51 protein-coding genes, 1 tRNA gene and 1 rRNA gene (1 of these 53 running past the window's edge) are annotated in these 57,671 nt (G+C 48.1%); all 53 read left to right on the top strand.

Annotation, left to right across the window (positions count from 1 at the left end; genetic code table 11):
* On the top strand, positions 1-1,398 hold the 3' portion of the coding sequence (locus NTY76_02195) for a sodium-translocating pyrophosphatase (protein MCX5677897.1). The gene continues 714 nt to the left of window position 1, outside the view; only the last 1,398 of its 2,112 coding nucleotides appear in the window; its start codon lies beyond the left edge, outside the window; its stop codon occupies positions 1,396-1,398.
* Positions 1,399-2,106, top strand: coding sequence for an isoprenyl transferase (locus NTY76_02190; GenBank protein MCX5677896.1), 708 nt, complete (start codon positions 1,399-1,401; stop codon positions 2,104-2,106).
* A complete protein-coding gene (locus NTY76_02185; GenBank protein MCX5677895.1) occupies positions 2,099-2,923 on the top strand; it encodes a phosphatidate cytidylyltransferase in 825 nt (274 codons plus the stop codon). Before NTY76_02190 ends, NTY76_02185 begins: the two co-directional genes overlap by 8 nt.
* Positions 2,920-4,068 carry a 1-deoxy-D-xylulose-5-phosphate reductoisomerase gene (dxr, locus tag NTY76_02180; GenBank protein ID MCX5677894.1) on the top strand — a complete coding sequence of 383 codons (1,149 nt, stop codon included), beginning with the start codon at positions 2,920-2,922 and terminating at the stop codon, positions 4,066-4,068. The genes NTY76_02185 and dxr overlap by 4 nt, the downstream gene beginning before the upstream one ends.
* The gene (gene rseP, locus NTY76_02175) at positions 4,056-5,141 is read left to right on the top strand and encodes an RIP metalloprotease RseP (GenBank protein ID MCX5677893.1); all 1,086 of its coding nucleotides are present in this window, start codon (positions 4,056-4,058) and stop codon (positions 5,139-5,141) included. Before dxr ends, rseP begins: the two co-directional genes overlap by 13 nt.
* A gap of 274 nt (positions 5,142-5,415) precedes the next feature.
* A complete protein-coding gene (gene ispG / locus NTY76_02170; GenBank protein MCX5677892.1) occupies positions 5,416-6,462 on the top strand; it encodes a flavodoxin-dependent (E)-4-hydroxy-3-methylbut-2-enyl-diphosphate synthase in 1,047 nt (348 codons plus the stop codon).
* Entirely contained in the window at positions 6,459-8,180 is a 1,722-nt protein-coding gene (locus NTY76_02165) for a proline--tRNA ligase (GenBank protein ID MCX5677891.1), read from the top strand. Before ispG ends, NTY76_02165 begins: the two co-directional genes overlap by 4 nt.
* A 60-nt stretch (positions 8,181-8,240) precedes the next feature.
* Positions 8,241-8,687, top strand: coding sequence for a 50S ribosomal protein L13 (gene rplM / locus NTY76_02160; GenBank protein MCX5677890.1), 447 nt, complete (start codon positions 8,241-8,243; stop codon positions 8,685-8,687).
* On the top strand, positions 8,688-9,083 hold the full coding sequence (gene rpsI / locus NTY76_02155; protein ID MCX5677889.1) for a 30S ribosomal protein S9: 396 nt from the start codon (positions 8,688-8,690) through the stop codon (positions 9,081-9,083). It abuts the gene before it with no gap.
* A gap of 148 nt (positions 9,084-9,231) precedes the next feature.
* The gene (gene argC, locus NTY76_02150; protein ID MCX5677888.1) at positions 9,232-10,245 is read left to right on the top strand and encodes an N-acetyl-gamma-glutamyl-phosphate reductase; all 1,014 of its coding nucleotides are present in this window, start codon (positions 9,232-9,234) and stop codon (positions 10,243-10,245) included.
* Between the two features lie 2 nt (positions 10,246-10,247).
* Positions 10,248-11,468 carry a bifunctional glutamate N-acetyltransferase/amino-acid acetyltransferase ArgJ gene (gene argJ / locus NTY76_02145; protein MCX5677887.1) on the top strand — a complete coding sequence of 407 codons (1,221 nt, stop codon included), beginning with the start codon at positions 10,248-10,250 and terminating at the stop codon, positions 11,466-11,468.
* 1 nt (position 11,469) lies between these two features.
* Entirely contained in the window at positions 11,470-12,324 is an 855-nt protein-coding gene (argB, locus tag NTY76_02140; protein ID MCX5677886.1) for an acetylglutamate kinase, read from the top strand.
* Between the two features lie 24 nt (positions 12,325-12,348).
* Positions 12,349-13,533, top strand: a complete 1,185-nt coding sequence (locus tag NTY76_02135) for an aspartate aminotransferase family protein (GenBank protein ID MCX5677885.1) — start codon at positions 12,349-12,351, stop codon at positions 13,531-13,533.
* Between the two features lie 23 nt (positions 13,534-13,556).
* Complete coding sequence (gene argF / locus NTY76_02130) at positions 13,557-14,471, top strand: ornithine carbamoyltransferase (GenBank protein ID MCX5677884.1); 915 nt, start codon at positions 13,557-13,559, stop codon at positions 14,469-14,471.
* Between the two features lie 15 nt (positions 14,472-14,486).
* Complete coding sequence (locus tag NTY76_02125) at positions 14,487-15,677, top strand: argininosuccinate synthase (protein ID MCX5677883.1); 1,191 nt, start codon at positions 14,487-14,489, stop codon at positions 15,675-15,677.
* 16 nt (positions 15,678-15,693) lie between these two features.
* Entirely contained in the window at positions 15,694-17,019 is a 1,326-nt protein-coding gene (argH, locus tag NTY76_02120; protein MCX5677882.1) for an argininosuccinate lyase, read from the top strand.
* An 11-nt stretch (positions 17,020-17,030) separates the two neighbouring features.
* Entirely contained in the window at positions 17,031-18,287 is a 1,257-nt protein-coding gene (lysA, locus tag NTY76_02115) for a diaminopimelate decarboxylase (protein MCX5677881.1), read from the top strand.
* Positions 18,288-19,097 carry a diaminopimelate epimerase gene (gene dapF, locus NTY76_02110; protein ID MCX5677880.1) on the top strand — a complete coding sequence of 270 codons (810 nt, stop codon included), beginning with the start codon at positions 18,288-18,290 and terminating at the stop codon, positions 19,095-19,097.
* A complete protein-coding gene (gene dapA / locus NTY76_02105; protein ID MCX5677879.1) occupies positions 19,090-19,962 on the top strand; it encodes a 4-hydroxy-tetrahydrodipicolinate synthase in 873 nt (290 codons plus the stop codon). The genes dapF and dapA overlap by 8 nt, the downstream gene beginning before the upstream one ends.
* Before the next feature lie 14 nt (positions 19,963-19,976).
* Positions 19,977-20,651: a 4-hydroxy-tetrahydrodipicolinate reductase gene (gene dapB, locus NTY76_02100; GenBank protein MCX5677878.1), complete on the top strand. Its 675-nt coding sequence runs from the start codon at positions 19,977-19,979 to the stop codon at positions 20,649-20,651.
* 143 nt (positions 20,652-20,794) lie between these two features.
* Positions 20,795-21,064, top strand: coding sequence for a hypothetical protein (locus NTY76_02095; GenBank protein ID MCX5677877.1), 270 nt, complete (start codon positions 20,795-20,797; stop codon positions 21,062-21,064).
* 201 nt (positions 21,065-21,265) lie between these two features.
* Positions 21,266-22,426, top strand: a complete 1,161-nt coding sequence (locus NTY76_02090; protein MCX5677876.1) for an LL-diaminopimelate aminotransferase — start codon at positions 21,266-21,268, stop codon at positions 22,424-22,426.
* Between the two features lie 12 nt (positions 22,427-22,438).
* The gene (gene folK, locus NTY76_02085; GenBank protein MCX5677875.1) at positions 22,439-22,843 is read left to right on the top strand and encodes a 2-amino-4-hydroxy-6-hydroxymethyldihydropteridine diphosphokinase; all 405 of its coding nucleotides are present in this window, start codon (positions 22,439-22,441) and stop codon (positions 22,841-22,843) included.
* 10 nt (positions 22,844-22,853) lie between these two features.
* Positions 22,854-23,699: a pantoate--beta-alanine ligase gene (panC, locus tag NTY76_02080; protein MCX5677874.1), complete on the top strand. Its 846-nt coding sequence runs from the start codon at positions 22,854-22,856 to the stop codon at positions 23,697-23,699.
* A gap of 34 nt (positions 23,700-23,733) precedes the next feature.
* A complete protein-coding gene (nadA, locus tag NTY76_02075) occupies positions 23,734-24,681 on the top strand; it encodes a quinolinate synthase NadA (protein MCX5677873.1) in 948 nt (315 codons plus the stop codon).
* A 14-nt stretch (positions 24,682-24,695) separates the two neighbouring features.
* Positions 24,696-25,508, top strand: coding sequence for an aspartate dehydrogenase (locus NTY76_02070; GenBank protein MCX5677872.1), 813 nt, complete (start codon positions 24,696-24,698; stop codon positions 25,506-25,508).
* The gene (locus NTY76_02065; GenBank protein MCX5677871.1) at positions 25,505-26,227 is read left to right on the top strand and encodes a tRNA 2-thiocytidine(32) synthetase TtcA; all 723 of its coding nucleotides are present in this window, start codon (positions 25,505-25,507) and stop codon (positions 26,225-26,227) included. The genes NTY76_02070 and NTY76_02065 overlap by 4 nt, the downstream gene beginning before the upstream one ends.
* Positions 26,228-26,262: 35 nt before the next feature.
* Complete coding sequence (locus NTY76_02060; protein MCX5677870.1) at positions 26,263-26,508, top strand: hypothetical protein; 246 nt, start codon at positions 26,263-26,265, stop codon at positions 26,506-26,508.
* A 114-nt stretch (positions 26,509-26,622) separates the two neighbouring features.
* Positions 26,623-29,412 (top strand): excinuclease ABC subunit UvrA, encoded by a 2,790-nt coding sequence (gene uvrA / locus NTY76_02055; protein ID MCX5677869.1) that lies wholly within the window; start codon positions 26,623-26,625, stop codon positions 29,410-29,412.
* Positions 29,409-31,757 carry a tetratricopeptide repeat protein gene (locus NTY76_02050; GenBank protein ID MCX5677868.1) on the top strand — a complete coding sequence of 783 codons (2,349 nt, stop codon included), beginning with the start codon at positions 29,409-29,411 and terminating at the stop codon, positions 31,755-31,757. Before uvrA ends, NTY76_02050 begins: the two co-directional genes overlap by 4 nt.
* Before the next feature lie 15 nt (positions 31,758-31,772).
* Complete coding sequence (locus NTY76_02045; protein MCX5677867.1) at positions 31,773-32,405, top strand: MotA/TolQ/ExbB proton channel family protein; 633 nt, start codon at positions 31,773-31,775, stop codon at positions 32,403-32,405.
* A gap of 6 nt (positions 32,406-32,411) precedes the next feature.
* Positions 32,412-32,804, top strand: coding sequence for a biopolymer transporter ExbD (locus tag NTY76_02040; GenBank protein ID MCX5677866.1), 393 nt, complete (start codon positions 32,412-32,414; stop codon positions 32,802-32,804).
* The gene (locus NTY76_02035) at positions 32,801-33,211 is read left to right on the top strand and encodes a hypothetical protein (protein MCX5677865.1); all 411 of its coding nucleotides are present in this window, start codon (positions 32,801-32,803) and stop codon (positions 33,209-33,211) included. Before NTY76_02040 ends, NTY76_02035 begins: the two co-directional genes overlap by 4 nt.
* Before the next feature lie 47 nt (positions 33,212-33,258).
* Entirely contained in the window at positions 33,259-33,486 is a 228-nt protein-coding gene (locus NTY76_02030; GenBank protein ID MCX5677864.1) for a hypothetical protein, read from the top strand.
* A gap of 15 nt (positions 33,487-33,501) precedes the next feature.
* The gene (locus NTY76_02025) at positions 33,502-33,702 is read left to right on the top strand and encodes a winged helix-turn-helix domain-containing protein (protein MCX5677863.1); all 201 of its coding nucleotides are present in this window, start codon (positions 33,502-33,504) and stop codon (positions 33,700-33,702) included.
* A 16-nt stretch (positions 33,703-33,718) separates the two neighbouring features.
* The gene (locus tag NTY76_02020; protein MCX5677862.1) at positions 33,719-33,997 is read left to right on the top strand and encodes a hypothetical protein; all 279 of its coding nucleotides are present in this window, start codon (positions 33,719-33,721) and stop codon (positions 33,995-33,997) included.
* Between the two features lie 70 nt (positions 33,998-34,067).
* On the top strand, positions 34,068-34,388 hold the full coding sequence (locus tag NTY76_02015) for a divalent-cation tolerance protein CutA (protein MCX5677861.1): 321 nt from the start codon (positions 34,068-34,070) through the stop codon (positions 34,386-34,388).
* 11 nt (positions 34,389-34,399) lie between these two features.
* Positions 34,400-34,473: transfer RNA gene (locus NTY76_02010), tRNA-Ala, on the top strand.
* A 61-nt stretch (positions 34,474-34,534) separates the two neighbouring features.
* Positions 34,535-36,007: an AmmeMemoRadiSam system protein B gene (gene amrB / locus NTY76_02005; GenBank protein ID MCX5677860.1), complete on the top strand. Its 1,473-nt coding sequence runs from the start codon at positions 34,535-34,537 to the stop codon at positions 36,005-36,007.
* Positions 36,004-36,993: a hypothetical protein gene (locus NTY76_02000; protein MCX5677859.1), complete on the top strand. Its 990-nt coding sequence runs from the start codon at positions 36,004-36,006 to the stop codon at positions 36,991-36,993. Before amrB ends, NTY76_02000 begins: the two co-directional genes overlap by 4 nt.
* A 12-nt stretch (positions 36,994-37,005) precedes the next feature.
* The gene (locus NTY76_01995) at positions 37,006-37,740 is read left to right on the top strand and encodes a 16S rRNA (uracil(1498)-N(3))-methyltransferase (protein MCX5677858.1); all 735 of its coding nucleotides are present in this window, start codon (positions 37,006-37,008) and stop codon (positions 37,738-37,740) included.
* Positions 37,721-39,049, top strand: coding sequence for a tRNA (N(6)-L-threonylcarbamoyladenosine(37)-C(2))-methylthiotransferase MtaB (gene mtaB, locus NTY76_01990; protein MCX5677857.1), 1,329 nt, complete (start codon positions 37,721-37,723; stop codon positions 39,047-39,049). The genes NTY76_01995 and mtaB overlap by 20 nt, the downstream gene beginning before the upstream one ends.
* Complete coding sequence (locus NTY76_01985; GenBank protein MCX5677856.1) at positions 39,039-39,812, top strand: glycosyltransferase; 774 nt, start codon at positions 39,039-39,041, stop codon at positions 39,810-39,812. The genes mtaB and NTY76_01985 overlap by 11 nt, the downstream gene beginning before the upstream one ends.
* A gap of 67 nt (positions 39,813-39,879) precedes the next feature.
* Entirely contained in the window at positions 39,880-40,620 is a 741-nt protein-coding gene (fabG, locus tag NTY76_01980) for a 3-oxoacyl-[acyl-carrier-protein] reductase (GenBank protein ID MCX5677855.1), read from the top strand.
* Positions 40,621-40,652: 32 nt separating this feature from the next.
* Positions 40,653-40,892, top strand: a complete 240-nt coding sequence (gene acpP, locus NTY76_01975; protein MCX5677854.1) for an acyl carrier protein — start codon at positions 40,653-40,655, stop codon at positions 40,890-40,892.
* A 13-nt stretch (positions 40,893-40,905) separates the two neighbouring features.
* Positions 40,906-42,165, top strand: a complete 1,260-nt coding sequence (gene fabF, locus NTY76_01970; GenBank protein MCX5677853.1) for a beta-ketoacyl-ACP synthase II — start codon at positions 40,906-40,908, stop codon at positions 42,163-42,165.
* Positions 42,166-42,210: 45 nt separating this feature from the next.
* On the top strand, positions 42,211-43,365 hold the full coding sequence (locus NTY76_01965) for an acyl-CoA dehydrogenase family protein (protein ID MCX5677852.1): 1,155 nt from the start codon (positions 42,211-42,213) through the stop codon (positions 43,363-43,365).
* A gap of 3 nt (positions 43,366-43,368) precedes the next feature.
* Positions 43,369-44,151, top strand: coding sequence for an electron transfer flavoprotein subunit beta/FixA family protein (locus tag NTY76_01960; protein ID MCX5677851.1), 783 nt, complete (start codon positions 43,369-43,371; stop codon positions 44,149-44,151).
* A 1-nt stretch (position 44,152) separates the two neighbouring features.
* Positions 44,153-45,358, top strand: coding sequence for an electron transfer flavoprotein subunit alpha (locus NTY76_01955; protein ID MCX5677850.1), 1,206 nt, complete (start codon positions 44,153-44,155; stop codon positions 45,356-45,358).
* A gap of 128 nt (positions 45,359-45,486) precedes the next feature.
* On the top strand, positions 45,487-54,861 hold the full coding sequence (locus NTY76_01950) for a hypothetical protein (protein ID MCX5677849.1): 9,375 nt from the start codon (positions 45,487-45,489) through the stop codon (positions 54,859-54,861).
* Positions 54,862-54,995: 134 nt separating this feature from the next.
* The gene (gene tyrS / locus NTY76_01945) at positions 54,996-56,201 is read left to right on the top strand and encodes a tyrosine--tRNA ligase (protein MCX5677848.1); all 1,206 of its coding nucleotides are present in this window, start codon (positions 54,996-54,998) and stop codon (positions 56,199-56,201) included.
* Positions 56,202-56,211: 10 nt separating this feature from the next.
* Entirely contained in the window at positions 56,212-56,844 is a 633-nt protein-coding gene (locus tag NTY76_01940; GenBank protein ID MCX5677847.1) for a tetratricopeptide repeat protein, read from the top strand.
* Positions 56,845-57,217: 373 nt separating this feature from the next.
* Positions 57,218-57,671, top strand: a 16S ribosomal RNA gene (locus NTY76_01935); the annotation flags it as partial.

Raw genomic sequence — 57,671 nt, 5'->3', positions numbered from 1 at the left:
GGAATGGGTGCGGACCTCTACGAGTCATACGTCGGGTCGATAGTCGCTACCTCTGCATTAGGCGTTGCGGCGTTCGGAAGATTGGGCTTAAGTCTGCAGTCTGTAACCATACCTATGGTGATGGCCGCCGTAGGAGTGATGGCGTCGATCGCCGGGACTTTCTTTGTGAAGACAGAGGAGAAGGCCGATCAGGGAGCTTTGTTGACGGCGCTGAGGCGCGGCGTATTCTCCAGTTCCATCATAGTAGCGATCATTTCATTTTTTGTAGTTAAATATAATCTCGGAATGCAGTATATAGGCGTCTATTGGGCGGTCCTGTCGGGCCTTGTGGCAGGAGTCCTGATAGGCCTTTCAACGGAATATTTTACGTCCAGTAAGTACAAACCCACGCGGGCGGTGGCCGCTTCATCTGTTACAGGCCCGGCGACGGTCATAATAAGCGGAATGTCGGTAGGGATGCTGTCTACCGTAGTGCCTGTGATAGTGGTAGCGATCGCGATCATGGCGAGTTACTACATGTCGGGCGGAGCAGCTAACGCGAATTTAGGCCTATACGGCGTCGCCATCTCGGCGGTAGGAATGTTATCGACCCTTGGCATCACTCTTGCTACAGATGCTTATGGACCGGTGGCCGATAACGCGGGCGGAAACGCGGAGATGACGCATCAGCCGAAAGAGATAAGGCAGAGGACGGACGCCCTCGACTCTCTCGGCAATACGACGGCTGCCACCGGTAAAGGCTTTGCGATAGGCTCGGCGGCGCTCACGGCCCTGGCGCTTATCGCGGCATATCGCGATCAGATAGAGATAATGGGCGGGAAGATCGACCTCTCGATGATGAATCCTAAGACGCTGGTGGGCCTATTAGTAGGCGGCATGCTTCCGTTTGTATTCTGCTCTCTTACGATGAGCGCGGTCGGAAGGGCGGCAGGCGCCATCGTGGTCGAGGTGAGGAGACAGTTTAAAGAGATTGTGGGTATTATGGAAGGCAAGGCAAAGCCCGATTACGCGAGATGCGTTAATATCGTTACCGCGGCCGCGCAAAAGGAGATGATCCTGCCGTCCATGTTGGCAATAGCCTCGCCCATAGCGGTTGGAATCCTTGCAGGCGTTGACAGCGTCACCGGAATGCTGGTCGGCGCTACAGTCTCGGGTTTCGTTCTTGCCATAATGATGGCGAACTCAGGCGGATCGTGGGATAACGCGAAGAAATACATAGAAGAGGGTAATTTTGGCGGTAAGGGCTCGGCGGCGCATAAAGCGGGAGTTGTCGGCGATACGGTCGGGGACCCATTCAAGGATACGTCAGGCCCCAGTCTCAATATATTGATAAAACTCATGTCGATGGTCTCCATCGTATTTGCTTCGTTTATCATGAGCTTCACCCTCATCAAATAGATGAACACCTCAAAGAATATACCTCAGCACATTGCGGTAATAATGGACGGCAACGGCCGGTGGGCGGCTCGTAGAGGACTCTCCAGGATAGAGGGGCACCGCGCGGGCATCAAAGCGGCCAGGGAGACTATGCAGGCCGCCAGCGATCTCGGCGTGAAAGTACTGACCCTTTACACTTTTTCCACCGAAAACTGGAAGAGGCCGAAGACAGAGGTCTCCGCGCTCTTTAAGCTCCTGGAACATTACCTGGCGAGCGAAGGCGATAAATTACTTAAGAATAATATCAGATTCCAGGTCATAGGCAGGCTGCGCGAGCTTCCGGATTCTTTGAGAATTAAATTAGAAGCCGAGATAGAGAAGACTAAAAATAATACCGGCCTTATCCTCAATCTCGCGCTTAATTACGGCGGAAGGCCGGAGATAATAGACGCTGTCCGCGATATTGTGAAAGACGTTCGCGAAGGGAAGATAGACCCCGGGGGTCTAGATGAGAAGCTCTTCGCGGATTATCTTTATACGAGGAGACTGCCGGATCCGGATCTGTTGATAAGGACCTCGGGAGAGTTCAGGGTGTCGAATTTTCTTTTATGGCAGATAGCCTACTCGGAGATCTGCGTGGTTGAAAAATTGTGGCCGGATTTTAAAAAAGAAGATTTTGAAAAGTGCGTGCATGACTATCAGGCGAGAGAGAGGAGGTTTGGTGGATAATCGTTCGCTTACAAAAAGAATCATCACCAGCATCCTTGTGACCACTCCTGTCGTCTTGGTGGTATTCTTCTCTCCGAACTGGATATTCACGCTTCTGGCGTCGGCGATGATAGGTGTGAGCTTAAAGGAGTTCTTCGTTCTTGCCGAAAAAAAGAATATAATAGTTTACAAATATTTCGGGATAAGCATAGGAATGCTTATCCCGATCATAATATATTTTCAGAAAGGATATGAAGGGTACTTTACGCTTGAGCCGTTCTTTATAGTCATAGCGTGCCTCTTCATCTTTGTCCTGCAATTCATAAGACGCGACAGCTCTCAGTCGCTTGCCAGTATAGCCGTCACACTATTCGGCCTGTTATACATAGCGTGGTTCTTCTCTTTCTTCGTAAAACTGAAATTCATGCCCCAGGGCGCACTCCTGGTATCTTTCGTGGTGCTTGTGACCAAGATGGGGGATGTCGGAGCGTATCTTGTCGGAAACTTCGCAGGTAAACATAACCTGATACCCAGGATAAGCCCGCATAAGACGGTGGAGGGCACTATGGGCGGCCTTCTATTCAGCGTCTTGACCGCGGTTTTCGGTAAACTCTATCTGCCGAGTTTTCCTATGGGACATCTCGTGGTTCTCGGATTGCTTTTAGGTATACTGGCGCAGGTCGGGGATCTCGCTGAATCGCTTCTGAAGAGAGATTGCGGTGTTAAGGATTCCGGCGCGATCCTATCGGGGTTCGGCGGCATACTCGATCTTATCGATAGCCTTCTCTTCACCGCGCCGATATTCTATTTCTATGTGGAAGTAATGATGAAACGATGAAGAAGATAGCGATATTAGGCTCCACGGGTTCCATCGGTGTTAATACATTAGATGTTATATCCCGCCTTAACGGCAGGTTTAAGGTAACGGCGCTTAGCGCAGATTCCAGCATAGAGCTCCTGGCCAAACAGGCGCGTGTATTCCGGCCGAAAATAGTTTCCGTGGGAAGCGAGGCGCTGGCGCGCAAAGCAAATAGGCTTTTACCTCCGTCCACCGCTATTGTCTATGGGCTCCCGGGTTTACGGGAAATAGCTGCGAGGCGCGATGTCGATATTATCGTCTTTGCCATAAGCGGCACGGCATGCCTCGTCCCGCTCCTCGACGCGATAGAGAATCAAAAAGAGATCGCTCTCGCCAATAAAGAAGCTCTGGTTAGCGCCGGGGGGCTTGTTATGTCCCTGGCCGCGAAGAAGGGCGTAAGAATAATACCGATCGATAGCGAGCATAGCGCGATATTCCAATGCATCGACGGCAAGAGCGATTACGTTTCCAGGATATACCTTACAGGTTCAGGCGGGCCATTGCTGGACGTCAAAAGGGATAAGTTCGATTCTCTTCCTCTTAATTACATTCTGAAGCACCCCAGGTGGAGGATGGGGAAGAAGATAACAGTGGACTCCGCTACGATGATGAACAAAGGGCTCGAGATAATCGAGGCCAAGCACTTGTTCAATATAAGCGAAAAATTGATTGAGGTGCTTATACATCCTGAGGCGATAGTGCATTCTATGGTGGAGTTCACCGATGCGGCTGTGATAGCGCAACTCGGGGTGCCGGATATGAGGCTTCCGATAGAATACGCCCTCACTTTCCCTGAACGTTCGAAGGCGATAGTGGATAGGATAGATTTTTTCAAATGCCGCGCGCTCACATTCCGCAGGCCCGATATAAAGAAGTTTCCCTGTCTGGCGCTTGCGAGGGCTTCTGCCGCCTCAGGCGCGCTGGCTCCGGCCGTGCTGTGCGCATCAGACGAGGAAGCCGTGAAGAATTACTTAGAGGGAAAGATAGGATTCTCGGATATTCCAAAAATAATTGAAAAGGTCCTGGCGAGGCATAGAAATGTCAGAAACGTCATTTCAGTAAAAGACGTTTTGGATGCTGACTCGTGGGCGAGAGAGGAGACCGGAAGATTATGCTATCGTTAGTATCTTTTTTAATCGTCTTAAGCATATTGGTGCTTGTGCATGAGGCGGGCCATTTCATAACGGCAAAGTGTCTCGGAGTGCGGGTGCAGAAATTTTCTTTCGGATTCGGCTCTAAGCTATTTTCCGTAAAGAGAGGCGATACCGAATATATGATATCGGCTATACCTCTCGGCGGTTATGTCAAGATGGCCGGCGACGAGCCGTGGGAGAAGCTCGCCGGCGAGAAGTGGGAGTTCCTGTCGCGAAGTATAGGAGACCGGTTTAAGATAATATTCGCGGGTCCGCTATTAAACTATTTCCTGGCGTTCTTAATATTCTCGGTGATATTCATGTTCGGGAGCCCCACGATGACTACAGAGGTCGGCGGGCTCATGAAGGATTATCCGGCCTCCAAGCAGGGCCTGGCCGTCGGAGACGTAGTTAAGGCGGTCGACGGAAAAGCAGTGAAATACTGGGAGGATATGACCGAGGCTATACATAAACATGACGAAAGCGCTATTAAGCTTACGATAGTCAGGGGAGGCAAGACGTTCGACAAGGAGATAACGCCTATCGTGCGTAAGGCCAAGGATATCTTCGGCGCTGAAGTCAGCATTGCGCTGATCGGCGTGACGCCGTCACAGACGATCGAGAGCGTAAAGTACGGCTTCACCCGGTCGCTCTATATGGGCGGGAGAAAACTGCTGCAGCTGACCGCCGTTACATATAAGGCCCTCTGGTCGATCCTGACAGGAAGGCTTTCCGTAAAAGAATCGCTCACAGGGCCTATAGGGATATTCGTCGTGACCGGACAGGCCGCGAAGATGGGGCTCATCTACATACTGCATCTGATGGGCGTATTGAGCGCGTCGCTTGCCATATTCAATATTCTGCCGCTTCCTATACTGGATGGCGGCCATATACTGTTTCTCGGGATCGAAAAACTCCGCGGCAAGCCGTTATCGCTTAAGGCGCAGGAGGCTATAGCCAATGTCGGCGTAACCCTCCTAATCATGCTGACGATATTCATATTCTATAACGATATTATGAAGTTTGGAGTCTTCGATAAGGTAGCGAAAATTTTTCACCGCTAACACACCCTTGCGTAGGGGTGCCTCGCGGGGACGCGAAATTTCCCCTGCGAGGAAATTTCGCTCGGAAAGATCGCTCGCTCTTTTTGGCATGATAGGAATACCCGGGCCAAAAATCCATGCCCGCTCGCGACTTTCGACGCCCCGCTCAACACCCCTACGCAAGGGTGTGCTGAGTAATCCAAAAATATTCTGGCGAGGGGTGAGTAGAGAGTGAGATTGGGACAGCGACCTGTAAGGCCTAGACAGGATAATAAAAATTCATGGATAATGTATCATGATAAAGCGCAGACGAACGAGACAGGTTAAGGTCGGCGGGGTGAGGATAGGCGAGGATGCGCCTATCTCGATCCAGTCGATGACGACGCCCAGGACAGCGAATGTGAAGGCAACGGTTGCCCAGATCAAGCGGTTAGAGGCCGCCGGCTGCGAAATTGTGAGAGTCGCTATCAAGGATTCTGACGATGCGTTTGCCGTGAAGGCGATAAAGGATAAGGCAAAGATACCTGTTGTCTGCGATATCCATTTCGATTACACCTTAGCGCTCGCCTGCATAAAGGCCGGCGCAGATAAGATTCGGCTCAATCCCGGCAACATCAGAAAGAGAGAAGAGATAGCGGCGGTAGTTAGAGCCGCCTCGAGAGCGCGGATCCCCATAAGGGTAGGCGTGAATTCAGGCTCTGCCGGCGCCGGATCGCCCGATGCGCTCGTCAGTGCGGCGAAGAGGTATATTAAAATCCTTGAAGAACTGGATTTTCATGATATAATCGTATCTCTTAAAGCTTCCGATGTTATCTCGACGGTGGAATCTTACAGAAAGATATCGGGGGCTTGCGACTATCCTCTGCATCTTGGTGTTACTGCGGCGGGTCCGCATGAAGCCGGAATAATTAAATCATCGATCGGGATAGGGGCACTTCTATTGGACGGTATAGGCGATACTATCAGGGTATCTTTAACGGCCGATCCCGTAGAAGAGGTTAGCGCGGCGAAGAGAATTTTAAGCGCTTTAAATTTGAGAAACTTCGGGCCTGAGATAATATCATGTCCGACATGCGGCCGATGTCAGGTCAATCTGTTGAAAATAGTGGCGGATGTCGAACGCAAGCTATCAGCTATCAGCTATCAGCTATCAGCCAGGCGTCCGATCAAGATTGCGGTAATGGGCTGTGAAGTGAACGGCCCCGGTGAAGCCGGGGAAGCGGATATAGGCATAGCGGCAGGCAAGGGTTCGGGCGTATTATTTATTAACGGCAGGATAGTCAGGCGCGTCAAAGAGAGTGATTTTGCGGCGGAACTATTGAAGGAATTGAAGAAAATATGAGATGGTCTAAAAGCTTGATCCCGACACTTAAGGAAGATCCGCAGGATGCGGAGGTGGTAAGCCATAAACTTATGGTACGCGGCGGGTTCATACGAAAACTGGTATCGGGAGTCTATTCATATCTGCCGCTCGGATTTCGCGTGCTTGAGAAAGTAAAAAAGATCATCAGGGAAGAGATGGACGCTAAAGGCAGTCAGGAAGTGCTCCTGCCGGCGATACATCCGCCTGAGATATGGAAGAGGACCGGCCGTTATGATCTTCTCGGGGATGTGCTTATAAAATTTAAGGACAGGCACGGCAAAGAATGCCTTCTCGGGCCCACCCATGAGGAGATAGTGACGGATCTCGTGGCAAACAATGTAAGGAGCTACAAGGAACTTCCTCTTATACTATACCAGATCCAGACAAAGTTCAGGGATGAACCCAGGCCCCGTTTCGGCGTGATGAGGACCTCGGAATTTATAATGAAGGATGCCTATTCTTTCGATTGCGATGTACCGGGCTTGGAAGAGAGCTATAAGAAGATGTACGAAGCGTACTGCAGGATATTCGAGAGATGCGCGCTTCCTTATATACCTGTCGAGGCCGATCCCGGGATGATGGGCGGGAGCATGTCACATGAATTTATGGTGCCGTCCGAAGCCGGAGAGGACAGGATAGTAGTTTGTTCGAAGTGCAAATATTCCGCTAGCACCGAAGTCGCCGCATGTAAATCCAAGACAAAGGGGGGAGCGGCAAAAGAAAAGACACTGCCGATCGCCCAGGTCGACACACCCGGCATAACCACGATCGAGAAAGTGTCTGAACTGCTCAGAGTGGGCGCGGAAAAACTGGTGAAGACGCTCATCTATAAAGCGGACGGCAACACTATAGCGGTACTATTGTGCGGCAGCCATGAAGCGAATGAGACGAAGATTAAGAATTATCTAAAGGCCGCTACGCTTGGGCTTGCGGATGTAAAAACCATAGAGGATGTGACGCATGCCCCGGTCGGTTTTTCCGGACCGGTGGGCTTGAGGAACGTAAGAATAATTGCCGATAATACCGTTCAGGGGATGGCGAATTTTATTACCGGCGCGAATAAAAAAGATACCCATCTCATCAATGTCAATACCGGCCGCGATTTCGAGACCAAAGAATTCGCGGATCTCAGGATGATAACAAAGGACGATGGATGCCCCGCCTGCGGTAAGCCTATAGAAATAAAACAGGCGATAGAGGTCGGCCATACGTTCAAGCTCGGTACAAAATATTCGGATGTGTTAGGCGCAAAGGTACTCGATAAAGACGGTAAAGAGTTGCCGGCGATCATGGGCTGCTATGGGATAGGAGTTACGAGAATACTGGCCAGCGTGATAGAGACGAATAATGATAAGGACGGGATCATATGGCCTTTATCGATAGCTCCGTATCAGGCAATTATTATAGCCCTTAATATGGATGATAAGAAGGTGAAAGAAGTCGCTGAAGACGTTTATGATAGGTTATCCGGCTCAGGTGTAGAGACCCTTTTTGATGACAGGAATGAAACGGCGGGCGTTAAATTCAAAGATGCGGACCTTATCGGTATACCTATAAAAATAGTGGTAGGCGCGAAGAACGCGAAGAAGGGGATCGTAGAGGTGAAGGACCGGAAATCAGGCGTTATTACAGAAGTCGCTGTTAAAGATATAGAAGCTCACCTGAAAACGCTCCTTAAGGCATCCATCCCGGTTTAAAGATAAGCGTAAAATATTTATTTGACAAATATAGGGGTATGTGATAACATTCAAAGTCTTATGAAAACATTTATAGCGAAAGATAAGGATATACAGAAGATCTGGTATATAGTGGATGCCAAGGATAAAATCCTGGGCCGCCTGGCTACCAGGGTCGCAAGTATATTAATAGGTAAGGACAAGGTCATATACTCGCCTCACCAGAACGTCGGGGACGAAGTGATCGTGATAAACGCTAGCAAGATAAAAGTCACCGGTAAAAAACTTGCCCAGAAAGAGTATAAGAGGTATTCGGAATATCCGGGAGGCCTCAATACCGAGAACCTTGAGACCGTCTTAAAGAAAGACCCGGAGCGCGTTATCAGGCATGCGGTCCATGGAATGCTGCCTAAGAACAAACTCGGTGCGAAGATGCTAAAGAAACTCAGGGTCTATGCCGATGATAAACATCCGCATGCTTCTCAGAACCCCAAAGAGCTGATCATAAAGGAAAAAGGACAGAAATAAATGGCGGAGAAAGTTCAATACATAGCTACTGGAAGACGTAAAAATTCAATCGCTCGCGTGAGAATTATGGACGGAGCCGGCAAGATAACCGTCAATAAGAGGCCGTTCGAGAATTATTTCCCCAGGGAGGTCAACCGCCTGGTGATAATGCAGCCTCTGGAGCTTGCCAATCTTGTGTCGAAGCTGGATATATACGCGAACTGCAACGGCGGCGGATTGAGCGGCCAGGCAGGCGCGGTGAAACTTGGAATAGCCAGAGCCCTCGTGAAGATGGACTTAAATCTTAAGGCAGCCATAAAGAAAGCAGGGTTCTTGACACGCGATCCGAGAGCCAGGGAGCGCAAGAAATACGGCAGGAAGAGGGCGAGGAGGAGATTCCAGTTCACCAAGAGATAATCCCGAAACCTTAACAAGGTTTCCCGAAGGCAATTTCGAGACCCACCGGGTCAACTCCGACGATGATTTTAGTTGACACAGTGGGTCTTTTGTTTTAAGATAAATGAATAAACCTCGTCGGGAATTTAAGATAAGGATGGACATAAATATGCTTAAAGTAGGAGTGGTTGGGGCTACAGGATACGCAGGCGAAGAAGTTATTAAGATACTGATACGTCACAAAGGCGTGAAGATAACGGAGCTTTCGGCTATAATCGACAAGGAAGAGCCGATAAGCTCGCTTCTTCCTGTCTTTAAAGGCAAGCTTGATGTCATCTGTAAGAAACCGGACCCGCAAGGGATGGCGAAGAACGTCGATCTCGTATTTTTAGGCCTGCCGCATAAAGTTTCGATGGAGATAGCCCCGGCCTTCCTGAAGGCAGGAAAGCTTGTCGTGGACCTGAGCGCCGATTATAGGCTGGACCCGAAGGTGTACGAGAAGTGGTACGGCATTGCCCATAAAGACACCGCAAATCTCGCCCAGGCTGTTTACGGCCTTCCCGAACTCTATTGCGATCGGATCAAGAAAGCAAAACTTCTCGCAAATCCCGGATGCTATCCGACGAGCGTAATATTGGGCATCGCGCCTATACTTACCGAGAAAGCGATCGATCGGTCGTATATGATAGCGGATTCAAAGAGCGGTGTTACGGGCGCAGGGCGAAAAGCCGACATCGGGCTCATTTTCTGTGAGGTCAATGAGAACCTGAAAGCATACAAGGTCAATGACCATCAGCATAAGCCCGAGATAAATACCATACTTTCACGCGTTGCGGGAGAAGAGATAGATATCGTATTTACGCCGCATCTCATTCCTATGAACCGCGGCATACTTTCGACGATATATTTGAAACTGACGAAGCCCCTTGATACCGAAGCAGCCGTTGATATTTATAAGGCATTTTATAAGGGAAAACCTTTCGTGAGAGTTTACGATACGGGCAAGCTTCCCCAGATCCGGGATGTAGTTGGCACCAATTTCTGCGATATAGGAGTGAAGGTGTCCGGCTCCACGTTGATAGTCGTATCCTGTATCGACAACCTTGTGAAGGGCGCCGCGGGCCAGGCCGTCCAGAATATGAACCTGATGTGCGGGTTTGCTGAAACAGAAGGGTTGCTGTAGAGATGATAACAGTTAAAGGTGGAGTGGCATCGGCCAAGGGGTTTATGGCCAGCGGCGTGAAAGCAGGGATCAAGTTTTCGGGCAGGAAGGACCTGGCGCTTCTATATTCTGAAGTGCCTGCGGTCGCGGCGGGCGCATTCACGACTAATCGGTGCAAAGCATCGCCAGTGAAGATAAGCATGACGCATCTCGGCGGCAAGACCCATCAGGCGATAATCGTTAATAGCGGTAACGCCAATTGCGCGAACGGCAAGACAGGTAAAAAGGATGCTCTGGCTATGGCATCGAGTACTGCTAAGATGCTCGACCTTGATAAGCGTATGGTCCTTGTGGCCTCTACGGGCATAATCGGCGTGAAACTGCCGGTAGGAAAGATCGTTAAGGCGCTTCCGGAGCTTGCTCTAGGACTATCGGAAAAGAATAGCTCCATCTTCGCCGAAACCATAATGACTACGGACACGAAGAAGAAAGAGTTTGTCGTTAAGGTAAAACTTGGCAATTCGGTGGTAACGATAGGCGGCGCGTGTAAAGGCGTGGGGATGCTCTATCCGGAGATGAAGACCGCCAAGCACGCGACGATGCTCGCATTTATAGCTACGGATGTTTCCATATCGAAGAAGATGCTTGAGGAGTCGCTCGAGGAAGCGATATCGAATTCGTTCAATATGGTATCCGCCGACGGCGACATGAGCACGAACGACTCCTGTTTTATAATGGCTAACGGCCTGGCAGGAAATAAGAGGATCACCAACAAGGATAAAGGCTACAAGAAATTTACCGAAGCGCTGAAATATATGGCAGGGGAACTGGCAAAGATGCTTGCCGCCGATGGCGAAGGCGCGACGAAGTTTGTCGAGATAGAGGTGAAGGGCGCAAAGACCGTCGATGACGCCAGGAAGGTGGCGCGCAAAGTATCGACCTCAAATCTTCTGAAGTGCGCGATCTTTGGTACGGACCCGAACTGGGGCAGGGTTGTGGCCTCGGCGGGCGCAAGCGGGGTTGAATTCGATATAGATAAGATGGATATCTATCTGGGGCCGGTCAAAGCCCTTTCTAACGGTGCAATCTGCAAGACTTTTGAAAAAGAGAAAGCAAGAAAATATTTTAAAGATAAGAAAGTTTATATAACGATCGATCTGAAGAGCGGTAAGGCCGGTGCAAAGGCCTGGACCTGTGATTTTTCCAAAGAGTATGTTGCGATAAATTCGGAGTACAGCACTTAATATGAAAGAAGCTATCAAGAAGAGTGAGGTCCTGATAGAGGCACTGCCTCATATCAAAAAGTTCTTCGAGAAGACGATCGTTATAAAATACGGCGGTTCAAGCGTCGACGAGAGGGGGCTGGATCCCGCTATCCTAGAGGACATAATGTTCATGAATTACGCGGGCATGAGGCCCGTGATAGTCCATGGCGGCGGCCCTTATATATCCAAGATGATGAAGAAGGCCGGCATTGAGCCCAAGTTCATCGGTGGCCGCAGATACACCGATGATAAGTCGCTGGCGATCATCGAAAGGGCGCTCGGGACGATAAACGGAAAGATCGTGAATGCCCTGAAGAGCATGGGCGCAAAAGCGTTCGGGATAAGTGGCAGGGAGAACGGCCTAATACGTGTTAAGAAGATAAAGGGCGATATAGATCTGGGTTACGTCGGAGAGGTCACTTCTGTCGACACGACGGTTATCAGGAGATTGATCAGGGACAATATCATACCTGTCATCTATCCGCTGGGTATGGGCCGCGACCATCACGTGTATAATGTGAATGCCGATGATGTGGCGAGCGAGATCGCCGTCGCGTTGAATGCGGAGAAGTTTGTACTGCTCACGAATGTAAGGGGGGTTTTAAGAGACAGGAAGGATCCGGAATCGCTATATAACACTATTACGGCAACCGATGCCGAGAGGCTCATTAAGAGGAAGGTGATAGAGGGCGGAATGATACCTAAGGCCCTCTCCTGCATAAACGCGATAAAGGGCGGCGTCAGGAAAGCGCATATTCTGGACGCGGGCATTCCGCACGCGCTCCTTTTGGAAATATTTACCGATAAAGGTATCGGTACAGAGGTAGTGCGGTAAAGTTGTTATTAATAGAGGATACAAATGGATAAGACCGATAAAGTAATAGCTATGTATGATAAGTATGTGATGAAGACTTACAAGAGAGTTCCTTTATGCCTGGAAAAAGCCAAAGGCGCTATAGCCTGGGATGCCGAAGCCAACAAGTATCTGGACTTCTTCCCCGGCTGGGCGGTATCAGGAATAGGCCACTGCCATCCAATCGTATCGAAAGCGGTTTCTGATCAAGCAAAGCGGCTGATGCACGTATCGAATAACTATTACTCTTTACTGCAGGCCATTCTTGCGAAGGTGATTATCGATAACTCATTCCCCGGCAAGGTCTTCTTCGCTAATTCAGGGGCCGAGGCCAACGAGGCAGCGGTTAAGCTTGCCAGAAAGTACGGACACGAGAGCGGAAGATATGAGATCATAACAATGACAAAGTCGTTTCACGGCAGAACGTTAGCGATGATAACGGCGACAGGCCAGGATAAAGTGAAGATAGGCTTCGAACCTCTCCTGCCGGGGTTTGTTCACGTACCGTTTAACGATATCGACGCCGTTAAGAACGCCGTTAATAAAAAGACAATAGGCATAATGCTTGAGCCGATACAGTGTGAGGGCGGCATTAATATACCGAGCGTTGACTACATGAAAGCGCTGCGACAGTTTTGCGATCAAAAGGACCTGGTCCTGATATTCGATGAGGTGCAGACGGGTATGGGGAGGAGCGGTAAGATGTTCGCCAGCCAGGTATTCGGAGTTACTCCCGATGTCATGACGCTTGCAAAATCTTTAGGCGGCGGGCTTCCGATAGGAGCCTGTGTTGCCCGGGAAAAATTCCAGGATGTGCTTACGCCCGGAACGCATGCTTCGACGTTCGGCGGCTCACCCATAGTTTGCGCCGCGGCATTGGGCGTCTTCGAAGCGATAAAGAAAGAGAAGCTGCTTGCCAATACAAATAAAATGAGCGCTTATTTAAAGAAGAAACTCGAGAGCCTGAAGGCAAAATATCATTTCATAAAAGAAGTGAGATGTGTGGGGCTCATATTCGGAATCGAATTATCGATAAAGGGTGAAGATATTTATAAAGAATGCCTGAAAGAGGGCCTATTGATAAATTGCACGCAGGATACGGTGCTTCGCATAATGCCTCCGATGACGGTCGCCAAAGCCGAAATTGACAAAGCGATCGCGATACTCGATAAGGTGCTGGCAAAGTTTTAAATAAAGAAAAGAGGGTTTTTGAGATGAAAAAAGATCTGCTATCAATACAGGACCTCGGTTCTCAGGAGATCTTTGAAATAATCAATTTAGCCGAAGATATAAAGGCCAACCCCTCCAGATATCAGGACGCGCTTAAGGGTAAGTCGATAGGCCTTATTTTCCAGAAACCGTCGAACAGGACTCGTGTCTCTTTTGAGATAGGCATGTTCCAGATGGGGGGCCATTCTATATATCTGGGCTCAAGCGAGATAGGGATGGGCGGCAGGGAATCGGTAAAGGATGTGGCATGCGTGTTATCGCGATACCTGAACGGGATAGTTGCCCGGACCTACAAGCATGAGGTCATAGAGGAGCTCGCGCGATATGCGTCGATCCCTATCATCAACGGATTGAGCGATATGGCGCATCCGTGCCAGGCGCTGGGTGATATATTCACCATAGAAGAGAAGTTCGGGACGCTGGAGCGCATCACGATAAGCTACATCGGCGATGGTAATAATGTGTTGAATTCGCTGATGTGCCTTGCCTCGAAGCTCGGCATCGACATGAAGGTCGCGACGCCCAAACATTATGCTCCCGATAAGGAAGTGATAAGCATAGCAAGAGCGTTTGCCGCGAAGTCCGGGGCGAATCTGGATATCTCCAACGATCCTAAGAGAGCGGCAAGGGACGCGGATGTTCTTTATACGGACGTCTGGGTGAGTATGGGCCAGGAGAAAGAGGCGGCTAAGAGAATAAGGGAATTTAAGCGTTTCCAGCTGAACGATAAACTTGTGAAGCTGGCGAAGAAGACGCATGCCGTTATGCATTGTCTTCCGGCTCACCGCGGACAGGAGATATCCGATTCCGTCATGGATTCCAGACACTCTATAGTCTATGACCAGGCAGAGAACAGGATGCATGTGCAGAAAGCGATACTGTTAAAACTTTTAAAGTGATCGGGAGAATTTAAGATGAGAGAGAAAGTTGTTCTTGCGTATTCCGGCGGGTTAGATACGTCTGTGATCATAAAATGGCTGACGAATAGAGGCTATGACGTAATCGCCTATATGGCGGACGTCGGGCAGGGGTCCGATTTTGCTTCTTATAAGAAGAGGGCACTGAAGACAGGCGCGGTAAAAGTCATCGTCGATGACCTCAAGGATGAGTTCGTGAAGGACTTTGTCTTTAAGGCGCTAAAGGCCGATGCCGTCTATGAATCCGGATATCTTCTTGCGACGGCGCTATCTAGACCGCTTATAGCTAAGGGGATGGTGAAGCTCGCTCATAAAGAGCATGCCGGTACTCTCGCGCACGGATGCACCGGAAAAGGCAACGACCAGGTGAGGTTTGAAGTAACTATACGTTCTCTGGATCCCGGCTTGAAGATAATGGCCCCGGTAAGAGAATGGGAGCTCAAGACGAGAACGGAAGAGATCGAATACGCGAGAGAGAATAATATACCGATCGATGCCAGCAAGAAGAAGCCTTACTCGATCGATGTAAATCTCTGGGGGATATCGATTGAGAGCGGGAAGCTGGAGGATCCTTATTATGAACCCGACGAAGATATATATCAGCTCACTAAGAGCGCGGACGCTTCACCGTCCAAGCCTGCTTACGTAGAGATAGAATTCAAGAAAGGCATACCGGTGAAACTTAACGGTAAGGCGATGAAGGGCGTGGATCTCATCCTTAAACTCTCCAAGATAGCGGGTGAGCATGGGGTGGGAAGAAGCGATATGATAGAGAACAGGCTCATCGGTATAAAGTCCAGGGAGATATATGAGGCTCCGGCGGGATGGACGCTTCTTACCGCTCACAGGGCGCTCGAGAGCCTGGTGCTCGACAGAGAGCTCGCTCACTTCAAGGCCCAGATAGCGCTGAAGTACGCGGAGCTCGCCTATTACGGGTTGTGGTATACTCCGCTTAAGGAAGCGCTCGATAAATTTGTAGACGAGACACAGGATAAAGTCAACGGTACGGTCCGGTTGAAGCTTCACAAGGGGAGATGCTCGATAGCGGGTAGAAAGAGCCCTGACTCTATGTATAAGAAATCCCTTGCGACTTATGAGGAGGGCGATCTCTTCGATCAATCTCTCGCAAAAGGATTTCTGGATCTATGGGGCCTGCCGTACAAGGGCCTCTATAAAGGCAAGATATAATTAAAAAGAGGTATATATGGCTAAGAAGTTATGGGGCGGAAGGTTCGCGAAAAAGACCGATCCTCTGGTAGAGGAATTCTCGCGGTCTATACAGTACGATCATAAACTGGCGAAATACGATATCTTCGGTTCCATCGTGCATGTTCAGATATTGAAGAAGGCGAAGTATTTAACGTCCCGGGAGGCCGGCAAGCTTACGAAAGCGCTTAAGCGCATTTACGCGGCTGTTATTAAAGGAACGTTCAAATACGACGATCAGTGCGAAGATATACATACGGATATTCAGAATAAGCTTCTGGGTGCTACGGGGGACCTTGCCCTCAAACTTCATACGGCAAGATCCAGAAACGATCAGGTAGTCTTTGCCGTCAAGGTATACTGTAAGACGGAACTGGCCAAACTGGTCGCTCAGATCGTCCGGCTTGAAGCGGCGATAAATACCTTTGCGCTCAAAAATAAAGATCTGGTACTGCCGGGCTTCACGCATATGCAGCACGCTCAACCGGTCTACGCTAAGGATTATCTGAACGCCCACGTACGGATGTTAAACAGGGACGGCGCAAGGCTTGCCTCCATTTCAAATAATATAAAACTTACGATGGGCGCCGGGGCGCTGGCGGGCACGCCCGTGGCCTCCGGCTTTTATAATGTGGCCATGCCCGGCTTTAAGATAGAAGCTGCGGCTAATTCGCTTGATGCGGTCAGCGACAGGGACTTCGTGATAGAGATATTGAGCGCGCTGGCGATCCTGGGGATGCATCTATCGCGCCTCTCCGAAGACTTCATTATATGGTCGACGAAGGAGTTCGACTTTATAGAGATCGACGAAGCTTTCTGCACCGGCAGTTCGCTCATGCCACAGAAGAAGAATGCCGACTCACTGGAGCTGATAAGGGGCCGGACAGGTCAGCTCTACGGGAACCTGATGGCGGTACTTACCGTGATGAAAGGCTTGCCGCTCGCCTATAACAGGGACATGCAGTGCGATAAGGAGCCGCTCTTTAGCTCTATAGAGACAGCGCTGACCGAGCTGGAGATATTGACGGGGATTATCACAACGCTGAAATTTAACAAGGCAAAGATCGAGGGACATCTCGAGGACGAGTCGCTATACGCGACGGATCTCGTCTATTATCTCGTGGATAAGCTTGTGCCTTTCAAGGCGGCTCATACGATCGTCGGCAAGCTGATAAAATATTCCATTGATAACAATATCGAGATAAAGAGCATGAGCCAGACGGAGCTCGGTAAATTCTCGGGAAAATTCGAAAGGGAAGAGATCTTGAAGCTGTTTAACCCGAAAGTTTCGGTAGAGGCGAAGAGATCCATAAAAAGAAAGTAGAGAGCCGGACAATGCATGAATTCAGTTTCAAGGACAATGAGTTTTATTGCGAAGATATTAAGGTGGCCGACATAGCTTCGAAGGTCGATACGCCGTTCTATCTCTATAGTTACAAGACGCTGATAGACCATTATAAGAAACTGAAGACGGCGTTTAAGCCTATAAATCCCCTCATCTCTTTCTCGATGAAGTCCAACTCCAACCTTGCGGTGGTCAGGGCGCTTGTGAAGAGCGGCGCCGGCCTCGATATCGTGTCGGGCGGAGAGCTTTACAGGGCGCGCCTGGCCGGGGTCGATCCGAAAAAGGTCGTCTATGCGGGCGTCGGCAAAAAGCCGGATGAGATCAGGGACGCGATAAAGTTCGGGATACTCTTCTTCAATGTGGAATCGGAGGATGAGCTTGATGAGATCCAGCGCATAGCCCATAAGCTCGGCAAGAAGGTCAATGTAGCTCTAAGGATAAACCCGGACGTCATCCCGAAGACACATCATTACGTCGCGACCGGTAAGGGCGGTACGAAGTTCGGCCTCGATTTCGATACGGTGCATAAGATATTCAATATGAGGTGGAAATATCCTAACCTCAATTTAAACGGGGTGCATGTGCATGTGGGATCGCAGATATTGGACGCGGGCCCTTTTGAGGATGCGATAAAGAAGATATTGGAGTTTCTGAAGGCCCGCAGGATAGAAGTGGAATATTTCAATATCGGCGGAGGGCTGGGGATCATGTACTCGATAGAAAACCCTCAGACGGCCAAGAGCTTTGCGAAGAAAGTGATGCCGTTGCTCATGGCCTCCGGACTTAAGATAATACTTGAGCCGGGAAGATTCATTTCCGGCAATAGCGGTGTCCTTGTGACGCGCGTTATATATACGAAGAGGACTCCGAGAAAGAAGTTCGTGATAGTCGATAGCGGCATGAGCGACCTTATACGGCCGAGCCTCTATGAGGCGTACCACAAGATAGTGCCGGTGAAAGTGGCCGAGAATAGTTCCGAGACTTGCGAGAAAGTGGACATCGTCGGTCCGATATGCGAGTCCGGCGACTTCCTCGGGAAGGAGAGGTTCCTCCCGCAAGTCTCCAAGGGCGATCTTCTGGCCGTCATGGGCGCCGGGGCATACGGGTTCACTATGTCCAGTAATTATAATGCGAGGCCGCGGCCCGCTGAGGTGATGGTTATAGATAAAGATTTTTATGTAGTGCGCAGGCATGAGACATATAAGGATCTCGTCAAAGGCGAGACCATACCGAAAGCATTGAAATAGATGGGCACTCTGAAATTCACTAAAGCGGTAGCTACGGGAAACGACTTTATCATAGTCGATAGCCGCGAGGTTTCGCTTAAGGACCTGCCGGCCTTAGCCAAGAAGGTGTGCGATCGCAAGTATTCGATAGGCGCCGACGGGCTGCTCGTTGTCGAAAGCTCGAAAAAGTGCGATTTCAGGATGCGAATATTTAATCCCGACGGCAGTCAGGCCCATATGTGCGGTAACGGTTCCAGATGCATCGCGCTTTACGCCGCAGAGAAGAAGATAGCTAAGAGAGAGATGACTATAGAAACGTTGGCCGGGGCATTAAAGGCGAGCGTAAAAGGCGAATTGGTTAAAGTGATGCTGACGGAGCCGAAAGATATACGATGGAACCTCTGCCTGATGATACATAAGTGCCCGTATAAACTCAATTTTGTCAATACCGGAGTACCTCATGTGGTCCACTTCGTTGAAGATCTCGATAAGGTGGACGTCAAGAATATCGGTTCGCATTTACGCAATCACGGTGAGTTCGCGCCGGAAGGCACCAATGCCGATTTTGTGCAGGTCAACGGCAAGAACAGTATAAAAGTGAGGACGTATGAGCGCGGAGTGGAGGATGAGACGCTTGCCTGCGGCACCGGCTCGGTCGCCAGCGCCCTCATCTCGGCTGAACGCGAAGGCATGGCTTCGCCCGTTACCGTCCATACGCGCGGCGGGGAGAAGCTCAAAGTATATTTTAATAAGGTGGGAAGCAATTTCAAAAATATCTATCTTGAAGGAAAAGCGAAACTCGTTTACGAAGGAGTGATAAATAATGTTTAAAGGTTCGATGGTGGCATTAGTTACGCCGTTCAGACAAGGTAAAGTCGATGAGAAGGCGCTCGAAAATCTGGTCGAATTTCATATAAAGAACGGCACATCCGCGCTCGTGCCTTGCGGCACCACAGGCGAATCCGCGACGCTCTCCTATGAGGAACATGATAGGGTCATAGAGCTCACGGTAAAGTATGCCAAGGGGCGCATCCCGGTGATCGCCGGGACCGGCTCAAATTCTACCGACGAGGCGATAGCGCTCACCAGGCATGCGAAGAGCGTGGGAGCTCAGGCCTCACTGCAAGTAAGCCCGTATTACAACAGGCCTACGCAGAAGGGCTTGTACCTGCATTTTAAGAAGATAGCAGAGAACGTTGATATTCCCATAATACTTTATAATATCGCCTCCCGCACGGGCGTCAATATAGAGCCCGAGACGTTCGTGAAGCTTGCCGAGATCAAAAATATTATCGGAGTGAAAGAGGCAAGCGGAAGCCTTGAACAGATGGCGAGGATCAGGAATCTATGCCCGAAGGATTTTCTGCTGATATCAGGTGATGACGCCCTCACTCTGCCGGTTATGGCAATAGGCGGCGTCGGAGTTATTTCGGTGGTCGCGAACATAGTTCCGCGTGATGTGGCGGACCTCTGCGCTGCCTTCGAGAAAGGCGACGTCAGGAATGCTGAGAAGATTCACTACAGGCTGCTCAATCTCGTGAAGGCGATGTTTATAGAGACCAACCCGATACCGGTGAAGACTGCGATGGCCCTGATGAAGATGTGCGAGGGCACTTTAAGGCTTCCGATGTGCGAGATGGTTATGGAAAACAGGGAGAAGTTAGTCAAGACGCTGAAGGAATATAAGCTGATCTAATATTGGAGTAAAGCATGATCAAAATATGCGTAAGCGGTTCAAAAGGAAAGATGGGCTCAAAGATAATCGAGCTTTTGAAGGATGACGCCCAGCTCGAGTTGTCCGGAGGTTTTGACGCGGGAGACGAGCCGCAGGGACCGGTAGAGTCCTGTGACTGCCTGATAGAGTTCACGACGCCGGAGGCGACGGTAGTAAATCTGGAACTCTGTGAAAAACTGGGCAAGGCGATAGTGATAGGCACTACAGGGCTTTCCCATGCTCAAGCAGATCGGGTTAAGGAAGCCGCAAAGAAGATACCGGTGGTCTTTTCCCCGAACATGTCAGTTGGCGTGAATCTATTATTCAAGATGATAGCGGACGCCGCCAGGGTACTCGGCTCCGAATATAATATCGAGATAGTCGAGGCGCACCATATCCATAAGAAAGATTCTCCGAGCGGGACCGCGAAAGAGATGGCTCGCATAGTGAAGGCGGAGAAGGGTAATATTGACATTCCGATTGAGTCCGTCCGCGAGGATGAGATCGTTGGAGAACACACTATTACATTCGATAGCGATCTGGACCTGATCGAGATAACGCATAGCGCCAAGTCGCGGGACATATTCGTGAGGGGAGCTCTCAAGGCCGCGAAGTTTATCGTGGGAAAGCCGGCTGGACTCTATACTATGAAAGACGTCCTCGCTCTTTAAGATTTTTCGGCTCAAGCGCAAGTCTAGAGCCTTCGGGCACTTGCTTCCGCTTGTCGCAGTTTATCCCTCGCGGGGCAGTGCTTCGCAGGGACGCAAAATTTCCCCGGCGTGGAAATTTTGCTCGGAAAGGTCGCTCGCTCTTTTTGGCGTATAAGAATATAAGGGCCAAAAATCCATGCCCGCTCGCGACTTTCGACGCCCTGCTTAGCACTGCCCCGCGAGGTATTACTGAGTGGCATCGAAAGCATCGCCCGAAGGTGCTACTACCGACTGAGCCGAAAAATCTTTATGGGAGCATAGATGAAAATATCCTGGTGGGTGAGAAGGAGCAGGAATTTTTTAGGGGTGACGCTCTTTCCAGCCTTTTTTCGAATAAGAGGCGGTACGTAGTGGGGCTTGTCACGATCGACTAGTGTTACGCGCAAGGGTACGGGACACAGCCTCGCATAGGAAAAAAGGCGAAAGAGCGGCAGGACCCCTAAAAAATTCGTGAGCAACAAAGATCCAAAAAATATTTTCGCTGTAGAGAAGAATATTTTCAGTGCGAACCATAACTTCGGTTCAGGTCAAAACTAGATTCGAAGAATATTTCAGTTAGGGAGATTGACATGCGAATAGAAAGATCCGAGAGGTTGAAGAAGCTGCCGCCGTATCTCTTCGTCGAGATAGACAGGGCGAAGAAGAAGGCGCGCGAGGAGGGCAGGGATATAATCGACCTGGGCATCGGCGACCCCGATATGCCCACGCCGAACTTCATTATCGATGCCATGAATAAGGCGATGCGCGATCCTAAGAACCATCGCTATCCTCTCGACGCTGGACTTTCTGAATTCAGGCAGACCTGCTCCAAGTGGCTCAAGAAGCGTTACGGCATCGATCTCGATCCCGATAACGAGATATTGCCGCTCATCGGGTCGAAGGAAGGCATCGCGCACATTCCTCTTGCGTTCGTGAACCCGGGAGATGTCGTGCTGGTCCCGGATCCCTGCTATCCGCCTTATAAGTCGGGGACATGGTTTGCGGGCGGGGAAATTGAGCTTATGCCTCTTGAGGAGAAGAACCATTTTTTGCCCGACCTGAAGGCCATCAACCATAATATCCTGCATAAAACGCGCATGATCTTTATCAACTATCCCAATAATCCGACCGGCGCGGTATGTGATAAGCGTTTCTTCGAGCATGTCATCGACTTCGCGAAAAAGCATAATATAATAGTTTGCCACGACGCGGCGTATTCCGAGATGGGATACGACGGCTATAAGGCTCCGAGCATATTTGAAGCCGAAGGCGCGAAGGATGTGGCCATAGAATTTCATTCGCTCTCTAAGACATTCAATATGACCGGCTGGAGGATCGGCTATGCCTGCGGCAATCCTGAACTTATCTCGGGCCTTGCAAAAGTAAAATCCAATATAGATTCCGGAGTATTTTTCGCGATACAATGGGCCGCCCGCGCCGCTCTTGAAAATTATGACAGGTACATTAAATCCGCGCTGAAGATCTATGAGGAGAGGCAGGATACCTTAGTGGGAGGCTTGCGGTCGCTCGGTTGGAACATAGAGAAGCCGAAGGCGACATTCTATGTGTGGTTCAAGGTCCCGCCCAGACACACTTCCGCGTCGTTCGCGAAAGAGCTTCTGGACAAATGCGACATCGTGGTGACGCCGGGAAATGGTTTCGGTAGGAACGGCGAAGGCTATATAAGGATGGCGATCACCGTAGATAAGAAGCGTATTAAAGAAGCGATAGAGCGCATCAGAAAAAGATTAATATAGAATCTGTGTAATATGACGATCTGTTATATAGGTATCGGCTCTAATCTGGGAGACAGGCGCCGGTATATAGACAGGGCGATCCGGAGTATAGAAAGAAGCCCCGGTATACATTTGAAGCGCGCGTCTTCGATCTATGAGACCGATCCTATGGGCGGAGTTCCGCAGGGTAAATTCCTGAACGGTGTTCTGGAGATAGAGACCGCGCTTACGCCGAAAGCGCTTTTGAAAAAATTGAACGGAATAGAAGAAGCTCTCGGGCGCAAAAGAGCGGTTAAGAACGGCCCGAGGACGATAGACCTGGATATCCTGTATTACGGTGAGGAGATAATAGACGACGGCGATCTGGTTATTCCGCATCCCAGGATAAATGAGAGAGAATTCGTGCTGAAGGGCTTGCGCGAACTGAACAGAGCGTAAAGGTATTCGGATGAAATTAGTCGACGGCATTTCAAGGATGACCACTCTCGTAAAGATGTTGAAAAAGGAAGGCAAGACGATAGGCTTCGTCCCGACGATGGGTTATCTTCACGAAGGGCATGTGAGCCTTGTGAAGGCGGCCAGGAAGCATACCGACGTGGTCATTATGAGCATATTTGTAAACCCGCTGCAGTTCGGGCCGAAAGAAGATTATGAGAAATATCCGCGCGACATTAAGCGCGATGAAGCTATGGCCGGGGACGCGGGCGTCGATGTGATATTTTATCCTTCCGTGAAGGATATGTATCCGGAAGGATACGCTACGTATGTTAACGTCGAAAGCCTGACAGACTCGCTTTGCGGAGCCTCACGCCCGGGACATTTTAAAGGCGTTACTACCGTGGTTGCGAAGCTGTTTAATATAGTAAAGCCCGATGTGGCATACTTCGGACAGAAGGATGCCCAGCAGGCGGCGGTTATAAAAAAGATGGTTCGTGACCTTAATATGGACATTGAGATAAAATCGGTGCCGATAATCCGTGAGACGGACGGCCTCGCCATGAGCTCGCGCAACGTGTATCTGTCCGAGGATGAGAGGCGCCAGGCGCTAGTATTGAATCAATCTTTAGAAAAGGCGTTGTCGCTTGTAAAAGCCGGCGAGAGGGATCCTGCGAATGTGATCAAAGCGATGAAGGAGCTTATAGCGCGGAAACCTCTGGTTAAAGTAGATTATATATCGATAGTTGATGCTAAAGACCTTAAGGATCTGTCCAGTATATCCGGCGAAGTCCTTGTAGCGCTTGCCGCATTTGTGGGTAAGACAAGGCTTATAGATAATACAATCATAAAGGTGTGACCCAGTGAATACCCAAAAACAGGATAAGGGCGATATAAAATACAACGAAGCCCTGAAGAAGAAGATAGAGAAGCTTAAAAAGAGCCGCAACGCCGTCATCATCGTCCATAACTATCAGCGCGACGAGATACAGGAGATAGCCGACATATCCGGAGATTCGCTGGCGCTCTCCCAGGCCGCAGTCAGGACAGACGCCGACGTTATAGTATTTTGCGGAGTTCAGTTTATGGCGGAGTCAGCCTCGATACTGAACCCCGATAAGAAAGTGCTGCTGCCCGTAATGGAAGCCGGATGTCCGCTGGCCGATATGATAACCCCGGAGAAACTTAAGGCCAAGAAGGCCCAATATCCGGGAGCCGCGGTGACATGCTATGTAAACTCGAGCGCTGAAGTGAAAGCCGAGAGCGATATAGCGTGCACATCGTCGAATGCCATAGAGGTCGTAAGATCCCTTAAGGAGAAAGATGTGATATTCGTTCCCGATAAGAATCTGGGCAGATACGTCCAATCCCAGGTTCCGGAAAAGAATATAATATTGTGGGAAGGTTTCTGTCCGACGCATATCAGGGTCCAGGAGGAGGATGTCGTAAAGGCAAAAGCCCTTCATCCGCTTGCCGAGGTTATAGCCCATCCCGAATGTAATCCTGAAGTATTGACACTGGCCGACCACATATGTTCTACGGGCGGAATGTTCACTTACGTAAAGAAGTCGCCGTTGAAAGAATTCATCATAGCGACGGAATCCGGTATGTTGTACAAATTACAGAAAGAGAATCCCGATAAGAGATTTTATCTTCCGACTCCGCACCTCGTTTGCGCGAATATGAAGCTGATAACGCTGGGGTGGGTGGCCCACAGCCTCGAGAAGATGGTCTATGAGATAAAAGTGGCGGATGATATCAGGACAAAGGCTAAGAAGGCTCTCGACAGGATGTTGGCTGTTACCGGAGAGAAGAGCGCGGCCGCTATATCGGGTTATTGATACCAATGGCTTACATGAAGAAGATTAAAGTCGGGATAATAGGTTGCGGTGTTATCGGAACCAGCATTGCCATCGCATGCCGCTCCAGGCTTGCGTACGCGGTAGAGCTGGCGGGGGTATGTGACATAGATGAGAATAAAATTCTCGCATTGAACCGTTCTTTGAAGGAAAATGTCCGGGCCTTAAAACTCGATCAGCTTATTAAGAAAACGGACCTGGTGATCGAGGCCTCAAGCGCCCTCGCCTCTTCGAAAATAGTTGAAAAATGCGTGGAAAATAATAGAGATTGCCTTATCATGAGCGTGGGCGGGTTGTTAGGGCAGGAGGGGCTGCTGAAAAAGGCGGGTGAGAAGGGCGTAAAAGTGTATATACCCAGCGGAGCCGTTTGCGGCATCGATGCCCTTAAGGCAGCTTCAATAGGAAAGATCGCATCCGTGACATTGACTACGCGAAAGCCGCCGAAAGGATTGGAAGGCGCGCCCTATTTGACCAGTAAGGGAATAGATGTGCGCGCTATCACGAAAGAGACCGTTCTTTTCGAGGGAAGCGCCAGAGATGCCGTTAAAGGTTTTCCGGCCAACGTCAATGTCTCCGCCGTTTTGAGCCTTGCCGGTATAGGCGCCGCGAGTACTAAGGTGCGTATAGTGACATCGCCTGATTATATAAGAAACACACATGAGGTGGAGATAATAGGCGATTCAGGCCGTATAACCACCAGGACGGAAAATGTGCCGTCGGAGTCCAACCCCAAGACCAGTGCGCTTGCGATATACTCAGCAATAGCGACGCTGGAGGGGATAACAAGAAGCGTGCGGATAGGGACATGAGGCCGCTCACAAAGACCGGCAATTATATCTCCACCCGGATCGGCCGGGCGATAGCCGATTATAAGCTCATAGAGGATAAAGACAGGATACTCGTCGGCGTATCGGGCGGTAAAGACAGTCTTGCTCTTGTCCATCTGCTGAATGAACGCAAAAAGTGGGCGCCGGTGGCATATGAGCTGATCGCGATGCATGTCGAGACAGACTATGATTGCGTTTCCGCGGATAAAAGAAGGCTAAAGCGGTTCTTTAAAAATATCGGAGTGAAATGCGTCTTTGAAAAGATAAAGATCCGTGAGGAGGAAAGAGGGCCGTCATGTTTCTGGTGCTCGTGGAACAGGCGCAAAGCGCTCTTTCTGGCCGCTAAAAAACTTAAATGCAACAAAATTGCCCTCGGACATCACAAGGATGATATTATAGAGACGCTGCTCCTGAATATTTTATATCAGGGAGAGTTCTCGGCGATGAACCCCAGGCAGGAGATGTTCAAGGGGAAGCTCACCATAATAAGGCCGCTCTGCCATGTCGAGGAGGCATCGACCCGGAAATTCGCGAAAGAGATGTGTTTTCCCGTTACCACTGAAACGTGCCCGGCGGCGGAAACCTCAAAGCGGCGGATGATGAAGAATTTTATAAAGGGCGCTGAAAAAGGCTGTAAGGACGTTAAGACGAACATATTCAGGAGCATGTCGAGAATAAACAGGGAGTATCTACAAGTCTAATCAGTAAATTTATATTTTGAAGGGAGGTGAAATAAATGGCAGAGAAGGTCGCGAAGGTAGGTATAAAGCGTAAAAAGGGCTATCTCTATTACGTCGATAAGAAGGGTAATGTCGTCGAAACGAAGATGGCTAGAGGAAAATCCAAGGGCGGCGGCGGCAAGGTGGTCGCGAAGCCTGCAGTAGAGAAGGAGTCAGGATACCTCTATTTCATCGATAAGAAAGGCGATGTTTCAAGAGCAAAGATGCTGGTCGGCGGAAAGAAGAAGAAAAAAAGGAAATAGTTCCCGCCGTTGGTAATATAAAATCTGCTCGGAGAGAGCGCATAATGGGCGCTTCCTTCGAGCAGGTTTTTTATTGGAAGTTAGATGTCTTTAGCATATAATATTATCATATATATGGAAAAAAACGCGATCATCATAAAGGGAGCAAAAGAGCATAACCTGAAGAACATAGATCTGGAGATCCCGCGAGATAAGCTTGTTGTGATAACGGGACTCTCCGGCTCAGGTAAATCGTCGCTTGCCTTCGACACCATATATGCCGAAGGGCAGCGCAGGTATGTGGAAAGCCTCTCAAGCTACGCCAGACAGTTCCTGGAGCAGCTCCAGAAGCCGGATGTTGAGTATATCGAGGGCCTCTCTCCCGCTATAAGCATAGAGCAGAGGACCGCCGGATCGAATCCGCGGTCGACGGTAGGAACGCAGACGGAGATATACGATTATCTGCGGCTCCTCTTTGCGCGTATAGGCATCCCGCACTGCCCCAAATGTAAAAAAGTCATAAAGAGGCAGACATCCCAGGAGATAGTCGAGCAGATCTCGAAGCTGCCTGCCCAGACCGGCGTCCTGATACTGGCTCCTGTTATTCGCGGCAGGAAGGGTGAGCATAAAGAGCTCTTCCAGAAGATAAAGAAAGACGGTTTTATAAGGGTCAGGGTTGACGGCAATATACATGAGCTCGAAAAAGCGATAGCGCTTGATAAAAACAGGACGCACAACATCGAGATCGTCGTAGACAGGCTGATATTGAAGTCCGGCATAAAGAAGAGGCTTACGGATTCTGTCGAAACGGCGCTTGAGATGGGCAAGGGCATAATACTTGCAAGCTTCGAGACCGCCGGGAAATCCGAGGATATTCTGTTCAATGAGCAATACGCATGTGTAGATTGCGGGATAAGCCTCGGAGAAATATCTCCCAGGATATTTTCGTTCAATTCGCCGTACGGCGCGTGTCCGGCCTGCGTCGGGCTCGGAAACAAGATGGAGATAGATCCGGAGTTGGTCATTCCGGACAAGACGAAGAGCGTTATCGACGCGGTCGACGCCTGGCGGCGCGGCGGAAAAGGGCTCTATATCTATTACAGGCGCCTCTTGCGGTCGCTCGGCAATAAATACGGGTTCGATGTCCGTACCCCTTTTAAAGATCTGCCGAAGAATATAAAGAGGCTCGTGCTGTACGGAGAAGAGAGCGGAGGCTATTACGCTTTCGAAGGTGTGATAAAGAACCTCGAGAGGCGTTTCCGTGAAACGGAGAGCGAGTTCATAAAGACCGAGATCAATAAATATATGTCGGTCCTGCCATGCCCGGTATGTAAGGGTTCGCAGCTTAAGGAGGAGTCTCTCGCGGTCACTATCCAGGGCAAGAACATCTTTGAAGTGTCGACGATGTCGATAAAAGATCTGAAGGATTTTCTTTCAACGATGGATCTGACAGAGACGGAAAAGACGATATCCCATCAGGTATTGAAAGAGATAATAGCGCGTTTGCAGTTCATGGTGAATGTTGGCCTCGATTATCTTACACTCGACAGGCGCAGCTTTACTCTCTCCGGCGGCGAAGCCCAACGCATCAGGCTTGCTACTCAGATAGGCTCGGGGCTCGTGGGGGTTATTTATATACTGGATGAGCCGAGCATAGGGCTTCATCAGAAGGACAATAATAAGCTTTTGGATACGCTGAAGAGGCTGAGAGATCTTGGTAATACGCTGATAGTGGTAGAGCACGATGAAGCTACGATACGCCTTGCCGACCATATCATAGATCTGGGCCCCGGCGCAGGAGAGCACGGCGGCAGAGTTATTGTCAGCGGCAGCCTGAAAGATGTACTCGCTTCGAAAGAGTCTCTCACGGGAAAGTATCTGCGGGGCGAGCTTAAGATAACAATCCCGCCGGAACGTAAAAAGCCGACGTCCAAGAAACTGAAGATATTCGGCGCAAGAGAGCATAACTTAAAGAATATAGACGTCGAGATACCTCTCGGCCTCTTCGTCTGCGTTACCGGCGTATCGGGCTCGGGCAAGAGCACGCTGGTGGACGACATTCTCTATAAATCGCTGGCAAGGAAATTCTACCGTTCCAGAGAGACGCCGGGTGAACATAAAAAAATAGACGGCATGCAGCATATAGACAAAGTGATAGTTATAGACCAGTCGCCCATAGGACGCACACCGCGTTCAAATCCCGCCACTTATACAGGCGCGTTCGCCCCGCTGAGGGATATATTCTCCAGGCTTCCCGAGGCAAAGGTGCGCGGCTATAAACCGGGACGTTTCAGTTTCAATGTAAAAGGAGGAAGGTGCGAGGCATGCGCCGGTGATGGTATAAAAAAGATAGAGATGCATTTTTTGCCGGATATCTATGTGCAGTGCGAAGTCTGCAAGGGAAAACGTTTCAATGAGCAGACGCTCGATGTCAGGTATAAGGGCCATTCCATCGCCGAAGTCCTCGAAATGTCAGTAGAGGATGCCCTGAACCTGTTTGAAAATATACCTTCAATAAAAAGTAGGTTCAAGACCCTTTACGACGTCGGTCTGGGATATATAAAGATAGGGCAATCAGCTACGACGCTTTCCGGAGGCGAGGCCCAAAGGATAAAGCTCGCAGCGGAGCTTTCTAAGAGATCTACGGGAAGGACATTTTATATATTGGACGAACCTACGACGGGACTTCATTTCGCCGATGTCAACAGGCTCCTGAGCGTCCTGCAGGCGTTAGTCGGCCAGGGAAATACCGTGCTGGTCATAGAGCATAACCTGGATGTGATAAAGACAGCGGATTATATCATAGACCTGGGGCCCGAAGGCGGCGACGCGGGAGGAGAGGTAGTGGCTTACGGTTCGCCGGAGGATGTGGCCGGGAACAAGAATTCGTATACGGGACAATATCTAAAGGAAACCTTGTCATGACCTGCCGCAAATTCATGATCGGATGTCTTACGATCGTCGCGGTGTTTTTATCGCAAGCGCTGTTAACATATGCCGACGGCCCGGGCGAGAGCGCGGATTTTGTATATATAAAGAAGATCTTCAATGACGGCGCTTACGACCTGTCACAGGAGAGGCTTGAGTCTTTTATAAAGAATTATCCCCAGACGCAATATCTATATCAGGCACATAGCCTTTTAGGCAGAAGCTATTATAAGCAGAACAATTACTCGAGGGCATTGTATGAGTTCCAGGCGATCTTGAATTCTCCGGCGGCGGCTGAGTTCCAGGATGAGGCGCTATATTGGTCCGGTGAGATATGCACGACTAATAATGATTTTAAGGGCGCCCTCGAATATTATGAAAAGGTCATAGACGATTTTCCGGCATCTAAATATCTCGGCTATGCCTTATATTCTAAGGGATGGGCCTACTACAAACTTGGATTTTTCGATGAGGCGATAAAATGTTTCGAGGACGTTGTTACTAAGTATCCGATGGATAAGGTTTCGATGGATGCCCAATTCAGATTGGGCGAATGCCAATATCTCTCCTCGAGGTATGAGAAAGCCGAAGAAGAGCTGGACAAATTTATCGGGAATTTTCCGGTTTCCGAGAAGACCCCGGAGGCCTATTATCTTGATGGCGAATCGAAATATCATCTCGGTAAATATAAGGAATCGTTGGCTTTGTTCGAAAGGGCGTTGTCAATATCTCCGGGCGCGAGATGGGCGCCATTTGCCATGTATGGCGCCGGCAGGGGGCTCTACGAACTTGGCGAATTCGCCGCATCGAGCGATTTCTTCAAGAGATGCCTGGAGGCAGCTGATGACCATCTCCTGAAAGGTTATGCGCTCCTGGGGCTTGTCCGTAATTACGAGAGATCCGGCGCCTCACTCGAAGCCTTGAAGATATGCGACCAGATCATATCGGATTATCCGCAAGACGATATCGTTTCGGAAGCGTATTATCACAAAATAAAACTTTTATATAATGATAAAAAATATGCGGAAGCCGAAGACCTTTCGCTTGAGGTTATGGCGAAGTTCCCGAAGAGCTCTATGGTCTGCCGGATGCATTATGGGCTCGGATTGATATATGTCACGCTTGGCAGGGATGATGAGGCCGTTAAAGAGTTTCTCCGCGCCGCGAAGGAAACTAAAGACATTGATCTTGGCGCAAGCGCGCTGGTTAAGATCGGCGATATCTATTTTTACAAAAAAGATTACCGTAAAGCCGCGGAGAACTATGACATTGTCCTTAACAAATATTCCGATAGTTCGAGCGCTGATTACGCGCAATACCAGATCGCTAACATATCAGGCTTAAGCGCCAAATATGACCAGGCTATCCTTGCGTATCAGGCGATCCTCGTGAACTTTCCCGGCACGGATTTACGTGAAAAGGTTCTATTTCATCTGGCCGCGTCCTATTTTAATCTCGGCGATTATGAACATGCTTCCGGTGAGTTCGAGAGATTTATCCGGGAATTCCCCAAGAATGAATTGTCCGGTCAGGCAGAACTATACCTGGCCAATTCTCTGTATAATATGAGTAAGTATGATTCCGCCCTCAAGGCATTTACATATCTTGAGAAGGCCGCTTCCGACAAAAGGTTAAGGATGATGGCCGCTTATCAAATAGGGTGGTGCTATTACAATTTACGAAAAGAGCCGGAGGCGCTGGCGGCATTTGAGAATTTTGTTAAAAACTATCCCGGCTCTGAACTGGCGCTCGACGCGAGATTCTGGTTTGGAGAGTATTACCGCTCAAAAGGCAAGTATGACAAGGCGAGGGAATATTACGAGTCAATCCTGACAGATTTTCCATCCGGTGATATGACGGAAGACGCGCTGACTCAAGAAGCGCTGGCGTTCTCGGAAGAGGGGAAGACCGATCAGGCGATAGCGAAACTCGAAGAGATCGCAAAGAAATTTCCCGGCTCCCATTCAGGGAGCATGGCATACAGGAAGATCGCTAAGATCAAAAAGGAAAAGAAAGAATTTGATCAGGCGATAGAATACTACGGAAAAGCGCTTACGGGCGATAATAGCGAGCCCAACGCGCAGATCCAGTATGAGATCGCGGAGTCTTACGAGCATAAAGGGGATTTACAGAAGTGCGTCGAAGAATATCTTAAGGTGCCTCATCTTTATTCAAACGGTACGTTCTGGGCGGTCAGGGCGCAGTTAAAGTGCGCCCAGGTACTCGAGGCATTGGGAAGACCGGTTGACGCCGCGCATCTTTACGAAAAGCTGGCCGGCATGGATATCGAAGAATCTAATTTTGCCAAGAAACGCCTCAAGCTTATCGAATCGAAAAAATAGAAATGGAGGAGAGTTATGTGGGAGTTAGTGCAGAAGGGCGGGCCCATGATGTATCTCATCATAATCGCGTCGATACTGGCGTTCGGCGTGGTGATAGAGAGGATATATAATCTCAATAAGGCAAGGATCGACGCCGGTAAATTCATGGACGGTATCATAAACATCCTGAAGCGCAACAAGATAATAGAGGCCATAGAGATGTGCAATGCCACACCCGGGCCTATCGCGCATATCGTCAAGGCCGGCATATTGAAGCATGACCGCTCGAAACCGGAAATAAGGGAAGCGGTTGAAGAGGCCGCCCGGCTCGAGATCCCGAGAATGGAGAAGCACTTGCCGGTGCTCGCGACGATAGCGCATATCGCTCCTCTCCTGGGGCTTGTCGGCACGGTTACCGGTATGATAAAGTCTTTTCAGGTCATTCAACAGAAAGCCTCTGCCATGGTCCCCGTAAATCCGGGAGATCTCGCCGGAGGTATCTGGGAGGCGCTCCTCGCGACGCTTGCGGGCCTTGCGGTCGCTATCCCCACATATGTCGCTTATAACTATCTGGTCAGCCAGGTAGATAATCTCGTATATGATATGGAGACCAGTGCTACAGATCTTGTTAACCTCCTGTCATCGAGAAGAGATACTTACGAGGTCTAAACCTATATGAAATTCAAGAGAAGGGTAAAGATAGAGAAGGGAATGGTGGACCTGACGCCGCTGGTGAATGTCTTCTTCCTACTGTTCATATTTTTCCTGTTCACTTCAAGTTTCATATTCCAGCCGGGTATAAAGGTGAGCCTGCCTAAGGCGGTAACCAGCGAGGTTATCCAGCAGGAGGGCGTAGTGATAACGATAACCAAGGATGATAAGGTATATCTTAACGAAAGAGAGATATCGCAGGATGAGATAGCCTCAAACCTGAAGCTTCTGGCAAAATCAAAGACGCCGCTTCTGATAAAAGCCGATTCCGGCGCATCGCTCGGGCGTGTCGTGGAGATATGGGATATGTGCAGAAATGAAGGCGTTTTACAGGTTAACATAGCGACCAGTAAATGAATCTTATCAAGATTGTAAAGAAGAATGATCTATCAGGCTATCGTATATTGATAATCGCGATCGCGATATCTCTGGCCTGGCACATATTCTGGCTGTCTGCGGTTAAGATAGTTTCGAGTCCGATGCCCAGATCATCGGTAAGGTTTTCAAAGGTAGCGTTCCTGGGGCCTATACTTACCGGCTCCGGCATGGAAGTTCGCGCGTCCCCGGCCAGCCGCGGGTTGCTCGAGAGGCGGTACCGGGATCTTGCAGGGAAGGCATTGTATGCGGAAGAGATGCCTTCTAAGTCGCCGGGCTTTAAATATGAAAGCCGAAGGGACCCCGCTCAGGCAGATCAGAAGCTTTCGTTCGCTATCGATGACGCTGTCGCCGGAAAAAAACTGGAGGCTGATTACGCTGCTGAATAATCGCCTGAAACATATTTTGTTAGCGCCCTTGACCGCATAATATAATTATGATAAAATTAACTATATCGAATATTATATTCCTTTATGCGCTATTCTCCGTTATTATCATATTAATAGTATGGATAGTATCCGGATACCGGCAGACTAAGCGTGTGTTGCCGAAAGAAGTTGAGCACATCTGGAAATGTTCGATCTGTTTCAATACTTATGTAGATTCAAAGCACGATGATATTTCGGTTTGCCCGTTATGCGGAAGCTACAATAAAAGAGAATGATAAGGGGGGTGTGTCATGATTACGGAGATAGGCATTACCGCCGGAGATATTTGGCATTATCTCGACCAGCACGGCAAGAGTTCCCTGTCAAAGATACTTAAGGGAATCGATACCGAAAGAGAGAGAGTGCTGATGAGCATCGGATGGCTTGCCAGAGAAGGCCACGTAGTGGTGGAAGGGAAAGGCCCTGATTACGAGATCTACCTGAGAAAATAATGGGGAGGGGGAGCCTATGGAAGAAAAGGATAAGAAGAGCCCCAGAGATGATGAGATAGTACCGATAATACCTCCGTTAAAAGTATTAGCTCAGAAGACGATAAATAAGCGTTTCGGCTGGTGGTCCGCGGTAGTTCTTCTCGAAAGCTACGGCAGAAAGCAGATCTGTTTCTATCTTTGGCAAAAGCGCGAAGAAGGCGGGTGGAAGAGGAAACAGAAATTCGCTGTTCACAATCAGGAGGATTGGGAATTGATCCAGAACGCCGTAAGCGGGATGATAAAAGAGCTTACATAGGCGCGATGCATGCAGTTCTCACAGTCTTCGCTTCTTCATATACAATCTGATAAAGCCCTCTATTAAATCAATGAAAAATAATTTTGTAATTATCCTTGTCACTTTCAGCTCAAAGAAAGAGGCCGAATTAACGGCTGGTTCGCTTCTCAAAAAGCGTCTCGTCGCATGCGCGAACATAATCGGTAAGATCGGATCTAAATTCTGGTGGAACGGTAGAATAGATAAGGCCAATGAGACGCTTGCGATCTTTAAGACAAGCGGCAATAAATTTAAGGCTGTGGAAAAAGAGGTGAAGCGTCTGCATAGCTACGAGGTTCCGGAAATAATAGCCATACCGATTATAGCGCTCAGCGAGGATTACCGGCGCTGGATTAAGGATAGTATAATATAAATTTTAATCATGGGGCTGTAGTAAAGAGGGATTACGCAGCGTTCGCAACGCTGAGTCACGGGTTCGATTCCCGTCAGCTCCACCACTAGAACGTTCGGCCTTCGGGCCAAATTGAGCCTATGTCGACCTTCAATAATTTATTTCGTATGGTGTTTCTCGCAACAATCATTATATCTCTATCTTTTACATCGGTATACGCTTCCGATGTTAAAGAGGCGGACCTTGCGGGAAGCTGGTATCCTGCCTCTAAGCAGGAGTTGACAAAGCTTCTTAAGGTATATCTTGACTCGGTAAATCCCGAAAGAGTTGAAGGCAGGATATTCGCCATAATCTCACCACACGCCGGTTATCAGTTTTCTGCGCCGGTAGCGGCCTATGGCTATAAGCTCGCCGAAGGTAAGGGTATCAAGACCGTTATCATAGTGGGCTTCAGTCATAGAAAAGCTTTTGATGGAATATCCATATACGATAGAGGGAGTTTTCGTACGCCTTTGGGCGAGGTTGCCGTAGATGCGAAGCTCGCTGCTTCTATCGAGGCGCAGAATAAACGCATCTACTTTCATCCTGAGGCATTTGATGGCGAGAATTCGGTTGAGATGCAGATACCGTTCATTCAGCTTGCATTCGAGAATGCTTCGATAGTTCCGATAGCATTCGGCACTCAAGCTTATGCCGATGCCGAGGTTCTGGCAAATGCATTAGCTGCGGTGTTGAAGGATCGGACGGATTGCCTTGTAGTGGCCAGCACAGATCTATCGCATTATCATCCGTATACCGAGGCAAATTCGATCGATAGCCGTCTTATAAGCCTTCTTAAAACAATGAAGGCCGACGAGCTATACAAGAATGATAGGCTCGGCATATGCGAGGCCTGCGGTATAATGCCGATCACCGCGGCGCTATTAACTGCCGAAGATCTCGGGTATAATGGAATGAAAATATTAAAATATGCGAATTCCGGGGATACGTTTGGGGATAAATCCAGAGTCGTGGGGTATGTTAGCGCAGTGATATATAAAACCCCCAGGGAGCCAGGGAAAGAAGAGGAGCCGCGTATGTTGTTAAATAATTCTCAGAGGAAAAGGTTATTGGAGATAGCGCGCGAATCGATCACGAGCTTTGTCGATAACGGAAAACGTAAAATTTTTACTGAAAACGATCCTGTTTTAAATGAGCCATTAGGCGCATTTGTAACTTTACATGAGAACGGTGAGCTGCGAGGCTGCATCGGCAATATGGTAGGGCAGGGCCCGCTCTATCAGACCATAGCTGATATGGCGATAGAAGCGGCCACCGGGGATCCGCGTTTTCACGTGGTATCGCCCGGTGAGATAAGTAAACTAGAGCTGGAGATATCCGTGCTCTCTCCTTTAAAGAAGATCTCCAGCACCGACGAGATAAAGATACCCGGCCACGGCGTCCTGGTGCGCCGCGGATTCAAAAGCGGTGTATATCTGCCCCAGGTAGCTGTAGAGACAGGCTGGAATAAAGAAGAGTTCATGGCGAGCTTGTGCGAGCATAAAGCAGGGCTTGGGCCAGACGTATGGAAAGATCCGGCGACTGAGATATATATATTTAACGCGGAAGTATTTGGAGAAAAAGGGGAGCGTAATAAATGAAAGCTAAATATTTAATAATAGGATCGGCGATAGCGGCTGTGCTCATAGCAGGCGGACTTATTTTAAAATTATCCTTCCTTGGGAAAGCTGCGGCGAAAGCGGCCCCCTCTAATAGCTCAGCGCAAACTTCCGCAAAGGCGCCCGCGGTGAAAAAAGTTTTCTCTAAAGACATGGGAGGCCTCAATGTCCAGGTTTTGAATGCCCGGAGCAAATCAGCCCCTTTGAGGGCTAAAGCATTCAGGTCGGTTGATTCCAGGTCCGCTGTCTACATAGGGCCGTTTGTCCTGAATAAGACGCAGGAGCTGGCTCCCGGCAGTTACGATGTGGAGCTGGATACGGCGCCCCAAAAGATATATAAGGGTATTAGGGTATCGGCAGGTCAGGAGACCGTGGAGGACCTTGGCTGCGTGACAGGTATACTTAACATTAAAACCATGAATGCTAAAAAGAAGGCCGCTTCTTACCCGATAAACGTATATCATCCAAAGACCGGTAACGCGATCATTTCCACAACAACGAACAAACCTCTGGAATTATTGGCGGGTACTTACGATATTGAGATCGGCCTGCTGCCGAAAGTCGCGGAAGCCGGAGTGGTCATAGAGGCGGGCAAAGAAAAAATACTGGACCTCGGCATCGTGACCGGAACGCTCATTGTTAAGGCTGTCGATGAGAAGGGGATAGAAATAAAAGACGCGCGTCAGCCTGTGAAAGTTAAAAAGGCCGGCACTAATGAGCTAATAGTCAGCACAAAGGTGAATAAACCGGTTGAGATCAAACAGGGCACATATGATATAGAGATCGGTACGGTGCCGCCACAGATAAATAAAGATGTTAAGGTTAAGCCCGGTGAAGATAAGGTAGTGGAGGTCGCTATCCATACTTCATCTCAGGCAAAGGCCCCCGCCGCCCCTTCTCAGGCAAAGGCTCCGGCCGCCCCCGCTGCCCCTTTATCCAAAATAGCTCTCCCTGCGAAAGGCAGATAGGGTTATCGAGAGATGAGCCGTTTCTACGTTCCCAAAGAGTCGGTAAAAGGGAATATTATCAATATCAGTGGCAAAGAAGCCCATCATATCCTGGATGTGATGCGGCTTAAAGTGTCGGATAGAGTTGTAACCTTTGACGGAACCGGTAAAGAATATATCGGGTTCATTAAAGAGATAAAGACTAAGTCAGCCACTATAGAGATAGTAGAGACTAAGACGCTACATGGTAAGGAATCCTCCGGTATAACACTAGTTCAGGCTATCCCAAAAAAAGATAAGATGGATTACATAGTCGAGAAGTCTACGGAGCTCGGCGTGTCGAAGATAATACCTCTGGTTACCGATCGAACCATCCCGAACTGGGATGGCCCAAAAAGAATAGCTTCGGTCGAGAGGTGGCGAAAGATAGCCATGGAAGCGTCAAAACAGTGCGGCCGAGCCGACATCCCGGAGATAGATAGTATAAAGAATTTTTCAGATATTACCGCGGAGACAGCCTCTTATGACCTGGCGCTCATTGCGGCGCTTGATGATGACGCGATAAAATTAAAGGATGCCCTGAGAGGATTTACCGGAGGGAAGGCTATCATAGCGATAGGCCCGGAAGGAGATTTTACGCCCGATGAGATTAAAGAAGCGAAAAGGAGCGGATTTAAGCTGGTCAGCCTGGGATCGCGCGTCTTGAAGAGCGACACGGCGGGACTTTTTGTGCTGGCGATATTGAATTATGAACTCACGAATGAATAGCAGGAAAAAATTCCATATTCGTACTCTCGGTTGTAAAGTCAATCAATACGAGTCGCAGGCGATGCGCGAGCTTCTGGTAAAAGCCGGTTACGAAGAATCCGGACCTGAAGATGCCGCGGACATCTTTATAGTAAACACCTGCACTGTCACCGGCCAGGCTGATCGGGAGTCAAGGAACATAACGGGACATCTTCACAAGGCTAACCCGAATGCCAGGATAGTGGTTACGGGCTGTCTTGCGGAGAAAGACGCATCCGGCTTATCGTCCATGCCCGGCGTATCGAATGTGCTTAAAAACTCCGAGAAGAACAGGATCGCCCGGGTGGTGAGCGGGCTTAAAGCTCAGGGCCTGGGCCTAGATATAAGAGAACTTAGTATCTCTGATTTTAAAAACCATTCAAAAGCGTATGTCAAGATCCAGGATGGATGCGAGAACAGGTGCTCTTATTGCAAAGTGCCGCTTGTCAGAGGCCGGTTAAAGTCAAAGCCCATTAAGGACATAGTTAAGGAAGTAAAGGGCCTTGTCCAAAACGGCTTTAAAGAGATAGTCCTTACCGGGATATGCCTTGGAGCGTGGGGCAGAGATATGTGTTTCGGGCATATAGCGCGAAGAGTTGGGCTATGCGCCGCAAATCTGGTAGATGTGTTGAAGTCTCTGGATAAAGTAGACGGTGATTTCAGGATACGCTTGAGCTCGATTGAACCGAAATATATTGCAGACGATTTAATAGATTTCATGGGCCAGAGCAGGAGAATGTGCGCTCATCTGCATATACCTTTTCAATCAGGCGATGATGATGTATTAAAACTTATGAATAGACCTTATACTTCGATGGAGTACATGACAATAGTCGATAGGGTAAGGGCCAGGATGCCGCAGATAGCTTTAACTACCGATATTTTAATAGGATTTCCGGGAGAGTCTGGCGCAAGATTTAAAAATACCATGGATTTTGTCAAGGCAGTGGCACCTTCCAGAACTCATATATTTACATTCAGCAGAAGGGAAGGCACTACCGCATACGATATGCCGGATACGGTAGACAGGTCAATTTTAAAAAAGAGATATGATAGCATGAGAACGGTAACGCTCGAGATAGCGGATATGTACAAAAAAAGCTTCCTTGGCAAGGAATTGAGTATCCTGGTAGAGACCAAACGGGACAGGTCTACGGGCCTCCTTAAGGGCTACTCCGATAATTATATACAGGTGCTATTCGCCGGGCCCGATGATATAATGAAAGACGTGGTTCCGGTGAAGGTGATCGGCTTTGATTCAGAGAAGGTTATGGGTAGATATGAACGATAAAGGAACTAGTATAATAATTGCGGTATGGAACCAGCTTGGCTATACCCGCCTTACAGTGGATTCTATATTAAAGAACACGGCTCTTCCGTTTGAGCTTGTTATAATCGATAATGGCTCGAAGCCTGATATGAAGGCATATTTTGATTCAATAAAGAGCGAAGCCGATATCCGTTATATAAGGAACGAGACCAATATTGGCCCGATAAGAGGCATAAACCAGGGCCTGAGAGCGGCTAAGTATCCTTATATGGCCGTAATCCATAATGATGTGGTTATTTTCGAAAAAGACTGGTTAGGTAAGATTAAGGCTGTAATGGAGGCGGACCCCAAGATAGGTATAGCAGGGATCGCCGGCCGTAAAGAGATACTCAAGACAGGTTGCGTTAACGAAGCGAGCCTGAGGCATAATCTGCGGAACGAAGAGGACCTCGGCCCCGCGATGATTGAAGATGTGGCGGAGGTAGCGGTAGTAGACGGGCTGTGCTTTGTAATGAGAAGAGAGTTCGTAGAAAAAGTGCATGGCCTGGATGAGGCTTTCGGTTACATGCATTGTTATGATCTTGACATATCGCTGCGGAGCATCGATGCCGGTTACAAGAATGTGGTTGTTAAGGTAGAGGCAATGCACGTCGGGAATGGCGGCAGGACCAGAAATATGAAGGGCTATAGAGAAATAGTAAGGGACGACTACGGCCTGCTCAAGAAAAATTGTAAGATCCTGGCCGATAAATGGCGTCGTATTTTGCCTTTGAAAGTAAATTAAGAAATAATTTCTTGACAAAAATCGGTTTATCTATAAAATATGCTAAAGTTTCAACGGAAAGGATAGTATGAAGTTTAAAGATAAGGTTACCCTGGTAACAGGCGGGGCCAGAGGAATAGGCAGGGAGATCGCCCTGGCATTCGCGAGAGAGGGCTCAAGCATAGCGATATGCGATGTCAATGCGGAAATTCTCGCCCTCACCCAAAAAGATATAGAGGCGCTCGGTGTTCAGGTCATGACGGGAGTTGTCGATGTAACTAAGGCCGTCCAGGCCGATGAATTCACCCAGAAAACCCTTGACAAATTTAAGAAAATCGATATACTGATTAACAATGCTGGCATTACCAGAGACGGGCTTTTAGTCAGGATGTCAGAAGCTGACTGGGACCTGGTCCTGGCCGTTAACCTGAAGGGCGCATTCAACTTTACCAAAGCCGTTTCGAAGATAATGATGAAGCAGAGGGACGGCAGGATAGTTAATATGGCCTCTATAATAGGTATAATGGGGAATGCCGGTCAGGCGAATTACGCGGCATCGAAGGGGGGCCTTATAGCGTTCACGAAGTCGGTAGCTAAAGAGCTGGCTTCAAGAAACGTGAGGGCTAATGCGATAGCGCCCGGGTTTATCCAGACGGATATGACCGCGAAGCTTTCAGATGAAGTAAAAAGCGAGATGCTCAAGTTCGTACCTCTCGGTAAGCTCGGGACGGTCCAGGATGTTGCGAATCTCGCATTATTTTTGGCCGGTGATGATTCGTCATATATAACCGGCCAGGCCATACAGGTTGACGGCGGAATGGTGATGTAGGAACCAGGCAGCTAAAACAAGGAGGGTGTAAAGTGGACGTATCTCAGGACAAGGTCAAACAGATAATAGCGGATCAGCTTGGCGTTAAGAAAGAAGAAGTTACCGATAATGCGAAGTTTGTTGATGATCTAGGCGCAGATTCGCTCGATACGGTAGAGCTCGTAATGGCCCTGGAAGAGGAATTCGGAATAGAGATACCGGATGAAGAGGCCGAGAAGCTCGCCACTGTCGGAGATGCGATGAGGTACATCGAAGAGAGAGCCGGTAAATAGATATCGGTATTCGATGCATAAAACAAAACGAGTCGTAATAACAGGACTCGGTACTGTATCGCCTATCGGCAGCAGCATCGAGACCTTCTGGAAGGCCATACTCGAAGGAAAAAGCGGCGTAAGACGTCTAAGCTGCTTTGATCCGAAGCATTTCACCTGCAAGATAGCAGCCGAAGTAAAAGATTTCAACCCATCCCAGTACCTATCCCCAAAAGAGGTAAAGAGAATGGATCGCTTTGTCCAATTCGCGGTCATCTCTGCCAAGCTGGCCATGATGGACTCCAAGCTCGATATGTCCAAGGAAGACCCTACTAGGATCGGCGTCATGATCGGCTCCGGGATAGGCGGCCTCCATTCTGTCGAAACCGAACACAGGCAATTCCTTGCCTATGGGCCCGAAAAGGGCCCGGACAGGATATCCCCATTTTTGATCCCTATGCTGATAGTGAACATGGCTTCAGGCCAGGTCTCTATTACGCTCGGCCTTAAGGGGCCGAATTCTACGGTCGCCACCGCATGCGCTACGGGTAACCATGCAATAGGCGATGCCTTCAGAATAATACAGAGAGGCGAGGCCGATGGAATGATGTGCGGCGGGTCGGAAGCAGCTATCACTCATATGGGGTTCGGAGGTTTCTGCGCCCTTAAGGCGCTTTCCACGGGATATAATGATAACCCGGAGAAAGCTTCGAGGCCTTTCGATAAGAACAGGGACGGTTTCGTAATAGGCGAGGGTGCCGGTGTTATTATGCTGGAAGAAATGGAGCATGCCATTAAACGAAACGCGCACATATACTGCGAGATTATCGGTTACGGCATGAGCGGTGATGCCTATCATATGACAGCTCCTGATCCTACGGGAGACGGCAGTATAAGGTGCCTGCAATATGCGATAAAAGATGCCGGAATAAAACTTGAAGATGTCGACTATATTAATGCTCATGGCACATCTACTGTATATAACGATAGAATAGAGACGCTCGCTATAAAGAAGGTGTTTGGCGCCCATGCTAAAAAATTGGCCGTAAGCTCTACGAAATCCGTAATGGGCCATCTTTTGGGCGCGGCAGGCGGGGTGGAGATGATAGCGTGCGCGCTTGCGATCAAGCACAGCATATTACCGCCTACAATAAATTACGAGACGCCCGATCCTGAATGCGACCTGGATTATGTTCCAAATAAGCCCCGCGCCCACAAGATCAACGTTGCTCTGTCCAACGCCCTCGGTTTTGGCGGCCATAACGCGACACTCGTTGTAAAAAAATTCACATAAAGCCCTTCGAAATAGGCAGTGCCGAAGGATATAAAGGGAGAAGCTATGGACTATTTATTTAATGAACAGCAGAAGATGATACAGGAACTCGCGCGCAAAATAGCCCGGGAAAAGATAAAGCCTGTTGCCGCAAAATACGATGAGAGCGAAGAGTTCGCCTGGGATATCATGAAGATCATAGCCGCCAGCGATCTTTTCGGAGTATATATTCCTGAGGAATACGGCGGCCTGGGCGGCGGCATAACAGAGATGTGTATAGTCGCCGAAGAATTTTCCAAGGCTTGCGGAGCGATCGCGCTTGGATTCGCGGGCACCGGTCTTGGTACGTTCCCTATACTTCTTTATGGCAGTCCCGAACAGAAGAAGAAATATCTTCCGATGGTAGCCAAGGGCACGATCGCGGCGTTCTGTATCACAGAGGCCGAAGCCGGCTCGGACGCAGGCTCCATTAAGACCACCGCCAGAAAAGAAGGCGACTACTACATATTGAACGGCACCAAGCAGTGGATCACAAATGCCGGTGAGGCCGAGATCTATACCGTGATAGCGATGACCGACAAGGCGAAAGGCGCAAGAGGTGCGACCGCTTTCATAGTCGAGAAAGGCACTAAAGGCATGGAGTTCGGCTTAAAGGAGAAGAAGCTTGGTATCCGCGCGTCCGCCACCCGGGAAGTCATATTTACCGATTGCAAGGTCCCGAAAGAGAATATTATCTCGCGCGAAGGTATGGGGTTCATAGTCGCGATGAAGACCTTCGACAGTTCACGTCCGGGCGTTGCCGCTCAGGCGGTTGGCATAGCTCAGGGTGCCTTCGATGAAGCGCTTAGCTATGCCCGCAAGAGGGTTCAATTTAACCAGCCTATATCCAGCTTCCAGGCCATACAGCATATGCTCGCCGATATGGCCACTCAGATAGAGGCCGCCAGGGCCCTTGTCTATGCTTCCGCCAGGATGGTCGATTCAGGCGCGAAGTCTGTAGCTAAGGAGTCAGCGATGGCCAAATTATTCGCCAGCGACACGGCAATGAAGGTAACGGTGGATGCCGTCCAGATCCTCGGCGGATACGGTTTCATGAGAGATTATCCGGTCGAAAAATATATGAGAGACGCCAAGATCACTCAGATCTATGAAGGGACCAATCAGATCCAGCGCAACGTCATCGCCGCAAATCTCATCAAAGAGAGCATCAAGGCGGAATAACACGTGAATATAGTCGTCTGCATTAAACAGGTTCCCAACACCACAGACGTTAAGATCGATCCTGTCACCAATACGCTGATCCGTGACGGAGTCGAGAGCGTCATCAATCCTTTCGATGTCTATGCTATCGAAGAAGGCGTGAGGCTCAAAGAGCGTTTTGGCGGTAAGGTCACTGTCATTACGATGGGTCCCCCGCAGGCCGAGAACGCGTTAAAAGAAGCGATCTCTCTCGGCTGTGATGAAGGCATTCTGGTGAGCGACCGGAAATTCGCCGGTTCGGATACATGGGCGACGAGCTACACTCTCTCCTGCGCGATAAAAAAGATTGAAAATTTTGATATTATCCTCTGCGGAAAGCAGGCCTCGGACGGCGATACCGCGCAGGTTGGGCCCGGCATATCCACTCACTTAGACATACCTCAGGTGACTTATATAAAAAAGATCGAAGAGATAAAAGAGAATAGGGCAAGGGTCGAGCGCATGACCGAAGAAGGATACGACATTGTCGAAACGCCGCTTCCCGCGTTATTTACCGTAGTCAAAGAGATAAATACGCCGCGCCTGCCTTCTTTAAAAGGTATGATGAGGGCGAAGTCGGCTAAGATAACCAAGTGGACCGCCGACGATATCGACGCTGACGCTAAATCGCTCGGGCTTGACGGTTCTCCGACCAGGGTCGTGAAGATATTTTCACCGCCGCCCAGAAAAGGCGGGGAGATAATAAAGGGTGATGCCGTTGAGGTCTCTCGTGAATTAGTCCAGTTACTTAAGGATATAGTTATATAAGATGCCTGCCTCTATCCAGATAATATTGCCTAAATGCACCGGGTGTACACTCTGCGTGAGGACCTGCCCGTTTGGCGCGATATCGATGGCCAATAAGAAGGCCGTTATCGATATGGCCAAATGCACGTTATGCGGCGCGTGCGTGACCGCCTGCAAGTTCAGTGCGATAGAGCTTAAGAAAGACACTGCGCCGGCGACGAAAGACCTGAAGAGCTATAAAGACGTCTGGGTCTTCTGCGAGCAGAAAAAGGGCGTTATACAGACGATATCTTTTGAATTGTTGGGCGAAGGCAAGAAGCTTGCCAGGAAACTCGGCGTAAAGCTGTGCGCTGTTATTCTCGGTGACGATATTGAATCTAAGATAGGAGAGCTTAGCGCCAGAGGCATCGATAAGATCTATATTGTCGATGATCCGGTGCTTAAGAATTATCAGGATGACCCTTATACTAAAGTAATAGTCAGTCTGGCTGAGGAATTTAAGCCGGAGATAATTCTCTGCGGAGCTACAGTGATAGGCAGAAGCCTTATCTCGAGGGTCGCGATAAAGATAGACGCTGGCCTTACGGCAGATTGCACAGGACTTGATATAGACGATAAGGAGAGACTCCTCTTACAGACCCGCCCAGCGTTTGGCGGCAACATCATGGCCACCATCATAACCCCGAACCACAGGCCGCAGATGGCCACTGTCCGTCACAAAGTAATGAAGGAGGCTGAAATACACAAAAGCCATAAAGCCGAAGTCATCAGGAAGAAATATTCAGGAGACATCTTAACTTCGAGGACTTCGCTCTTAGACATAGTTGAAGAAATAGAGGATACGATCAATCTGGCTGAGGCCGATATAATAGTATCAGGCGGACGCGGGCTGGGTTCCCCTGAGAACTTTTTGATGGTCAAGGAGCTCGCCAAAGTGCTTGGCGGCGCGGTAGGATCTTCGAGGGCTGCTGTAGATGCCGGCTGGATGCCGTATTCGCATCAGGTTGGCCAGACAGGGAAGACCGTATGTCCTAAATTATACATAGCGTGTGGTATAAGCGGCCAGATCCAGCATTTGATAGGAATGCAATCCGCGAAAGTGATAGTAGCCATCAATAAAGATCCCGATGCGCCGATATTTAAAGTCGCCACGTATGGCATAGTCGGCGATATCTTCGAAATAGTTCCCGCTCTCACCAAAGAATTCAGAAAAGTTCTCAAGAAGTAATCTGTTAAGTCATAAAAAATTAAGTTTACTAGTCTTGTATATCTTAACTTATGCAGGTATACTTACGCTTAGGGACACAAATTTTTTTTGACCAGTTAATTTACTGATTTAAAATGAAAGCATTAGATATGATAGACGCTAGATCTAATACTTACATGGGCACGTTGCTCCATAATAAGCCGTTTAAGGTGATCGCCTGCTTAATCACCTTGACGGCTTTTTTTGTCAATTTGTTCTTCTATGATTTAGCTCTACTTCGCCCTTTGGGCTTCGTAGGGCGAGCTTGGGCTGATAGTGCGTCTGCGGAACTTATTAGCCAAAGCATTATTAAGGAACTGGATCCCAAGACGTTTGCTCTTCCACAGTCTCTTGGCACGATAAAAGATGCCTGGACCGTCGCCTTGTCCGCTTTTCGGCGTGAACATCCCTCCCCGATCGTAATTCAGATTCAGGACGCGCATTGCAACTATAATGCCCAGAAAAAGATCGCTGAAATTATCAAGTATATCAATGATAATTATGGGATACGCGCTATTAACCTGGAGGGTGGAGCCAAAGGCTATGATCTATCCGTATTTACCTCTATCGCAGACAAGGAGGTAAGGGAAAAGACCTCTGACTATTTTGTGAAGGATGGCCTGGTGAATGGCGCTGAATACTTCGCGGTGAATAATCCCGAGAAGGTTACTCTCTGGGGCATAGAAGATCCGGCGCTCTACGTAGATAATCTCAATGTTTACAGGAATTCCTTCGCACACAAGGATGAGGCCGAAGTATTTTTAAAATCACTCAGCTGTATACTGACAAATCTTAAGATCAAGATTTATTCAAAAGAACTCCTGGAATTCGATACAAAATATTCCCAGTATAAAGCGGATAATCTGGGATTTAAAGAATACCTTGCCTATTTATTGAGTGAGGCTAAAGCTAAAGCGATAGATATTAAACCCTACCACAACATATTTTTGCTGAACCAAGCTCAGCAGGAAGAATCCGCAATAGATTTCAATAAGGCGAATAATGAGCGGGATCAGCTTATCGATATGCTGCACAAGAAGCTGTCAAAAAACGCCATGGAGGAACTTGTCGTAAAGACGGTTGAATTTAAGGCAGAGAGGATCTCTCAGAAAGATTTCTACGCTTATCTTATGGACAGGGCAAAGAAATCCGGCATTAACCTGCAGGATTTGCCTGAGTTTACGAAGTACATAGTCTACATAGCGCTGTATGACGCGATGGATAAGATGAAGGTTATGGACGAGATAGATATTTTAGAGACAAAGATAAAGGATGCGTTTTTCGAGAATGAAACCCAGAGAGACCTTGCCCGGCTTTCCAAGAACTTCGCGATAATGAAAAATATATTCAACATATCTTTAACGAGAGACGATTACCGGTACTATGAGGCAAATGAAGGGGATTTCAGGCTCTCCAATTATGAGCGCTTCATCGACGCGAACGCTCCAAAGTATAAGATAACGGCAACGCTCAATGGAAATATTAACGATATCGATCGTTACCGCGAAGAGATATCGAAGTTCTATGAGTATTCATTTAAACGTGACAGCGCATTTGTAAAGAATCTTAAGTTTGCGGCCGATGGGCGAGCGCCGCAAACGGCCTCCATTCTAGTTACAGGCGGCTTTCACACCGACAATCTCTGCGAAATATTCAGAAAAGAAGGCATATCGTATATATCGATAATCCCGAATTTCAAAAACGATGAAGGCTATAAGAGCCCCTACTTCAAATTATTATCAGGTAAACAAGACATTATGGATCCGCGTCTCGCAACGCTGTTCAATTCATCGCTTGCCATAGCAAGCATCCTTAACGAACTTGGCATAAAGGTTGAAGGCGATGATTTTGAGCGGCACCTTAGAATAATGATTGCGTTGAAAGCTAAGATATTGGAAATGAATATAAGTAATCAAGGCCTGGTGGTGGTATTTAATGGTGATAATAGGTTGGTTATAGATGGAGAGCTTAATGTAGTCAATTCTTCCGAAGCTGGCCTACCAAGAATTGATGTCAACAGCATTATTAACGAGTTGCCTGTGCTGACAACCCCGGTAGCTACTGCGCCAGCGCTGTCAGCTCCACACACTACACAGCCTACAGCGTTGCCTTCGTTAAGAACGTATCTTGAAAATATGCAAAAAGATATGCGGGAAAATATGCCTAAAGACATGCCAAAATGTATATCGAATAATGCTGAAATAGAAAAGGCTATTGGCATCTCACAAGGCAATTTAAGAGGCGGTAATAAGGTAGCTAAAATATTATTGGAGATCGGATGTGGTAGCGGGAAAACAGCCTCTGCTATAGCCAAGAAAAATGGAGATATGGGGATCATTGCTACAGATATATATGATCCGAAGTCCAGGGCTCCAAAATATAAGGACTATGCAAATATGTTTGCGCGCGGAAAGTTACCGCTGGATGAACTAGGCAATCCCCTGAATAAACCCTTGGATAATCTATCAGTTGTTAGGGCTAGTTCCGAAATACTCAATTCACTACAGGATAATTCCATAGACTATATTCTTCTGGTCAATCCACAACCGGAGGCTGTGGAGGATCTGTTTACATTATTAAGAGACCCCAACATTTTGAAGAAGCTTAAGCGTGGCGCCGAAGTTGTAATTAAGCCGACAGGGGTTTTTGGCAGTTTGCGCAATAAGATTGAAGGTTCGAGCGAAAAGGCTGGTAAAAAGCTGAAATTCATACCTATTCGTGAAAAATACTTGAATACTGATATTCCATTGCCAACGGATTTTTATATTGCCGGTAATAATGAGTTATTTATTTGGAAAAATGAGCCAACCCTTGCCAGAAACTATCCGCCGGGAATATATCGGACCGAGGTCACTGTTATTGAAGGCAAGGTTACATACGCTTTTTATAACGAAAAAGGCGATATTGTCGGCGATACACACACTCTGTTCGAAGGACAGAGCATAGCTGTTACCGCAAAAATAGGAGGCGGGGCTATTCTTGTGGAGTCCTCAGCGAGGACCACTACGGCATACGCGCCGGGCACGTATCGCACCGAGGTCACTGTCACCGAAGGCGTAGTCTCAATCGTAACTTATAATGAAAATAACGTTATTGTCGGCGATAAGATTCTCCTCTTCCCCGGCAATAGTGCATCTATTATGGGCGGGATCAAAGAACCTGTTTCTGCGTCAGTTACCTTAGAAACTAAGCAAGCTTTAAGAGATACTATCCTTCGTGTCTCAAAGCTCGAATCCATGCTTAGAGACGCTGATAGCTGGGCTGCCCGCAATGTGGCGATGGAATCTCTGAGCGCCATATATCCCATGCTTTATAGGGAAGGTAAGATAGCTCTCGAAAAACTCGAACTTATGTTGAGAGACAGTGATTCCGATATCCGCCAGGTTGCCGCAAAAGCACTCGGCGCCATATATCCCGAACTTTACAGAAAAAGGGAGATGACTCTTGAAAGGCTTAAGCTTATGCTGGCAGAAACTAACTGGGCTGCTCGCCTCGCGGCGGGAGTATCTCTCGGCGCCATATGTCCTGACCTAGAGTCTAACGACCAGCAAGGAATTCTTGAGAAACTCGAATCTATGATTAGGAGCGACACTTCTATTGTCAGGCAGGCGGTGTCGGAATCCCTTGGCGCTGCGTATCCTGTGTTATACAAAAGGAAAGAAAGCAAAGATATATCTTTATCAAAAATTATACTCATGCTTAAAGACGGCAATAACTGGATCGTTAATTTGGCAGTGATATCCCTTGGCGCTATATATCTCAACCTTGATGATCCTAATGATCGGCAAACGGTCTTTGAAAATCTTGAGCCTATGCTGGAAAATAATAATTATGTTATTCAACAGGCAGCGGCAAAATCTCTCAGCGCCATATATCCTAACCTCGATCCCATGGAGAAGAAGAGAGTTCTCGAAAAATTTGAATACATGCTGAAGCACGATAGGTTCACTGCTAACCTTATAGCAGGGCTATCTATAGGCACCATATATCCCAATCTTGATGCTGTAGACCAGAATAGAATTCTCGATATATTCAAATCCATGCTGCGCAATACCGATGTTTCTCGAACAGTGGCAGAATCTCTCATTCTAATATATCCTGAGATCTATAAAGAAAATAAGATAACTTTGGGAGAGCTCGAGTCTATGTTGGGAGAGGCTGATGGGTGGGCCTCTCAGATGGCAGCGGCAGTATCCCTCATCGCTGTGCGCCCCGACCTTGATCCTGCGGAAGAGGGTAGAATTTTTAGCATACTCGAATCAATGCTGACGCCTGCTAATCCTGATGATTGCCGCCGGGCTGCAGTATCATGCATCAGTCCTATATACGCGAATCAGGTTACTGGCTTCTTAAACAGCCATGCCGAAACCCTCCATAAATATCCAGGCGATGATCTTGTGAGCATCTATCTAAAGTTACAATTCGACTTATTAAAATTAACCGAAAAAAATACGCCGCTTATCAAAGAATTCGATAACCTTAAAGCCCTCTTTACCGAGAAGAATAAGACTTTAGAGGAGTCCCGCAGGATAGATGAAGCGAAGTTCTGGGAAGAATCCACAGCTACCGTTGTAATGCTTGCGGACATCATGGGCAAAGACGCTTTCGCATTCTTGAGGGGTCTCTTGGGGGTAAAAGACCCATTCAGGCTCAACAGGTTTTTCGAGGCCGTAAAACTATATGATACTAACACAATAAAAGCGCTTGAAGCTCTCTACTCGTCTTCAGATAAGAAAGACCCCGGCTCTTTCCAGAAGATACTCGAGATAGCAATGGCGTATATAGACTTAAAGAACACAGATGCGTTTATTTCAATACTAAATGCCTCCGCAAAAAATAAGGCGCCCCTTTCGAGGACATATAATACGCTTGCCGAAAGATATATAAAAGATCTCGCGAAGTCTCTTGATATCGATGCTTCATCCGTGAAGCCGGAGGTGTTTGCGCAATTCTATATGCCCTTTATAGGGAGGCTGAAGGTGGCCATGGATTTCATTATTGAGCTTGACCGAAAAACTGGAAGCTTCGATAAGACGAGGCTCTTCAAATCTCTTCTAAAAGCCACGTTTAACGATACATTTAACACATTTATTACAGATATCACTGATAACAATGAGGAAGGCAAGGATCTGGCTCTCCACAACGAGAAAGTAAGGGAAGCTATTAGAAAATCAGGAATAAACCCAGACAAATGGTTAAACTATTCCTACGAAGAGGGCTTCTCATTCTCGGACCGCAATCTCGAGGTAGATCCCGAAAGCTACATTATGGGTACGGCACACCTTATAATAAAGCTATACGACTGCTTGCCATCCGGTAAAAAAGAGAGCTTCCGCAATTTTATCGATAACGATCTTCAGCTTAAGATATCAGATGATAAAAATGCCAAGATACGTCTTGTGCCTGCCAATAAGGAAACTGCACCTATTAGGAATAAACGTCTGGAGCTCATAAGGATATTTTCGGAAAAAGATTCCAAAAAAAATCCCGTCAATATCGATAAGCTGCTTGATTCCAAAACTATCGGGTTTTTCGAGCGCAATCTGAAAGACAACGTCGAGGTACAGGAAGCCATAGGGCACCTCAGAAGCTCCCTTCTCGAACTCAGGAAACTCATCACCGACGCTGAAGAGGTGATGGATCGTGCCAAGAAGAGCAGGCACTTCACTATTAAGATGTGGAATAGGTCTCCGGCGCATGATCTATTCCTTGGAGACTTTACCGGTTGCTGTATGGCTACTAATTCACGCACTCATTTCGAAGCCATGATAGACCACTTAATAGACCAGGGCATTCAGGTGGCGGAAGTGATAGACCAAGACACTAATAAGACGATGGCGCTTGCATGGCTCTTTCTGGCTAAAGATAGCGAAAAGCCTTATCTGGTTATAGATAACATGGAAATAAGCGATGATTACTCGATCATAGAACCTTTAAAAGCGAAGATTAAGAAGTCTCTTATAGATTACACCATAGGATATGCTCGGAACATAGGTGTGAAGACAGTCCTGGCAGGTCCTTTCGGGTACAGCAAATTTAATCTGGTTCAGCGCGGTAAGGACGGCGTGGGTGACTATATCAGGGAAGATGAATTTAGCCTTGACAAGATAGGCGGGTATTATAACGAAACCAAATATTATCTTGAAGCACTTGTAGGAGGTTCCTTCGAAGGCCATGTTATAGCGGAAAATATAACCGCCGTTACGCCAGCCGCGCCCGCTATAGCGGCGCCGACAACCACGATAACTGATCCTATAATAGCTAAGGGTTATCTTGACAAGATCGAATATTTAAAGAAGAGTTCCGATCCGAAACTTGCTGCGGATTATGCTAGAGCCAAAACCGAAACTGAACGTAAGTGGCAAAAGAATCCCGGATGGTTTGCGGAAGAACTCCGCGAGGCAATAGGGGGCAGAAAATTGGACGGAGGGGAATCCATCTTCTTCCAGGTCGATCCGGAAAGAAAGTCAGAGGGAACCTGCTGGACCCTGGAAGACGCCGTGCTTAATTTGATTAAGGAAAAAGGAGTAGAACGTATAGAGTTAGTTTCAGATACAGGAGTGATCGTGCCCGGCACTCCAATTTCATTCTTGGCCAATCGATTTGATCTAAATTCCGAATATTCTCCGGAAAGGCTCGAGATTATTGGCGCAGCATTACGTAATGCTGGTGTTAAAGTTGGTCTTCACCACAGGGTCTTACAAGAGCAGGGAAAAGTAGACAAGGAATCAGTCGCTCGGGAACTAATGGTGCTCGAAGCGCTCAATCCCGAAGCAGGTTATCTTCTTTTGCATGTCAGCGCTGCTCAAACTACTCAGGCATTAGAAAAGAAAGGCCGCTCCATAGATCAAGTTGTGGACGCAGTCGTCCAGATAGCCGAAAAGAATAAACAGCTCGCCGCAATCGGTAAAAACAGGATAGCCGCAAATATCGAAAATTATGAATTGTCAGATGAAGAAAAATTTGATGATGGCAATCAGCCTTTATCCCCATTAGACGCTAAGAATTTTGTCGAGGCTTTAAAATATATATACGAAGGAGCTTCAAAGCGTTTGGAGAGCAAGGGTTATACCGTACCGGAGATACAAGAAAATTTATTACTTAATGCAACAGTCGATCTTTCCCATCTTGAGATCTGCGGAAATGATGCTTTTGTAGAATTGCTAAAGTTTTACCGGGGGCTGGAAGATCTGAATATTCCCGTTCGCGCCACCAAGCTTCATGCCGCTAACTTATTAGGGAAAGGCATACTTAAAAAAATTACAGATACCTTCAGTTCTGCCGATGCCCACCTTAGCGTCTCTGACGAATTAGGGATTATAGATATGGAAGCTTGCACTGCTCTTATTAAGGCATTGACTCTAAAAGAGGAGGATCTGCCCACGATTATCGTAGAACAAAAATACCATTCCGCATCTGCTGATTTTGATAAAGTCGATTATAAAAGCAAGGTCATAGATACAGGCAATTTTGAAGCTGTAAGAGTGGAGGGGGCCAAGCTTATTAGCGAAAACGCAGGCTTAGAAAATGCAATAAAAGACATGGTGGATGAGAATCAAAAAGCAGCCTATCAATTCTATGTCGGTTATTATGCGGCTAAATACGCTGGAGACGTTGTCGCGCTTCAGGCAAAATTAAACGCACAGCTAAGAAAAATGCAAATGGTTAAATCCTTAGCTCTTGAAGGCGTGGATTATTCAAAGGCGGAAGGGGTAATAAGAGAGCTGGTTCAGGAATTTCGCGCTGTTGAGTCTCCCATGCTGCAGCGATCGGCTATGATTACCCCTCCAGGCATTGTAACTACGCCTGCTGCCGCTTTGTCGGAAACCGAGCGCACGGCGATCATGGATATGCTTGCCGAACGGAACTGGTATTATCCCAAATTATCAGAGAACGACAAAAAGTTATTTAATGATAAGGTCCTAGGGGGCTTGAAAGAGGGGTTCCAGGATATTATAAAAGATATGATTGTTGAATATCTCAAAGCGAACAAAAAACTTATGGTTAAAGATAAAGAGATAGATAAGTCGCTAATCAAAGGAATATACATATATGGAAGCTGGTGTTATGCTCCTCCAGGCAGGTCGCCTACAGATATAGATGTAATTGTGGTTGTAGAAGGTATTAATGAAAATCCGCCGATGGAAACCATCACTATTACTGACCCAGACCGATGGTTTGTTGACAGAAAGCGCAGCGTTGAAAAATGTGATGTTAAGATCCTGAGCGCGGAAGAGATGTTCTCCGGTGCCCCTAAAGACGAAGTGCAGTTGGTGGAAGAGGCAAATCTAGGAGGACATGCGATTCCTACAGATGGTATGGATTCGATCAAAATATTGCAATCGCTGAAGCCTCCATCCAAAGAAACGCTCCTTATGGCTGTCGAGGACCTTCTGCTTGCCGCCGAATTATATACTATCGCTATAGATGCAAGCGATAAAGATAATATAGTGGGAGCCCCTAATCTTATTAAATCGTGGAGCAGATGGGATGAGGCTTTTAACGTTCTTTCCTATCTTATGGCGAATTATGAGTTGGTAGATTCCGAAAAGCGGGTAATACAGGAGTTGTTAAGCGAGGGACCGGGTATACAAGATGCGATTAAAGAGAATAATATGGGTATGATATCGGATAAATTAAAGGGCTTCAGAGCGACGTTAGATGCACAGCTTACTCTATGGACCGCTATCTTCAATAACAACTCCGTGCCTATTGTGGGCAAGGTCGAAGCACCTGTGACTTCCGTGTCGCCGGACAGAGAGGCTTATCTGGGGGATCTATCCGGCAAGGCAGACGCGTTGAAAGCTCTCATTGAACCGCAAATTGAGGCTGCGAAGGCGGTCATAGCGGATATCAGTAAAGGTACCGCGGATATCATTATAATGCCCGGTTCCGATATTTATCTGCCGAAGCAGACAGCGGTAAATCATGATACTGTGAGAAAACTTCATAAAGACTATGGTCAGGATACGGTGCCATATAGTTATAAATTCGGAGATGATTGGATGGAGAATTTGAAGAAGCAAGTCTTGCCGAAGGCCATGTCAGAGCTTCAGGATAGGATAGGTCGCGGTGACAATACCGCCCGTGCCATAATATTTGCCCCATCTGAGAGGGAAGGGGTTGCAGTTGTTAAAGAGGTTGTAAAAAATACATATCCGCAACTAACCGATTTAGTATCGGTCGTCGGAGAAGAAAATATACCGGACAGCGGCATAATCGACAACGTGATGCATATAGTGCTAGGCAAAGGTCTACTTAATTACGGCAGATATGGTAAGGACATGACGCCGGATTCTAAAAGGCTTCTCGTGGATCTTATTAAGTCGCTTGTTTCTAATCCGGGAGCGATCGACCTTGTTAATGATCCGAACATAGTAAATAATATCCTTAATGGTTTATTCCCGTTAAGGATTAAGCCTATAGACTTTAAAGAGATAGAAGAATGGAAGGAGATGCAGGACGCGGTATTAACGGCGTTGTAAGAGTGTTTGTTTTTGATTTTTCCCGAGCTGCCGGAATTTACGGCAGAGCTTACTAGCGTCGGCTCTGCCGCTCCGGTGGCTCGGTTTTTTGATATAGGTTGACATTGTCTTTTTCACTCTGTAAAATACAGGCTATGGAAAAAGATATAGATAAACAATTAGGCCTTATTAAGCGCGGCACCGTTGAGATCATCCAGTCTGATGAGCTCAGGAAGAAACTTGAGCGTGCCATTAAAACCAATAAACCACTCGTTATAAAAGCGGGATTTGATCCCACCGCTCCTGATATTCATCTCGGCCATACTGTATTATTGAGGAAACTGCGCCATTTCCAGGATCTTGGGCATAAAGTAGTATTCCTAATAGGTGACCATACCGCCATGATAGGTGACCCCTCGGGACAATCGAAGACAAGGCCCCGTCTCACCAAGGAAGAGGTGATCCAGAACGCCAAGACGTACGAACATCAAGTATCCAGGATTCTTGACGTAAATAAATTACAGATCAGGTTTAATAGTGAATGGCTCGGCAAGATGGATGTTGCCAAAACTGCCGAACTGATGTCCCGTTATTCGGTCCAGAGAATGCTTGAGCGCGATGACTTCTCGAACCGCATAAAACAGCAGAAGAATATCACGATGCTTGAATTTCTTTACCCGCTCCTCCAGGGTTACGATTCAGTAGCGCTTGAGGCAGATGTCGAGCTGGGGGGGAATGATCAGAAATTCAACCTTCTTGTAGGCCGTGACGTCCAGGGCGCTTATATGATGGCGCCTCAGGTTGTCATAACGATGCCGCTACTAGAAGGACTAGACGGCGTCCAGAAGATGTCCAAATCTCTCGGCAACTATGTCGGGATAAGCGAGAATCCGAAAGATATGTTCGGTAAGCTGATGTCGGTTTCGGATGAGCTCATGTACAAATATTACGAGCTTTTGACGGATGAGGATACAGCTAAGATAAAAAAGGATGTGACAGACGGCAAGCTCCATCCAAAGGATGCCAAGGTAAATCTGGCAAAGATAATCGTCGGCCAATACCATGGCGCGGAAGCCGCCTCATTGCAGGTATTAGAGTTTGATAGGGCATTCAAAGATAAGGGTTTTCCTCAGGATATAACTTTGCAGGATATTTCGATAGGGGATAAACCGACTATTATTTCGGTCCTGGTCGATGGCGTTAAGATCCTCGCCAGCAGGGGAGAGGCGAAGCGTAAAATACAGGAAGGCGCAGTCGAGCTAGATGGTGCCAAAGTGACCGACATCAATATTACTCTTGCATCAGGTAAAGAATACCAAATCCGAGTCGGAAAGAAATTCGCAAGAGTCCTGCTTAAGTAACCACAATATTATGCCCACAAATCAAAAAATAATCACGGTTTTAATTACGGCATTTATTCTCGTCTCAGGCGCGATAGTCGTCTCGGCTGAAGAAGATGCATCTACGTTATCGTCGCTGGGAGAGGCATGTCGTAAAGAAGGCGACTACAAGAAGGCTCTGAAATATCTGGATAAGGCGATATCGATAGACCCGAAATATCCTATGGCATATATGTATAAAGGCAAGGTCTATTTCTCTATGCAAAAGTTCGAGGAGGTGGGCGAAGAGTTCGATCTATTTAGGGAGAATATGAGGCCTTTGGCGGCAAACGACGATATTAAGCAATTTTACATCGAAAGCCTTCACGACATCTGTGCTATATATTTTGAACTGAAGAAATACGAGAGGGCTCGCGCCATATTGGATGAGATATTGAAGCTCTCTCCCAAGGACCAAGTGGCTATATATAATTCAGGGATATACTATTATGTTTATGAACGTAATAGGTCGAGCGCATACAACCTTTTTTCAAAAGCTATAGAGATAGATCCGACTACCCATACGGCTGCCAAGGCCAAGTATGCCATTGAGTTCATGAGGGCCAATTCGGACCCAAGGATGGAGCCGGATTTTTCATTTATAGACCAGGAATACAGGGATTGATCCCAGGTGTACTTTTTTTAAAAAAATAGTTGACAAGATTTAGAATTATGATATATTGGGGACCTGCCTAGTGGCGGGGTAAGACCTTGTAAATGCCAGGAAGTATGATATACTTACTGGCAGCGCAAGTGGTCACCCAAAAATGGAGAAGTTATTGAATATTTTCCATTGACATTTTAGGGTTATGAAGTAAGCGGAGGATGCGACAGACATCGTCTCGATGTCTTTTTTATTTTAATCCACCTTCTGGGTGGATTTGTTGTCTCTGCTCTTTAACAAAATTGAATGAGTTTTGACCGACGTACACCCCTGCAATTTTAGATTAATTTTTAAGATTTGCGGGAATAAGCCAAGATTGTTCTCTTTAGTTTTACAATTGGAGAGTTTGATCCTGGCTCAGAGTGAACGCTGGCGGCGTGGATTAGGCATGCAAGTCGAACGATACCGCAAGGTATAGTGGCAAAAGGGCGAGTAACACGTGAGAAATTTACCTTTGAGTGGGGAATAACCTTGGGAAACCATGGCTAAAACCGCATAAGACCACGACAGGGCATCCTGTTGTGATCAAAAGGGGGGACCGCAAGGCCTCTTGCTTGAAGATGATCTCGCGTCCTATCAGCTAGTTGGCGGGGTAATGGCCCACCAAGGCTTTTGACGGGTAGCTGGACTGAGAGGTTGGTCAGCCGCATTGGGACTGAGACACTGCCCAGACTCCTACGGGAGGCTGCAGTCGAGGATCTTTTGCAATGCCCGAAAGGGTGACAATGCGACGCCGCGTGTGTGATGAAGGTCTTCGGATCGTAAAACACTGTCGGCCGGGAGGAATC

The sequence above is a fragment of the Candidatus Omnitrophota bacterium genome (assembly GCA_026387175.1).
GTDB lineage: Bacteria > Omnitrophota > Gorgyraeia > 2-01-FULL-45-10 > 2-01-FULL-45-10 > CAIMPC01.
This window is presented reverse-complemented; position numbering and strand designations above follow the sequence as displayed.

What these genes read in the sequence shown, in the direction of transcription:
- fabG (MCX5677855.1), top strand. Translation starts at nt 39,880, where the DNA reads ATGAAGTTTAAAGATAAGGTTACCCTGGTAACAGGCGGGGCCAGAGGA.
- NTY76_01985 (MCX5677856.1), top strand. Translation starts at nt 39,039, where the DNA reads ATGAACGATAAAGGAACTAGTATAATAATTGCGGTATGGAACCAGCTT.
- NTY76_01950 (MCX5677849.1), top strand. Translation starts at nt 45,487, where the DNA reads ATGATAGACGCTAGATCTAATACTTACATGGGCACGTTGCTCCATAAT.
- NTY76_02065 (MCX5677871.1), top strand. Translation starts at nt 25,505, where the DNA reads ATGAGGCCGCTCACAAAGACCGGCAATTATATCTCCACCCGGATCGGC.
- argC (MCX5677888.1), top strand. Translation starts at nt 9,232, where the DNA reads ATGCTTAAAGTAGGAGTGGTTGGGGCTACAGGATACGCAGGCGAAGAA.
- argJ (MCX5677887.1), top strand. Translation starts at nt 10,248, where the DNA reads ATGATAACAGTTAAAGGTGGAGTGGCATCGGCCAAGGGGTTTATGGCC.
- folK (MCX5677875.1), top strand. Translation starts at nt 22,439, where the DNA reads ATGACGATCTGTTATATAGGTATCGGCTCTAATCTGGGAGACAGGCGC.
- fabF (MCX5677853.1), top strand. Translation starts at nt 40,906, where the DNA reads ATGCATAAAACAAAACGAGTCGTAATAACAGGACTCGGTACTGTATCG.
- dapF (MCX5677880.1), top strand. Translation starts at nt 18,288, where the DNA reads ATGGGCACTCTGAAATTCACTAAAGCGGTAGCTACGGGAAACGACTTT.
- NTY76_02030 (MCX5677864.1), top strand. Translation starts at nt 33,259, where the DNA reads ATGATAAAATTAACTATATCGAATATTATATTCCTTTATGCGCTATTC.
- argB (MCX5677886.1), top strand. Translation starts at nt 11,470, where the DNA reads ATGAAAGAAGCTATCAAGAAGAGTGAGGTCCTGATAGAGGCACTGCCT.
- NTY76_02045 (MCX5677867.1), top strand. Translation starts at nt 31,773, where the DNA reads ATGTGGGAGTTAGTGCAGAAGGGCGGGCCCATGATGTATCTCATCATA.
- NTY76_02050 (MCX5677868.1), top strand. Translation starts at nt 29,409, where the DNA reads ATGACCTGCCGCAAATTCATGATCGGATGTCTTACGATCGTCGCGGTG.
- argF (MCX5677884.1), top strand. Translation starts at nt 13,557, where the DNA reads ATGAAAAAAGATCTGCTATCAATACAGGACCTCGGTTCTCAGGAGATC.
- NTY76_02040 (MCX5677866.1), top strand. Translation starts at nt 32,412, where the DNA reads ATGAAATTCAAGAGAAGGGTAAAGATAGAGAAGGGAATGGTGGACCTG.
- tyrS (MCX5677848.1), top strand. Translation starts at nt 54,996, where the DNA reads ATGGAAAAAGATATAGATAAACAATTAGGCCTTATTAAGCGCGGCACC.
- uvrA (MCX5677869.1), top strand. Translation starts at nt 26,623, where the DNA reads ATGGAAAAAAACGCGATCATCATAAAGGGAGCAAAAGAGCATAACCTG.
- ispG (MCX5677892.1), top strand. Translation starts at nt 5,416, where the DNA reads ATGATAAAGCGCAGACGAACGAGACAGGTTAAGGTCGGCGGGGTGAGG.
- dxr (MCX5677894.1), top strand. Translation starts at nt 2,920, where the DNA reads ATGAAGAAGATAGCGATATTAGGCTCCACGGGTTCCATCGGTGTTAAT.
- NTY76_02015 (MCX5677861.1), top strand. Translation starts at nt 34,068, where the DNA reads ATGAAAAATAATTTTGTAATTATCCTTGTCACTTTCAGCTCAAAGAAA.
- panC (MCX5677874.1), top strand. Translation starts at nt 22,854, where the DNA reads ATGAAATTAGTCGACGGCATTTCAAGGATGACCACTCTCGTAAAGATG.
- lysA (MCX5677881.1), top strand. Translation starts at nt 17,031, where the DNA reads ATGCATGAATTCAGTTTCAAGGACAATGAGTTTTATTGCGAAGATATT.
- NTY76_02020 (MCX5677862.1), top strand. Translation starts at nt 33,719, where the DNA reads ATGGAAGAAAAGGATAAGAAGAGCCCCAGAGATGATGAGATAGTACCG.
- NTY76_02035 (MCX5677865.1), top strand. Translation starts at nt 32,801, where the DNA reads ATGAATCTTATCAAGATTGTAAAGAAGAATGATCTATCAGGCTATCGT.
- NTY76_01955 (MCX5677850.1), top strand. Translation starts at nt 44,153, where the DNA reads ATGCCTGCCTCTATCCAGATAATATTGCCTAAATGCACCGGGTGTACA.
- rplM (MCX5677890.1), top strand. Translation starts at nt 8,241, where the DNA reads ATGAAAACATTTATAGCGAAAGATAAGGATATACAGAAGATCTGGTAT.
- rpsI (MCX5677889.1), top strand. Translation starts at nt 8,688, where the DNA reads ATGGCGGAGAAAGTTCAATACATAGCTACTGGAAGACGTAAAAATTCA.
- NTY76_01965 (MCX5677852.1), top strand. Translation starts at nt 42,211, where the DNA reads ATGGACTATTTATTTAATGAACAGCAGAAGATGATACAGGAACTCGCG.
- NTY76_02070 (MCX5677872.1), top strand. Translation starts at nt 24,696, where the DNA reads ATGAAGAAGATTAAAGTCGGGATAATAGGTTGCGGTGTTATCGGAACC.
- mtaB (MCX5677857.1), top strand. Translation starts at nt 37,721, where the DNA reads ATGAACTCACGAATGAATAGCAGGAAAAAATTCCATATTCGTACTCTC.
- NTY76_02125 (MCX5677883.1), top strand. Translation starts at nt 14,487, where the DNA reads ATGAGAGAGAAAGTTGTTCTTGCGTATTCCGGCGGGTTAGATACGTCT.
- NTY76_02135 (MCX5677885.1), top strand. Translation starts at nt 12,349, where the DNA reads ATGGATAAGACCGATAAAGTAATAGCTATGTATGATAAGTATGTGATG.
- NTY76_02025 (MCX5677863.1), top strand. Translation starts at nt 33,502, where the DNA reads ATGATTACGGAGATAGGCATTACCGCCGGAGATATTTGGCATTATCTC.
- dapA (MCX5677879.1), top strand. Translation starts at nt 19,090, where the DNA reads ATGTTTAAAGGTTCGATGGTGGCATTAGTTACGCCGTTCAGACAAGGT.
- argH (MCX5677882.1), top strand. Translation starts at nt 15,694, where the DNA reads ATGGCTAAGAAGTTATGGGGCGGAAGGTTCGCGAAAAAGACCGATCCT.
- NTY76_02165 (MCX5677891.1), top strand. Translation starts at nt 6,459, where the DNA reads ATGAGATGGTCTAAAAGCTTGATCCCGACACTTAAGGAAGATCCGCAG.
- rseP (MCX5677893.1), top strand. Translation starts at nt 4,056, where the DNA reads ATGCTATCGTTAGTATCTTTTTTAATCGTCTTAAGCATATTGGTGCTT.
- NTY76_02000 (MCX5677859.1), top strand. Translation starts at nt 36,004, where the DNA reads ATGAAAGCTAAATATTTAATAATAGGATCGGCGATAGCGGCTGTGCTC.
- NTY76_02060 (MCX5677870.1), top strand. Translation starts at nt 26,263, where the DNA reads ATGGCAGAGAAGGTCGCGAAGGTAGGTATAAAGCGTAAAAAGGGCTAT.
- NTY76_02190 (MCX5677896.1), top strand. Translation starts at nt 1,399, where the DNA reads ATGAACACCTCAAAGAATATACCTCAGCACATTGCGGTAATAATGGAC.
- dapB (MCX5677878.1), top strand. Translation starts at nt 19,977, where the DNA reads ATGATCAAAATATGCGTAAGCGGTTCAAAAGGAAAGATGGGCTCAAAG.
- amrB (MCX5677860.1), top strand. Translation starts at nt 34,535, where the DNA reads ATGGTGTTTCTCGCAACAATCATTATATCTCTATCTTTTACATCGGTA.
- NTY76_01995 (MCX5677858.1), top strand. Translation starts at nt 37,006, where the DNA reads ATGAGCCGTTTCTACGTTCCCAAAGAGTCGGTAAAAGGGAATATTATC.
- NTY76_01940 (MCX5677847.1), top strand. Translation starts at nt 56,212, where the DNA reads ATGCCCACAAATCAAAAAATAATCACGGTTTTAATTACGGCATTTATT.